The 57,671-nt window shown below is 53.8% G+C and carries 46 protein-coding genes and 4 pseudogenes (2 of these 50 cut by a window edge); 23 read left to right on the plus strand and 27 right to left on the minus strand.

Annotated elements, in window-relative coordinates; genetic code table 11:
• The 3 genes from idi to RRH01S_RS33180 all read left to right on the plus strand — a co-directional run.
• On the plus strand, positions 1–315 hold the 3' portion of the coding sequence (idi, locus tag RRH01S_RS24790) for an isopentenyl-diphosphate Delta-isomerase (protein WP_042474681.1). 294 nt of this gene lie to the left of the window's left edge; 315 of the gene's 609 nt are visible here — the last part of the coding sequence; the start codon falls outside the window, past its left edge; the stop codon is at positions 313–315.
• Positions 316–415: 100 nt separating this feature from the next.
• Positions 416–1,036, plus strand: a complete 621-nt coding sequence (locus tag RRH01S_RS24795; protein WP_165586816.1) for an LOG family protein — start codon at positions 416–418, stop codon at positions 1,034–1,036.
• A 301-nt stretch (positions 1,037–1,337) separates the two neighbouring features.
• Entirely contained in the window at positions 1,338–1,958 is a 621-nt protein-coding gene (locus RRH01S_RS33180) for a TetR/AcrR family transcriptional regulator (RefSeq protein ID WP_052365235.1), read from the plus strand.
• Between the two features lie 764 nt (positions 1,959–2,722).
• Here RRH01S_RS33180 and RRH01S_RS34025 read toward each other — a convergent pair.
• The 8 genes from RRH01S_RS34025 to RRH01S_RS24840 all read right to left on the minus strand — a co-directional run bounded on the left by RRH01S_RS34025 (position 2,723) and on the right by RRH01S_RS24840 (position 10,274).
• Entirely contained in the window at positions 2,723–2,902 is a 180-nt protein-coding gene (locus RRH01S_RS34025) for a hypothetical protein (protein ID WP_234711727.1), read from the minus strand.
• A gap of 246 nt (positions 2,903–3,148) precedes the next feature.
• Complete coding sequence (locus RRH01S_RS24810; RefSeq protein ID WP_042474687.1) at positions 3,149–3,991, minus strand: PfkB family carbohydrate kinase; 843 nt, start codon at positions 3,989–3,991, stop codon at positions 3,149–3,151.
• Between the two features lie 130 nt (positions 3,992–4,121).
• Positions 4,122–5,105 carry an SIS domain-containing protein gene (locus tag RRH01S_RS24815; RefSeq protein ID WP_042474691.1) on the minus strand — a complete coding sequence of 328 codons (984 nt, stop codon included), beginning with the start codon at positions 5,103–5,105 and terminating at the stop codon, positions 4,122–4,124.
• Positions 5,106–5,169: 64 nt separating this feature from the next.
• A complete protein-coding gene (locus RRH01S_RS24820) occupies positions 5,170–5,988 on the minus strand; it encodes an ABC transporter permease (protein WP_042474694.1) in 819 nt (272 codons plus the stop codon).
• Complete coding sequence (locus RRH01S_RS24825) at positions 5,985–6,884, minus strand: ABC transporter permease (protein WP_042474699.1); 900 nt, start codon at positions 6,882–6,884, stop codon at positions 5,985–5,987. The genes RRH01S_RS24820 and RRH01S_RS24825 overlap by 4 nt, the downstream gene beginning before the upstream one ends.
• Positions 6,885–6,886: 2 nt before the next feature.
• On the minus strand, positions 6,887–8,014 hold the full coding sequence (locus RRH01S_RS24830) for an ABC transporter ATP-binding protein (protein WP_234711728.1): 1,128 nt from the start codon (positions 8,012–8,014) through the stop codon (positions 6,887–6,889).
• Positions 8,015–8,133: 119 nt separating this feature from the next.
• Complete coding sequence (locus tag RRH01S_RS24835) at positions 8,134–9,195, minus strand: extracellular solute-binding protein (RefSeq protein WP_042474702.1); 1,062 nt, start codon at positions 9,193–9,195, stop codon at positions 8,134–8,136.
• Positions 9,196–9,479: 284 nt separating this feature from the next.
• Positions 9,480–10,274, minus strand: coding sequence for a GntR family transcriptional regulator (locus RRH01S_RS24840; protein WP_052365237.1), 795 nt, complete (start codon positions 10,272–10,274; stop codon positions 9,480–9,482).
• Between the two features lie 304 nt (positions 10,275–10,578).
• Between RRH01S_RS24840 and RRH01S_RS24845 the strand changes: the two genes are divergently transcribed.
• The 4 genes from RRH01S_RS24845 to RRH01S_RS24860 all read left to right on the plus strand — a co-directional run bounded on the left by RRH01S_RS24845 (position 10,579) and on the right by RRH01S_RS24860 (position 15,573).
• Entirely contained in the window at positions 10,579–11,325 is a 747-nt protein-coding gene (locus RRH01S_RS24845; protein WP_042474704.1) for an SDR family oxidoreductase, read from the plus strand.
• 29 nt (positions 11,326–11,354) lie between these two features.
• A complete protein-coding gene (gene edd, locus RRH01S_RS24850) occupies positions 11,355–13,169 on the plus strand; it encodes a phosphogluconate dehydratase (RefSeq protein ID WP_015084403.1) in 1,815 nt (604 codons plus the stop codon).
• A gap of 68 nt (positions 13,170–13,237) precedes the next feature.
• Positions 13,238–14,293, plus strand: coding sequence for an aldo/keto reductase (locus RRH01S_RS24855; RefSeq protein WP_015084402.1), 1,056 nt, complete (start codon positions 13,238–13,240; stop codon positions 14,291–14,293).
• A 230-nt stretch (positions 14,294–14,523) separates the two neighbouring features.
• The gene (locus RRH01S_RS24860; RefSeq protein WP_042475061.1) at positions 14,524–15,573 is read left to right on the plus strand and encodes a LacI family DNA-binding transcriptional regulator; all 1,050 of its coding nucleotides are present in this window, start codon (positions 14,524–14,526) and stop codon (positions 15,571–15,573) included.
• Positions 15,574–15,700: 127 nt separating this feature from the next.
• Here the strand turns inward: RRH01S_RS24860 and RRH01S_RS24865 are convergent, their stop codons facing one another.
• The 4 genes from RRH01S_RS24865 to RRH01S_RS24880 are packed head-to-tail and all read right to left on the minus strand — an operon-like array spanning position 15,701 to position 20,785.
• A complete protein-coding gene (locus tag RRH01S_RS24865; protein WP_234711729.1) occupies positions 15,701–17,212 on the minus strand; it encodes an ABC transporter substrate-binding protein in 1,512 nt (503 codons plus the stop codon).
• A 44-nt stretch (positions 17,213–17,256) separates the two neighbouring features.
• Positions 17,257–18,084, minus strand: coding sequence for an ABC transporter permease (locus RRH01S_RS24870; protein WP_042474714.1), 828 nt, complete (start codon positions 18,082–18,084; stop codon positions 17,257–17,259).
• Complete coding sequence (locus RRH01S_RS24875; protein ID WP_015084398.1) at positions 18,081–19,052, minus strand: ABC transporter permease; 972 nt, start codon at positions 19,050–19,052, stop codon at positions 18,081–18,083. The genes RRH01S_RS24870 and RRH01S_RS24875 overlap by 4 nt, the downstream gene beginning before the upstream one ends.
• The gene (locus tag RRH01S_RS24880) at positions 19,052–20,785 is read right to left on the minus strand and encodes an ABC transporter ATP-binding protein (protein ID WP_234711730.1); all 1,734 of its coding nucleotides are present in this window, start codon (positions 20,783–20,785) and stop codon (positions 19,052–19,054) included. Before RRH01S_RS24880 ends, RRH01S_RS24875 begins: the two co-directional genes overlap by 1 nt.
• 251 nt (positions 20,786–21,036) lie before the next feature.
• On the opposite strand from RRH01S_RS24880, the gene RRH01S_RS24885 reads away from it, so the two are divergent.
• The 4 genes from RRH01S_RS24885 to RRH01S_RS24900 are packed head-to-tail and all read left to right on the plus strand — an operon-like array spanning position 21,037 to position 26,822.
• Positions 21,037–21,747: an SDR family NAD(P)-dependent oxidoreductase gene (locus RRH01S_RS24885; protein WP_042474719.1), complete on the plus strand. Its 711-nt coding sequence runs from the start codon at positions 21,037–21,039 to the stop codon at positions 21,745–21,747.
• 20 nt (positions 21,748–21,767) lie between these two features.
• Entirely contained in the window at positions 21,768–23,081 is a 1,314-nt protein-coding gene (locus RRH01S_RS24890) for an NAD(P)/FAD-dependent oxidoreductase (RefSeq protein ID WP_042474722.1), read from the plus strand.
• A 37-nt stretch (positions 23,082–23,118) separates the two neighbouring features.
• Positions 23,119–25,173, plus strand: a complete 2,055-nt coding sequence (locus tag RRH01S_RS24895) for a hydantoinase/oxoprolinase family protein (RefSeq protein WP_042474725.1) — start codon at positions 23,119–23,121, stop codon at positions 25,171–25,173.
• Positions 25,170–26,822: a hydantoinase B/oxoprolinase family protein gene (locus RRH01S_RS24900; RefSeq protein WP_042474728.1), complete on the plus strand. Its 1,653-nt coding sequence runs from the start codon at positions 25,170–25,172 to the stop codon at positions 26,820–26,822. Before RRH01S_RS24895 ends, RRH01S_RS24900 begins: the two co-directional genes overlap by 4 nt.
• 890 nt (positions 26,823–27,712) lie before the next feature.
• On the opposite strand, the gene RRH01S_RS24905 is transcribed toward RRH01S_RS24900, so the two are convergent.
• The 4 genes from RRH01S_RS24905 to RRH01S_RS24920 form a co-directional block, all read right to left on the minus strand.
• Positions 27,713–29,242, minus strand: a complete 1,530-nt coding sequence (locus RRH01S_RS24905) for an ABC transporter substrate-binding protein (protein WP_042474731.1) — start codon at positions 29,240–29,242, stop codon at positions 27,713–27,715.
• A gap of 63 nt (positions 29,243–29,305) precedes the next feature.
• The gene (locus RRH01S_RS24910; protein ID WP_042474735.1) at positions 29,306–31,090 is read right to left on the minus strand and encodes an ABC transporter ATP-binding protein; all 1,785 of its coding nucleotides are present in this window, start codon (positions 31,088–31,090) and stop codon (positions 29,306–29,308) included.
• Positions 31,087–31,962 carry an ABC transporter permease gene (locus RRH01S_RS24915; protein ID WP_080705461.1) on the minus strand — a complete coding sequence of 292 codons (876 nt, stop codon included), beginning with the start codon at positions 31,960–31,962 and terminating at the stop codon, positions 31,087–31,089. Before RRH01S_RS24915 ends, RRH01S_RS24910 begins: the two co-directional genes overlap by 4 nt.
• Positions 31,959–32,900: an ABC transporter permease gene (locus RRH01S_RS24920; RefSeq protein WP_042474737.1), complete on the minus strand. Its 942-nt coding sequence runs from the start codon at positions 32,898–32,900 to the stop codon at positions 31,959–31,961. Before RRH01S_RS24920 ends, RRH01S_RS24915 begins: the two co-directional genes overlap by 4 nt.
• 617 nt (positions 32,901–33,517) lie before the next feature.
• On the opposite strand from RRH01S_RS24920, the gene RRH01S_RS24925 reads away from it, so the two are divergent.
• The 6 genes from RRH01S_RS24925 to RRH01S_RS34885 all read left to right on the plus strand — a co-directional run bounded on the left by RRH01S_RS24925 (position 33,518) and on the right by RRH01S_RS34885 (position 36,621).
• Positions 33,518–33,940 carry a RidA family protein gene (locus tag RRH01S_RS24925; protein ID WP_015084383.1) on the plus strand — a complete coding sequence of 141 codons (423 nt, stop codon included), beginning with the start codon at positions 33,518–33,520 and terminating at the stop codon, positions 33,938–33,940.
• A gap of 112 nt (positions 33,941–34,052) precedes the next feature.
• On the plus strand, positions 34,053–34,886 hold the full coding sequence (locus RRH01S_RS24930; protein ID WP_052365238.1) for a DeoR/GlpR family DNA-binding transcription regulator: 834 nt from the start codon (positions 34,053–34,055) through the stop codon (positions 34,884–34,886).
• 241 nt (positions 34,887–35,127) lie between these two features.
• The gene (locus RRH01S_RS34865; protein WP_234711731.1) at positions 35,128–35,283 is read left to right on the plus strand and encodes a hypothetical protein; all 156 of its coding nucleotides are present in this window, start codon (positions 35,128–35,130) and stop codon (positions 35,281–35,283) included.
• Positions 35,284–35,407: 124 nt separating this feature from the next.
• Positions 35,408–36,052 carry a hypothetical protein gene (locus tag RRH01S_RS34875; protein ID WP_234711747.1) on the plus strand — a complete coding sequence of 215 codons (645 nt, stop codon included), beginning with the start codon at positions 35,408–35,410 and terminating at the stop codon, positions 36,050–36,052.
• Between the two features lie 43 nt (positions 36,053–36,095).
• Positions 36,096–36,353, plus strand: a complete 258-nt coding sequence (locus tag RRH01S_RS34880; protein WP_234711732.1) for a transposase — start codon at positions 36,096–36,098, stop codon at positions 36,351–36,353.
• Positions 36,354–36,357: 4 nt separating this feature from the next.
• A complete protein-coding gene (locus tag RRH01S_RS34885) occupies positions 36,358–36,621 on the plus strand; it encodes a hypothetical protein (protein ID WP_234711733.1) in 264 nt (87 codons plus the stop codon).
• Here the strand turns inward: RRH01S_RS34885 and RRH01S_RS34890 are convergent.
• A complete protein-coding gene (locus RRH01S_RS34890) occupies positions 36,596–36,871 on the minus strand; it encodes a hypothetical protein (RefSeq protein ID WP_042474743.1) in 276 nt (91 codons plus the stop codon). The two genes, RRH01S_RS34885 and RRH01S_RS34890, sit on opposite strands and share 26 nt — an antisense overlap.
• Between RRH01S_RS34890 and RRH01S_RS24945 the strand changes: the two are divergent.
• Positions 36,860–37,333: pseudogene (locus RRH01S_RS24945) on the plus strand (transposase); the annotation flags it as partial. The gene RRH01S_RS34890 and the pseudogene RRH01S_RS24945 overlap by 12 nt on opposite strands.
• A 289-nt stretch (positions 37,334–37,622) precedes the next feature.
• On the opposite strand, the pseudogene RRH01S_RS24950 reads toward RRH01S_RS24945, so the two are convergent.
• Together RRH01S_RS24950 and RRH01S_RS33195 are read right to left on the minus strand one after the other, a co-directional pair.
• Positions 37,623–37,829 (minus strand): annotated as a pseudogene (locus tag RRH01S_RS24950) (IS110 family transposase); the annotation flags it as partial.
• A 906-nt stretch (positions 37,830–38,735) separates the two neighbouring features.
• Positions 38,736–40,028, minus strand: a complete 1,293-nt coding sequence (locus tag RRH01S_RS33195) for an SDR family NAD(P)-dependent oxidoreductase (RefSeq protein WP_052365245.1) — start codon at positions 40,026–40,028, stop codon at positions 38,736–38,738.
• 609 nt (positions 40,029–40,637) lie between these two features.
• Between RRH01S_RS33195 and RRH01S_RS24960 the strand changes: the two genes are divergently transcribed.
• The gene (locus RRH01S_RS24960) at positions 40,638–41,687 is read left to right on the plus strand and encodes an SIS domain-containing protein (protein ID WP_161600007.1); all 1,050 of its coding nucleotides are present in this window, start codon (positions 40,638–40,640) and stop codon (positions 41,685–41,687) included.
• A 277-nt stretch (positions 41,688–41,964) separates the two neighbouring features.
• Here RRH01S_RS24960 and RRH01S_RS24965 read toward each other — a convergent pair whose 3' ends face one another.
• The 3 genes from RRH01S_RS24965 to RRH01S_RS24975 all read right to left on the minus strand — a co-directional run bounded on the left by RRH01S_RS24965 (position 41,965) and on the right by RRH01S_RS24975 (position 45,651).
• Positions 41,965–42,519 carry a RolB family protein gene (locus tag RRH01S_RS24965; protein WP_042474756.1) on the minus strand — a complete coding sequence of 185 codons (555 nt, stop codon included), beginning with the start codon at positions 42,517–42,519 and terminating at the stop codon, positions 41,965–41,967.
• A 1,339-nt stretch (positions 42,520–43,858) separates the two neighbouring features.
• Positions 43,859–44,380: a RolB family protein gene (locus tag RRH01S_RS24970; RefSeq protein ID WP_234711734.1), complete on the minus strand. Its 522-nt coding sequence runs from the start codon at positions 44,378–44,380 to the stop codon at positions 43,859–43,861.
• A gap of 734 nt (positions 44,381–45,114) precedes the next feature.
• Positions 45,115–45,651: a RolB family protein gene (locus RRH01S_RS24975; RefSeq protein ID WP_110924660.1), complete on the minus strand. Its 537-nt coding sequence runs from the start codon at positions 45,649–45,651 to the stop codon at positions 45,115–45,117.
• 1,103 nt (positions 45,652–46,754) lie between these two features.
• On the opposite strand from RRH01S_RS24975, the gene RRH01S_RS24980 reads away from it, so the two are divergent.
• Positions 46,755–47,507 carry a RolB family protein gene (locus RRH01S_RS24980; RefSeq protein ID WP_161600008.1) on the plus strand — a complete coding sequence of 251 codons (753 nt, stop codon included), beginning with the start codon at positions 46,755–46,757 and terminating at the stop codon, positions 47,505–47,507.
• A gap of 1,570 nt (positions 47,508–49,077) precedes the next feature.
• Here the strand turns inward: RRH01S_RS24980 and RRH01S_RS33615 are convergent.
• Positions 49,078–51,366 carry an FAD-dependent oxidoreductase gene (locus RRH01S_RS33615; protein WP_080705463.1) on the minus strand — a complete coding sequence of 763 codons (2,289 nt, stop codon included), beginning with the start codon at positions 51,364–51,366 and terminating at the stop codon, positions 49,078–49,080.
• 363 nt (positions 51,367–51,729) lie between these two features.
• A complete protein-coding gene (locus RRH01S_RS24995; protein ID WP_131597861.1) occupies positions 51,730–53,262 on the minus strand; it encodes a hypothetical protein in 1,533 nt (510 codons plus the stop codon).
• A 92-nt stretch (positions 53,263–53,354) separates the two neighbouring features.
• Here RRH01S_RS24995 and RRH01S_RS34210 point away from each other — a divergent pair, with 92 nt between their 5' ends.
• Positions 53,355–54,179, plus strand: coding sequence for a hypothetical protein (locus RRH01S_RS34210; RefSeq protein ID WP_131597863.1), 825 nt, complete (start codon positions 53,355–53,357; stop codon positions 54,177–54,179).
• A 469-nt stretch (positions 54,180–54,648) separates the two neighbouring features.
• Complete coding sequence (locus RRH01S_RS25005) at positions 54,649–55,977, plus strand: glycerophosphodiester phosphodiesterase family protein (protein ID WP_234711736.1); 1,329 nt, start codon at positions 54,649–54,651, stop codon at positions 55,975–55,977.
• A gap of 428 nt (positions 55,978–56,405) precedes the next feature.
• On the opposite strand, the pseudogene RRH01S_RS33620 reads toward RRH01S_RS25005, so the two are convergent.
• Positions 56,406–56,699 (minus strand): annotated as a pseudogene (locus RRH01S_RS33620) (IS66 family transposase); the annotation flags it as partial.
• Between the two features lie 175 nt (positions 56,700–56,874).
• On the opposite strand from RRH01S_RS33620, the pseudogene RRH01S_RS25015 reads away from it, so the two are divergent.
• A pseudogene (locus tag RRH01S_RS25015) lies at positions 56,875–57,045 on the plus strand (DUF736 domain-containing protein); the annotation flags it as partial.
• Positions 57,046–57,163: 118 nt separating this feature from the next.
• Here RRH01S_RS25015 and RRH01S_RS34510 read toward each other — a convergent pair.
• A complete protein-coding gene (locus RRH01S_RS34510) occupies positions 57,164–57,307 on the minus strand; it encodes a hypothetical protein (RefSeq protein WP_161600009.1) in 144 nt (47 codons plus the stop codon).
• A gap of 71 nt (positions 57,308–57,378) precedes the next feature.
• On the minus strand, positions 57,379–57,671 hold the 3' portion of the coding sequence (locus tag RRH01S_RS25020; RefSeq protein ID WP_234711737.1) for an aldose 1-epimerase family protein. Its footprint extends 715 nt past the window's final position; the window shows 293 of its 1,008 coding nt (coding positions 716–1,008); its start codon lies beyond the right edge, outside the window; it ends in the stop codon at positions 57,379–57,381.

The raw sequence follows: 57,671 nt of genomic DNA on the forward strand, positions 1-57,671 counted from the left end.
AATGGCATTCGTCTTGTGCTACCCGAGTTTTCCTATCGCGCAGCAATGACGAATGGGATCACCGAACATGAATTGTGCCCCGTGTTCACCGCCCGCTGCCAAACCTTGAGCGTAACACCCGATCTGAATGAGGTGTCTGCGTGGCAGTGGGTGGATTGGCAATGGTTTGTCGAAAGCTTACAGGATGGGCGCTTGCTGGTGTCGCCATGGTGTCGCGCGCAAGTCGAACTGCTCGCATCGTTTAATGCGGATCCATCGCAATGGCCCATAGCGGATGAGCTGAGCTTGCCTGAAGCCGCCAGAGCAAAAATATGAGACGTTGGTTACGACGATTTGGCCGCGCTATTCCGTGCCCTGGTCTGGGCGCTCGAAACGGATCTTGGTGGGTTGGAATATTCAAAGCCAATCTTGCGTAATGTTCGTTTGTCGATGGGAGGAGCGTTTGAGATATTGCGTCTTTTCGGGCTCAAACAACGGCCGGAAACCAGACTATGTGAGTGCAGCAAAGCGCCTCGGCAAAGCTCTCGCGACGTCAGGCATCGGATTGGTGTATGGCGGCGCTTCGATCGGTTTGATGGGGACGATCGCCGATGCAGCCCGAAGCAATGGCGGAGAGGTTATTGGGGTAATTCCGCGTGCACTGGCCGAGAATGAGGTTGCGCACACTGGTCTCGCTGATCTGCGCATTGTCGAGACCATGCACGAGCGCAAAGCGCTGATGGCAGCGCTATCGGATGGCTTTATCGCCTTGCCAGGGGGATTGGGAACGCTTGAAGAACTGTTCGAAGTATGGACATGGGCTCAGCTTGGCTATCATAGTAAACCCTGTGGGCTGCTCGACACCGCAGGCTTTTATAGGAAGCTCGAATCCTTTCTTGATCACGTTGTTGACGAGGCGTTCGTGACAACAAGCCATCGCAACATCCTCCTCGTCGAGGAGGACGCTGAGGCGCTCTTGTCTGCGATGGCAAAAGGTAGCGCCACACTAAAGTCACGTTCAGAACAGAGCGATTTCTTAGGTGCGCTCCGCCGCTAACTGAGCCCACTTTGCCAGTTACCTCATCGTTTCTGACGATAACCAGCTGTAGCAGTCACAGAGGCGAGTTAAAGATATGAATTGCATTGAACGGTAGTGAATTGTGAATTGCGTTGTCTATAAAACGAGATGGTACCACGAGCGGCGGTGGCCCTGCATACCTGTGATCCCTTTGTTAATTTTGTAACGAAATCGCTGTGGCAAACCATGGCCGATCTCTTATTTCCTATTTCTCGCGGAATGCCGGGGTGACGTGCGTTCCCAAGAGGACTTATGCGATTGGCCACAGGACAGGTAAGTCATGAGAAGGACGCCGGAAGAGGCTACAGCTACCCGGACGCGGATTTTACGCTCTGCCGAAGCTATTTTTATCGAAAAAGGATACGATGACACCACCTTGCAAGAAATTGCGGGCGAAGCGGCCGTAACAACTGGCGCCGTCCAGTGGCATTTCGGACAAAAAATGCACATTCTGTTGGCATTGCGCGATGATTTTTGCTGGCACGCAAGAAAACTGGGCAGACTCCATGACGCAGGAATGGTTGAGAAGCCGTTGAAGGCGGTTGCTGAGTGTGCCACATCAGCCATTAACTACTTCGCTGACAACGAAAACTGCAGGCGGATTTTCCAGATCTATGATAAGAAAGTTTCCGATACAGCCGCTTTCTATAATGAAGACCGCAAGTTCCACCAGGAGGTGCGAGCGACGTTAGGTAGCGTCTTTGGATCCGCAGAGACTAGGAAGGAATTGCTAGCTCCATGGACGTCCGACACTGCGGCATATACCTTTTGGTTTATGATGCGGGGAACGCTTCAGACCTGGCTGGAAGATAATTCGAGGTTTGATTTGAAATCCGATGGCTTGCGTATCGTTCAGGCGATGCTTTCCTCGTACCAGCGCGCCGATTTGGTCACTAGATAAACGAGTATTTCGCTTGGTGATTGGTATTTACATATCGCCTAAGCGTTTTCCGATGCCGCTGTCTGTGAACAGGTGGCCTTGAAGGTTGGCCGCTTCCAACGTCGTATGTTCCGAACTCGCGTTGAGCCATGTGCGAGGCAGCGTTGTAATGTTATAACATATCACATAGTATGTATTATGGAACTTCCATCGTTCCTGAAGCCGTTTGCCACGACAGCAGGCAAACGGCTGCTACACATATTGCAAGAGATCGATCAGATGCAACGTGCGCATATGAAAGCTGAACCGGTGGGCAGTCACGTCCCCCAGTTCTCGGCAGCAAAGTTGGTTCCGTTTTTCAAGCCGACGGCAAGAGCGCCTTTCGATCAAGTCAATTGGACTTACTGAGATCTGCTTTCTGAATGGCCTCCTCAATCGACTTTGCCTTCAGTACGACCAATGAACTATGCAGGCAGTTCTCGATGTCGGCGACGGATTTGCCCTCAATCGACGCGATTTCGGCGACGGTCCTGCCTTGAGAAATCCACCGAATGCAGGTCTTTTCAAGCGGGGAAAGTATCCATTCCTTCATGACAGAGATCGCACTAAGTTGCGCCGCGGTCGGCGGCAGGTGTCGTACCGGGCGCCAGCATCGAAGTGTCGGTTGAAGCCAAGACGCCATTGCTCCCACGAAAAGTGGCTGCCGCCGCGATCTGCGAGACGGCAGCCAAGGTGCCCCGGGAGGAGTTCTAACAGCACCGACCAGCAATGCCGTCAAATTCGTATCATTCCGCGCGATCAACCCGCCCCGTGGCTAAGGGTATTTTATCGGACGGCGATTGACCACTTTTCTTCGGGCGCGCAGGAGACCGGACAGTTGTTGCCGCAAGCACCGCTTTGATACCTAATGGCCGATAGTGTGAAACGAGATCTTGCCACTTCTCATCAATCTTTTTGTCTTTCACCGACTTACTCCAGCGAATGTTTTCCATCGAGATGCAAGCAAGCTCGATGCACGGCGTCCACAGCACTCCCACTACCGCCAAAAGCCCTGCTGCCCCCCAGGAAGGTCGCCGACCCTCCTTTCACTCGAGTCCGCCAAAAGGCGGTCGACGACTCTCCCCGGGAGGAAGACGGTGGCGCCCAGACGCCATTTACTGCTAGCGGTCAGCGAGACTATCGCCCCTGAATGTTGGCCGAAGGCCCGTCACCTACTCCGCAGGATGCGGGTGACCAAAGGCCCCCGGCCACTCGCACGCTTTCGCCGCAGATCCTGCTGCATGAGCCAAAGCCGGTTCCAGCGACGCCCCGTTGATACGCGCGGCAAGAAAACCCGCGATGAAAGCGTCCCCGGCTCCCATTGTATCAACGAGCTTCGCCTGCACGATTCCTTGCCGCGTTACGCGCCCACCTTCGCTAAAAACCGCACCGCGCTCACCCTGCGTCACACAAACCGAGGCCACGCCCAGAGCATGCATCTCTCCGATAAAGCTATCGGCTTCGTCATTCGACAGATCGGATCCAGAAAAGAACGCCAGCGTCAAAACGGGGCAAATCGCTGCGAGATAGTCGCGGTCTCGCTCGGTGGAGAAGTCAAACGACAGTTCTCTCGAGGCTGCACGGATGCGAGGCAGTTCAGGCTCGATGTAACTGAAACACGATGAATGCACGTGGCCGAGACGGGAAATCAGGTCAATGTCATCGACGTCCATCCGCAGCATTAGCCGCTTACGCACGCCGCCTTGGTTGGATTCGATAAAGACCCGATCACCATCGATGATATTTACCTTTGCTTTGCCCGTCTCGCCTTTCGCTCGACGCAAATGAGCGTCGGACAGACCTTCAGCGAGGAGCGAAGAATGAACATGGGCGCCCTCCTCATCGTCACCGATCAGACCTATGTAGGCAACATCGCCTAGACCAAATCGACGTGCGAGAACGGCGACATTCAAGGCATTGCCACCCGGATAGTATACTCGTTGGTCAATGTAGTGATCGACCACGTTGTCGCCGATGCTGACGAGTCCAGCCTGGCGAGAAATAGCATTGGACATTTATAGCTTCCCAAGCGTAGCGCAATCACACCGGAAGCTCAGGGCTCCTCGGGGCTGGACTCAGGGTGGTAGTTCACCCCTGGCAGTTGTTTTGGGAGGCGACACGAACTGCGAACCGCCTCCCAGACCATTAGTATTCGAGCTTCCACATGTAACGGCGGACCGTCAGGGGGTGACCCTTCGCCTCTCCAAGCTTATCCGCATAGGCCCGAAGAACGGGTTGGAAGATGAGGGGTGTCATATATTCGGCGACGGTCTCGGGCAGCTTCGACACGCCAAGATCCCTTGCATCGAGGGCAGTTACGCGCTTGCTATATTTTTCAACGAAAGACAGTGCGCGTTCATCGATCGTCCGCGAGGGCCCAACCCCGATGAGTTGGATAAAGGGGACGTCGAAATCAGTGATCTCGAACGGACCATGGAAATACTCACCGGCGTTAATCGCAGCCGAGTGAACCCACTGCATTTCCTGGAAGATGCAAATCGCGTAGGAGTAGGCCACGCCGAAATTGGAACCGGAGGCCATCGTGTAAATAACGGCTTCGCGCTTGTGCGCTTCAGCGAATTCCGTGATCGCGGAGCGACGATCGTTGATAATGTTTTCTACGATGCCTGGTAGCACCGCGAGAGCGCGGTCAAAATCGTCTGCCTTTTTATTTCCTTCACGGGCCTTCAGGATACCCAACGTGAGGCGCGAAAGAACAGCCATCGAATGCGCCGACGAAATCGCCGCGGGCTCATGGGTGTATGGGATGGTGTATTCGGATGCTTGATCCAAAGGGCTGCCGAGGACGTGCGTGAGCGAAATTGTCAGGGCGCCGGCCTTGCGTGCGATCTCGGCCGCCTCGACCGTTTCCGGCGTTGAGCCCGAATGGGAGCAAAGGATGACCACGGAAGTCTTGCCAAGGCGCTTGGGCGCGCGAGCCTTGAATTCGGCCGCGTTGAGCGCGATCCCGTTGATCTGTTCCGCCTCGCGCTCAACAATATACTGGTTTGGCAGCATAATGGCGTAAGAACCGCCGCAAGCAACGAAGAAGATGTCCGTGACACCTTCACGCTCCGCTACGGCCCGCACCGCAGCTGCGATCTGGGCATCAGTCTTTTGGGTCGTCATTTGATCATTCCTTTATCTAGTCAGACGTTGGGTAAAAGCTTCAGGTTTATTCAGCCGCGCTCGCTCAATGAGTGGTGCGCGGCTTGAAGATTTGACCGAGCACAAGCAAAACAATCGAAACCGCTATCAGGCAGGTCGAAATCGCTGCAATCGTGGGATCCACGGAATCTCGAAGTGAATTGAACATTCGCCGGTTTAAGGTTGCGTGGGGGCCATTCGATATGAACATCGCCACGACGACCTCATCGAATGACGCAAAGAAGGAGAAGAGCATCGCCGAGATGACTGAAAACTTGATCTGCGGAAGCGTGACTGTGAAGAACGCGTAGGGACGTGTTGCACCAAGACTTCTGGCGGCCTGTTCCTGATTGATGTCGTAAGATGCAAGGCCTGCTGTGACAACAATGAGCACGAGCGGCAGGGCAAGAGCGGTGTGCATCGCCACCAGGCCGGTTGTCGTGTTGACGAGTCCAAGCCTGGCCAGGACAAACAATGCACCGATTGCCAAAATAATAATCGGGATTGCCATCGGCATGGCAAAAAGTCCCCACAGCAGCGTACGGCCATTCGAACGACCAGCCCAAATTCCATAAGCCGCTGCCGTTCCAAGGCTCGTCGCGCAGAGCATCGAGAGAATGGCTGCGCGCAACGAAACGAAGGTAGCGGTCATCCAATCCGTGGAATAGAAGTAGTTTTCATACCAACGTAACGAGAAACCCCGTGGCGGAAATTCCAAAAAGTCCGATGGCGAGAACGACATTGGAATGACAATGAGCGTCGGCGCGACAAGGAAGATCAGTGTCAGAACCGTAAGCACATAAAGCCAGAGGCGTTGCAAATGCGTGATCTGCGTCTTGGATGCAGGTTGAAGAAACCAATTCATCGCACCGCTCCCATTCCTGCGCGCCGTGCCAAGATTGCGGCGCCGACGACCAACACAATCGTGATCACAAGTAGCACCACGCCAAGCGCGCTCGCTGCACCCCAATTGGAATAGAGGGTGACATTTGCCGCGATACGCATGGCCGCCATGATGACGGTGCCGCCGCCTAGCACGGCCGGCGTGACATAGAAGCCCAGGCACAAAACGAAGACCATGAGTGTTCCGGAGAAAAACCCAGGCAGCGACAACGGAAAATACACATCCCGGAAGGCACGCGCCGGCTTAGCTCCCAGATTGGCCGCAGCCGCCATCAAATCATTGTCGATCGATTTCATCGACGCGTAGAGCGGCATTACCATAAAGGGGAGCATGATATGGACCATGCCTATCAGCGCGCCCGTCAGGTTTTGAGTCAAAGCGAGCGGCTCGTTGATAAGACCCAAGCGCATGAGGGCCTCGTTGATGACGCCGTTGCTTTGCAGCAGCACGAGCCATGCATAGGTACGCACCAGAACGGCAGTCCACAACGGCAGCAGGACAAACAAAAGCGCGACGTTTTGAATCCGACTGGGTAGCTGTACCAGGCAATAGGCGAGCGGATAACCGATCAGGGCCACCAGCAAGGTTGTGTACAGAGAGACCAAAAAGGTGATCCTGAACACCAAAAAATAAACTGGGCTTGTCCAAAGCCGCGTGAAATTTTCAAAACTGAAAGTACCCTCTTTCCCGATAAAGGCGAGATAAGTCATAACCGCCAAGGGGAGGATAATCGTGACGAAGAGCAGTAAAATACCGGGGATGGCGAGCGACAGCAGACCTAAGCCCTCAAGGCGGTCCGCCCGTCTCAATTCCGTTTCGTTTTGCCTGAATGCATCTGAGGTGGATACGATGCTCATGATCAGCGCTCCACGTCGTCAGCGACGACAACTGTTTCGCTTTCATGAAGCGAAAGGGTGACCTGCGAGCCGGGTTGAGGAATTGCGGCACGGCTGGCCTGGTTCAAGTGCTGCCGAACGTTGAGCAAATTGCCGTCCGGGAGGCGGATAAAGGCCAGGTAGCTTTCGCCCTGAAACAAAGTGCGCTCCAGGACGCCATCAAAAATATTGAAAGCATCGTGTCCGTCGGGGGAAGCTACGATCTCCAGTTTCTCCGGACGAATGACCAGGAGGCCTGCCCCATCGGTTACAGCATTCGATGCAACCTTAAGCTCCTTACCCCTGTAAGAGCATTTCGATCCCGTAACGGCGACTTTTAGAAAATTAGATTCTCCCATGAACGCTGCCACGAAGGCGCTTGTGGGCGCGTTATAGATCTGCGAGGCCGTATCGAGTTGCGAAATCTGACCACCACGCAAAACGGCGACACGGTCCGACATGGTCAACGCTTCACGCTGATCATGGGTCACCAGGACTGTCGTCATGCCGAGGCGTTCATGCATCGATCTCAACTCGACCTGCATCGCTTCACGCAGATTCTTGTCAAGCGCTGAAAGTGGTTCGTCCATGAGCAGGATTTTTGGTTTGAAGACGATGGCGCGGGCAAGCGCGATACGCTGCCTTTGGCCGCCCGAAAGCTCCGAGATCCGTCTGGATTGATAACCGGGAAGCTGCACAGTTTCCAAGACCTCGTCGACTGCGTCCTTGATTTCAGATTTAGAACGCTTGGCGATCTTCAACGGGTAAGCAATGTTTGCAAAAACGTTCATATGCGGGAACAGAGCATAGTTCTGAAACATCATCCCGACCCCGCGCTTATGGGGCGGCGTGAACGACATCTCCTCCTCGCCGAACTTGATCGATCCGTGATCCGGCCGAATAAACCCCGCAAGCGTCATCAAGAGTGTGGTCTTTCCCGAGCCTGAAGGACCCAGCAATGTCATGAACTCGCCGCTTCGGATGTCGAGACTGACGTCGTTCAGAGCGTGTACGGGCCCATACGTTTTGGTGACGCCGGCAATGCAAATCGGCAGAGACTGCCCGCTTGCTGCACTATGTTCCGACGGCAGTGTGTGACTTGGCGAAAACAATGAACTACTCCCAGTGTCGAGGTTGCTGCGCGCGTGATCCGTTATATCGGTTTGTGGCGAGCGCAGCTTGAAGACAGGCCGTCTGGCGGCGGTGTTTCGCCGCCAGACTTTCCGAATTCTTATTTCTTGATAGACAGAAGCATCGCGTCGAAACGCTCCGACAGCTCAGCGCCGTTCTTGTTCCAGAAGTCCACCCCGAGCGGCAATTGCCCCTCGACGTTCTTTGGCGATGACGTCAAGCGCGACAATGTTTTTTCCTCGTAGCCGTCATAAGCGAGCAAGTTGGCGCCGCCATAGGCGACATATTTCGGCAGATCCTTGACATATTCTGCCTTGGAGATTTCCTTCACGAACTTGATCGCGTTGTCGGTGTGGGGTCCACCCTTCACAACCGCCCAACCATCGGACTGAATGATGCCGTCCTGATAAACGGGCTTAACCGGCGCGCCGGCGTCCATCGCCGTGATGATGCGGCCATCCCAGCCGTAAGACAGATCGACCTGGCCATCGACGATGAGCTGGGTCAATTGCGCACCGCTATCCCACCAGACGACGTCCGACGTTTTGATCAGCTCTTCAAGCTTGGCAAATGCCGCATTCAGGCCGGCTTCAGTTGAGAGGAATGGATAGACTTCATCGTGAGATTTGCCGAGCGCCATAGCAGCCGCTTCGATATTGCCACGCGGGCCGCGGGTCAGGCCGCGCTTGCCGGGGAATTTTTTGGCGTCAAAGAAATCCACCATGTTCTTGGGGTAATCGCCGCCCCACTTTTTTGTGCTGACGCCCATGATCTGCGAAAACACGGTATTGCCGACGCAGTAGTCGTTCACCGACCCAGGCGAAAATTTGCTCCGGTCAACGATGTCTGCCGGCAGCTTGACGAGAATGCCGGCGTCCGCAGCAAGCTGGCATTCGCCAATGTTGATGTTGATGATATCCCAGCTGACCGAACCGGAATCGACTTGCGCCTTGGCGTCGGTCCAGCTTTGCGAAGTGTCGTCCGCAACGGTCAGACCAAGCTTCTTGCCGGCCGGCTCCCAAAGCGCCTTTTTAAAGGCGTCCTGCACGACGCCGCCGGATCCGACGATAACGACGTCTGCAGCGTTGGCGGAAGCAACCGCCCCGGAAAGGACGAATACTGAAGCGGCGAGAACCGCGAACCTATGTCGTATGGCATTCATGGTTGAAATTCCCCTTTTATGGCGGTTCAGACCGCATGGCATATACCAGTGAGACGCGTCGCCCTCCGCTCCCAGTTAAAAGGAGGGCAATCCCATAGCTTGAACGGTTCAAGCTACTGCGCGAGTCGGCACTTGCCGAGCCAGGGTGTAGCAACGTCCCAACTCAACTGGTCTGCATGTTCAGGCCAGTTGGTATATACCAAGATACATCCGATTAATGTGCTGTCAATAAGATTTTTGGCGGGGTGGAAAATCTGTTCGGACTTAAAGCGGTCTCGAAGAGGCTAGCCACCTTTGTGTGGTGTCCTACCGCCCATCATCATCGTTATGGGCGAAGCCGTTGCCTCACTTGCGTTGTAGTCCTGGTGCTCGATGGAAAAACTCACATAGTCGGGATGGTTCAGCGATCGCAGATGCTCAAAGGGAATGCCGTCAATTGTTTCGGTAACACCGTCAAACCTTAGAACAGAAGCGCCCGCTGAGAGATTCAGAAACTCCGCTTCCGCCTCCGTAGCTCTATGGATACTTATGCTCGAAGACTTGTTATGCAAATTGAGTTGATACGTGTCGCGGAGATGAGCATAAAGCGATTTGTTTTCAATTACATCTGCAGCGGATAGGCCCGGTACCATTCTGGCCGGGATCAAGCTGAACTCCACACAAACTGGAATGCCATCTACAGTGCGTTGCCTCTGGATGGAGATGATGGGATCACCCACTGCAATACTGAGCTTGGCCGCCGTTGCCTTGTCCGCGACCTTCCGTTCGAAAAAGAGCAGCTTTGATCCGGGAACATGGCCCGCCTTCTCTACGACGTCAGAAATGCTGTAGGCGACGTGTTCACTTATGGGCCGGTCGAAAAGACGATCCGGTAGATATGTACCGCTGGTTCCTCGGCGCTCAAGCACGCCCATTTGCACCAGGCGATCTATAGCCTTGCGCATTGTCACACGGCTCGTTCGAAACTTCTGTGACAACTCCCTTTCAGACGGAAAACGGCTCCCCTGTTCGAATTCACGGTTTTGAATAGACCGCAGGAGATCTTGCTGCAGTTGGATGTACATTGGCTCGGTGTCCAAGGGCTCTCCATTCCAATTGGTATGCTTGCGACTGTCACTCCGCTATTATCGACAAAGAATCCTGCTTTACCACCGCAAAAGAATGCAAAAGCTTCGAAAAGGCGGGAGCTACGGCCAATCGCCTGTCGAGGTCGATAATGCTTGACAGATTGGTATATACCAAGGAAGATTGTAGCCGCTCTGGTCAAACCGGTGCTGAATGGGCTCCAGCCGCTCTGAAGAGCGACCATGTTGGAAGTCGCCCAGATAGCTTTTACTCGGGCGACAACTGCCCGCAGACAGCTTCGTTAGAAAGTGAAGAACCATGAAACTTGCAGGAAAAACTGCCGTCATCACCGGAGCCGGCCGGGGTATTGGGCGAGCCACCGCTCTCGCACTGGCAAAGGAAGGATGCAACATCGTCCTCGCCGCGATCGAGGCGGATCAGATCGAGGCTGTGGCGGACGAGGTGCGCGCGATCGGACCCCAGGCGCTTGCTGTTCAAACCGACGTTCAGCACAAATCGCAAGTCACGGCGCTCGCCCAGGCCGCATTCGATCGCTTCGGCGCGGTCGACATCCTGATGAACAATGCTGGCGTTGCTATTCACAATTCGATCCCGAACATCAAGGAAGAGGATTGGGATTGGATGATGGCGATCAATCTCAAGGGCACATTCCTTTGCACGCAGGCCTTCTTCCAACATATGTGCGATCGACGGAGCGGCCATATCGTCAACATTGTTTCTCGTGCGGGCAAAGTGGCATCGGCGAAATTTGGGGCGTACGCTGCGTCGAAGTTCGGCATGCTTGGCTTCACCCAGACGACGGATGCGGAGGGGATCGAATTTGGCGTCAAGGCGACGGCGGTTTGCCCGGGAGCTGTTGATACTCAGCAGCGTTCCGAGAACCACATCGACGACCGCGAAACCTTGCTGCAGCCCGAAGACGTTGCAGACTACGTCACATTCATCGTAACCCGACCTGCCCGCGTCTACATTGGCGAAGTCTCCCCGATAGCCCAGTACCTGAAACCTCTTCCCAGCGGCGGCTTCTTGAAGCCCGGTATTTAGTGATCAATGGGTGCCGTGGGAGCATTTAGATGTCTGTGCGCAAGTCTGTCCAAATCGTCACCGACCGCATCGCGGCTCGGAGTACTCAGTCGCGTCGGGAATATCTCGACCGTATCGAGGCTCAAAAGCAGAAAGGCGTCCACCGTTCGGCGTTGTCATGCGGCAACCTTGCCCACGGTTTCGCCGCCTGTTCACCATCTGATAAGGCGAGGCTGACCGGCTCAAAGTCGCTGAACCTGGGCATCGTTACGTCATACAACGACATGCTGAGCGCCCACCAGCCCTACGGCACCTATCCCGAAATCATCAAGGACGCAGCGCGATTGATCGGCGCGACAGCGCAAGTGGCCGGCGGCGTCCCGGCTATGTGCGACGGCGTCACCCAAGGCCAACCAGGAATGGACCTATCCCTGTTCAGCCGCGATGTCATCGCCATGTCAACGGCGATTGCACTCAGCCATAACATGTTTGATGCCGCGGTCTACCTCGGCGTTTGTGACAAGATCGTCCCTGGCCTTCTGATCGGGGCACTCACGTTCGGTCATCTGCCGGCCGTGTTTGTGCCGGCTGGCCCAATGACGTCCGGCCTCTCAAACGAGGACAAGACGCGGATTCGGCAACTGTCGTCGGAAGGTAAAGTTGATCGCAACGAATTGCTCGTCGCCGAGGCGAAGTCCTACCACTCTCCCGGCACCTGCACGTTCTACGGCACGGCGAATTCTAACCAGATGCTCATGGAAATCATGGGGCTTCATCTTCCAGGTTCGAGCTTCGTCAACACGAACACGGATTTGCGTGATGCCCTTACTCGCGAGGCCACTCGACGTGCTCTTTCACTTACCGTTGGGGGCGAGAATTACACCCCGATCGGCCAGATCGTCGATGAGAAGGCGATCGTGAACGGTATTGTCGGGCTCCTTGCAACCGGCGGCTCGACGAACCACACGATACACATCATTGCCATCGCGCAGGCGGCCGGCCTACACGTCACGTGGGAAGACATGAGCGACCTGAGTGGGGTGGTGCCGTTGCTTGCACGCGTCTATCCTAACGGCCCTGCCGACGTGAACCACTTTCAGGCCGCAGGCGGCATGGGCTTTCTGATTCGCGAATTGATCGATGCGGGTTTTCTCCACGATGACGTAAAGACCGTTTGCGGAAGCGGACTCAGCGGGTACACCGTCCAGGCTAAGCTTTGCGGTAGTGACTTGGCGTTCGAGCCCGCGCCGGCATTGTCGGGTAATCCCAAGGTGTTGGCACCAATACGCGATGCGTTCTCATCGAATGGTGGGTTGAAGGTGCTGACTGGCAATATTGGTAGGTCGGTTATCAAGGTGTCTGCCGTGAAACCCGAAAACCGCGTGATCGAAGCGCCTGCACGCGTTTTTCACACTCAGGACGAGCTGCAGCAGGCATTCAAGACCGGCGAGTTGAATGGTGACGTTATCGCAGTTGTCCGCTTCCAGGGTCCGAAGAGTATCGGCATGCCCGAACTGCACAAATTGACGCCTGCACTCGGCGTCCTGCAGGACAGGGGCTTCAGAGTAGCGCTCGTCACGGACGGGCGGATGTCAGGCGCGTCAGGCAAGGTGCCTGCCGCGATCCACGTTACTCCAGAAGCCTCGGATGGTGGCGCCATCTCCAAAATTCGTAACGGAGATCTCATCCGACTCGACGCGAACGATGGGACGCTTACCCTTCTAGGCGACGAGCGAGAGTTTCTATCCCGTGCGACTGCTACCCAAGACCTCAGTTCGCAGCATTACGGGATGGGACGAGAACTATTTGCAGGCTTTCGTGCGCTCGTGGGCGCCGCCGACCAAGGCGGAAGCGTACTCAGATAGTGTCTGAATAGACCGGATTTGTCTGGCCGCCATCCCTACGAAAATCATATTCCAAAAGGAGGAGTCTCATGGAATACCGTCAGCTTGGCCGTTCAGGCCTCAAAATATCAACTGTCACAATGGGTACAATGACTTTCGGCGGCGTCGGCTGGGCCCGGAAGGTCGGCGACCTTGGTGTCCCCGAGGCTAAACGCCTCGTCGATCTTTGCGTGGATGCCGGAGTCAACCTGATCGACACGGCAGACGTCTATTCCGACGGCAAGTCCGAAGAGATCATCGGCGACATTCTGGGTGGTAAGCGCAAGGACGGCGTATTGATCGCGACCAAGGCGCGTTTCCCGATGGGCAAAGGGCCAAATGATGCCGGCAACTCCCGCTATCATCTGATCGAGGCTTGCGAGGCGAGCCTGCGTCGCATGAAGACCGACGTCATCGATCTTTATCAGTTGCATGAATGGGACGGACAAACGCCGTTAGAAGAAACTATGGAAGCGCTTGATACGCTCGTCCGTCATGGCAAGGTGCGCTACATCGGCTGCTCGAATTTCTCCGGCTGGCACATCATGAAAGCGCTCGGCGTCAGCGATCGGGAGAAACGTCAACGCTTCGTCAGCCAGCAGATTCACTACACGCTGGAAGCTCGTGATGCCGAATATGAGCTGCTTCCGGTGTCCGTAGATCAAGGTCTTGGGGTCCTTATCTGGAGCCCACTTGCAGGGGGCCTGCTCTCCGGTAAACATCAACGTAATCAGGCAGCACCGGAGGGTAGCCGCCAGTTCGCCGGCTGGAAGGAACCTCCGATCCGCGACGAAAACCGCCTCTGGAACATCGTTGATACCCTTGTTTCAATTGCCGACGGCCGTGGCGTTTCCGCAGCGCAGGTGGCACTCGCCTGGTTGATTGGTCGAAAGCCTGTCACCTCTGTCGTCATCGGAGGACGTACGGAAGCACAGTTCAAGGATAATCTTGCAGCCGCGGATCTGAAGCTGAGCGCCGAAGAGCGAAAGCGGCTCGACGACGTTAGCGTTCCGCCGCTGCTCTATCCCTACTGGCACCAGCGCAATGAGGCGACCGACAGGCTTTGCGAAGCTGACTTAAATTTGCTCTCCTCATACTTGGCATAGTTGACTCCTTGGTCGGCGCCGAGCGCGCCGACCTCCACCAAGCCAGCAAATGCATTCGAGAGAAACCCATCGTTGTCGCGCGCCTTTGGAAGGAGACCTTGAACAGGCGGCGAGATCTACCGTCATTCGTATACCGGCCAGCAAGCTCCGACACCTGTTATCAGTACGATGCGTTGACAGGTTCAAACCTAGCCATCGATCCCTCCGCCAGACAGAAATGCGAGCGGCCAGTGAAAGATAACAGTTGTTGTTCTCCTCCCACGATCATCGACGTCGCTCGGTTGGCCGGTGTGTCACGAGCAACGGCAGCGCGCGTCCTTGGAAATTACGGATCGGCCGGCCCCGATGCTCGCAAGCTCGTTTTGGACGCCGCCGAACAGCTAGCCTATCGACCGAACCAACTTGCCCGTAGTATCGCGACTGGTCGCAGCAAGGCGATCGGCCTCGTTATTCCAGATACAGAGAGTTTTCATTTTGCCCGGGCAATTCGCGCCGTTACGGACATTGCCACCGAAAACGGCTTCGTTGTGTTTCTCGCCACGACAGACGAAGATATCAAACTCGAACGTGATGCAGTTCGCGCTCTGCTGGCCAAACGGGTCGATGGGATGATCGTTTCGCCAGCCTCGAGTATCGACGTCGAGCACCTTGCCGGTGCAAGGGATATGGATTGCCCCATCGTTCTTCTGGATAGGCGAGTACCTCTTCTTAGCGCGGATACGTTTGCGGTGGACAATTTTCGAGCCGCCAATCAGGCGGTGAAATCTCTCATTGAGAGAGGCCATCGACAGGTTGCTCTCGTGTCAAATGCTCCGTCTGACCCACAGCAGAAGGACCTGATTTCATCGGTTAGCGAACGTATCGATGGGTACCGCGCAACGCTACACGATGCCGGAAACCAGATTGCCGGGAACCGGATTATTCGAGGAGGTCGGGGGACCAATAATCTCGCCCGTCTGGTACGCGCGTTATGCGACTCTCCAGACCGTCCTACGGCTTTTCTGGCGACGGACAGTTCGGTGGCCCTCGTCTTAATCAGAGCGCTTCGCGAACTGAACCTGACAATACCAGAAGACGTCTCGCTTGTCTGCTTTGACGATGCCGATTGGACGGCAGCGATAGCGCCTCCTCTGAGTGTCATCTCGCTACCCATCAGGGAGCTTGCATCAGCTGCCACGGCAAATCTTATCGCGCGGATAAAGGGCGACTCTACGGGTCCTGCAAAGGAAACCTTGCTACCGGCGTCACTTATAGACCGCGGCTCGGTGAGAAGTGTTTAGAGGGAGACGATTGTCGAGCGAAGTGGGCGAGATGTCAGAAGCTATTTTTCCTCACGCCAGAGGCCGAGCATTTTTGTCGAAGGGACCGGCTGCCGAACGCGCTCGTCGCATCCGGCAGCCTGCAAGTTCACTCGATTTTCGTGTTTTCGATGCTAAGTCCGGACTGGAAGGTCAGAAAGCCAGGCATGTTTGTAAAACCGGTTACGCCCTTCTTGACGGCGTAGCTCTGTTCGCGCCACATGAAATAGACAAGCGGCGACAGTTCGAGCGCTCTATCGACAAAAGCATCGTAGATTTTCGCTCGTTCGGCCTTGTCGACAGTTGCCCTGCCCTTGTCGAGCAGTTCGTTGATCTGTGGATCGTTGAAATACGGGGAATTGTTGGTCCGGACGAGCTTGTCACCGCCGTAATAGTAGTTGCTCAACCAGTCCGCATCGGTAATTTCACCGAGGCTACCGAGCACGGTGAAATCGTAATCAGCCGCCGTCGCCTTCGCCATGCGGCTTGCCCAATCGGGTAGATCGAGCTTTACCTTGATACCGATCTTGGCCAGCTCTGACTGAATGGCGATCGCCGTATTCTGGTGAAAACTGTATTGCGACGATGCAAGCAGTCGTGCCTCGAAGCCATTCGGATATCCGGCCTTGGCAAGCAGCGCCTTGGCCTTCTCGATGTCATGCGAGAAATAGTTCGCCTTGGCTTCGGAATAGCCCATGTAACCCTTTGGAATGGCAATCCCGTAGATCGGACTGCCCAGGCCGTTGAAGGCGGTATTGATGATGACGCTACGATCGACCGCATAGGCGATCGCCTGGCGAACTTCAGGCTTTGAGAACGGTTCAAACTTGGTATTGAACTGCAGTCCCATGAATGGACCAGTGTTCCTCAAAAGCTCCGTATCAGGCCCTTTCTCGAGATCGGCGGCATCTTTCGCGGGCACGTAGTCGATGATGTCAACGTCTCCGGATTTCAGGGCGTTCACCCGCGTGTTCTCGTCGCTGTAGAAGACATAATGAACCTCGTCGAGATCCGGCTTGCCCTTCTTGTAGTAGCCGGGGAACTTCTTGACGACGATTTCACGGCCGCGCGTCCAACTGACGAACTGGAAAGGGCCAGCGCCGATCGGCGAAGCGGTCGGGTTATCGGCATTCTTTGCCAGCCATGCCGCTGGCACAATGACGGATTCCGGTAGGGCGAGATAGTCGATGAGCGCAACCGACGGGCTCGAAAGGGTCAATTTGACGGTCTTTTCGTCCGGCGTTTCGATCTTAGATATGATCGAAAGTTCGTTGCGGAAGGCGCCCTTTCCTTTCGGGTCGAGAATTCTCTCCAGGGAGGCCTTCACATCCGCGGCAGTAACGGGCGAGCCATCATGGAATGTTGCCTGTCGTAGGTGGAAGGTGAACTCCTTCGCATCGGGGCTGACATCGAAGCTTTCGGCCAGTTCCGGTGAGATTTTGCCATCGATACCATAGTTTACAAGCCCGCGATGGATCGCCAGCTTGACGGTACGGCCTGACGTGCCGGGCTGGACGACCGTATCGAGTGTCGACGGCTCTCCCGAAAGTCCGAAGTAAAGGGTGCCGCCTGCGAGCGCACTCGTGGCGGTCGGCCCCAGAAGGCTCACAGCGAGAGCCATTTGGAGAATTCTCTTCATGTTGTTCCCTTTCTTTGTTGAAGGTGTCAGTTTTCACGGAGTCTCGGGTCGAGGTAATCGCGAAGCGCGTCCCCGAGGACGTTGATGGCGAGAACGGTGAGCGCGAGGCACACGGACGGCCAGACCACATACATCGGATTTTGGCTGAGATAGCCGCGCGCCGTGCCGATCATCTGTCCCCAGGATGGTTCGGGCGGCACGATGCCGAGACCAAGAAAACTCAGTCCGGATTCCAGCAGGATCGCCGCCGCGATCGTCAACGTCGCCTGGACGACCAATGGCGACAGGATATTGGGGAGGATCGCCCGCAACACGACGCGAAGATAACGCGCGCCCATGGCATGTTCGGCTTCGACGAATTCCTGCCTGATCACCTGCAGGGTCGCCGATTGCGCGACGCGAGCAAATTGCGGGATGAAGATGATGCCTATGACCACACTGAGACTGACGACGCCGCTGCGCCAGAAACCGACGGCGAGCAGTGCAAGAAGGATCGCCGGGAAGCTCAACATGATATCGACGCCGCGCATCATGAAGAAGGCGAGAGCCGGCCGACTATAGGCGCCAACGATGCCGCAAGCTGTGCCGCCGATGGCAGCGATGATGGTCGAGACAACAGCCACCAGCATGGTCGGACGAATGCCGATGAGCAAACGCGACAGGATATCGCGTCCGAACTCATCGGTACCGAGCAGAAATTGCGCCGAGCTCGGCTGGTTGACCGAGTTCTGGTTGATGGCGAGCGGATCATGTGGCGCAAGAAACGGCCCGGCCAGTGCGACCGCGAGGACCACTGTCACGACGATCAGGCTGGCTGCGACGAGTGGTCGGCGTAAAAGGAAGGTCTTCTTCATGCGCGTTTCCGGCGAATGCGTGGATCGAGCATGGTGTAGAGGATGTCGACGCACAGATTGATCAGGATGAACAATGCCGCGATGGTCAGGATACTACCCTGGACCAGGGGATAGTTGCGGTTCGAAACGGCCGTGACGAGTAGAGTGCTCAAGCCCGGCCAGTTGAAGAGGGCTTCGACCAGTACCGTGCCACCCATCAGGTTGCCGAGTTGCAGGCCGACGATCGTCACAATCGGGATCGCTGCGTTCCGAAGGACGTGAATCCAGATCACGCGCCGTTCGGGCATTCCCCTTGCCCGCAAAGATCGCACGAAATCACGGCCCAGGATCTCGAGCATCGACGAGCGCGTCATGCGAGCGATCGAAGCTGCTAGCCCGAGGCCGAGGGTGACAGCCGGCAAGGTCAGCTTCTGGAAATGCAGAAATGCGTTTCGGGAAATGTCGGTATAGCCGCTCGAAGGGAGCCATCCGAGCTTGAGGCTAAGAAGTAGGATCAGAAGCGAGCCGAGGATATAGACAGGAACCGAAATCCCAAGGGTCGAGAGCGACGTCAACAGACCGTCGAGAAAACGTCCGCGGCGTAGGGCCGCTGATATACCGACCGGCACGCCGATGATGGCGGCAAGGACGATAGCAGCGCTCGCAAGTTCGATAGTCTTGGGGAGGCTGGACGTCACGTATTCGACAACGGGAACGCCATCAAGGGAGTTCCCGAGATCGCCGGTTGCGGCATTGCCGAGCCACTTGAGATATTGCGCCAGGACGGGCTGGTCGAGACCGAGCTGATGACGCATGGCGGCGACCGTCTCCGGAGAGGGATTGCTCTCGGGTCCCAAGAGCAACAGCACCGGATCGCCGGGCATGATGTACATGATGGAGAAGACGAGGGTCGCAATGACCCAGAGCTGAACCAGTGCGGTAACAAGCCTCGATCCCAGTGTGATGACAAATGTTGATAAGGTCTCCATCAATGCGCCTCCAGAGCGGCTGGCCGGCCAGTGCCGATCTTGGGCACTGCGCTCAGGAGTGTGCGGGTATAGTCCTCTTTGGGATTGTCGAAGACCTCTGCAGCAGGGCCGATTTCGACAATCTTGCCCTTCTGCATCACTGCGATCGTATCGCTAACGTGGCGGACTACGGACATGTCATGCGAGATGAACAGGTAGGTGAGATCGAATTCGTCCTGCAGATCGTGCAGCAGGTTGAGAACTTGCGCCTGAACGGACACATCGAGCGCCGAGACGGCCTCGTCGCAAATGAGAAGCTTTGGGTTGAGAGCCAGAGCGCGAGCGATAACGATCCGCTGGCGTTGGCCGCCAGAAAACTCGTGTGGATAACGGCCCATGGCATCTCGGGGCAAGCCGACCGCATCGAGGAGCCTGGCGACCGCCGCTTCGCGATCGCGTCCCCGCTGGTGGATGTCGATGGGCGCCGCGACAAGATCGGTGACCGTCTGTCGTGGATTGAGCGAGCCATAAGGGTTCTGGAACACGAGCGCAAAGTCGCGCCTGGCAGCACGTAACCGGTCGTGATCAAGGGAAACGAGATCGTGGCCCTCAAACTCGATGGCGCCACTGTCAGGCTGCATCAAGCGCATGACAAGGCGCGAGAGCGTCGATTTCCCACAACCGGACTCACCGACAAGCCCGACTGTCGACCGGGCCGGAATAACCAGACTGACATCGTCGACGGCACGAAAAGGCTTCGGCGCCGAAAGAGCAGTCTCGCGAAGCCAGTACGTTTTCGTCAGATTGCGAATTTCGAGGAGCGTTTCACCCTCAGGCTTTTTCGAAAGGCGCTCCTTCTGTGACGGCCGAACCTCGACTACGCTTGAGATCTGGCCAAGGTCATCCCTGCATATGACTGGAAGGCGGCTTTGTGGCGTGGAGGCCGATGGCATGGAGGCGATCAACGCCTTGGTGTAGGCGCTTCGCGGCGCCCTAAACAGGTCGCCTGTGGAGGCCTGCTCCATCAGGTCACCACGATAGATGACAGCAACGCGGTCAGCGACCTCGTAGATAACACCGAGGTCATGCGTGATCAGCAGAATTGCTGCTCCGATTTCCCGATTGAGATCGCGTAGCAGGGTAAGAACCTGTTTTTGTACCGTAACATCGAGAGCCGTCGTCGGTTCGTCGGCGATGATGACGTCGGGTTTGCAGGCGACCGCCATGGCGATCATAATGCGCTGGCATTGCCCGCCGGACAGTTCATGAGGGTAGGAGCGCATGCAGCGTGCCGGATCGGCGATCCCGACCTTTGCCAGAAGATCCCGCGCACGTTCGCCGGCCTGGCGGCGAGTTATCCGCTCGTGCAGCTGGATTGCCTCGACAATCTGGCTTCCACAGGTAAACACCGGATCGAGCGACGCCATCGGATCCTGAAAAATCATTGAAATGCGTTTGCCGCGCAACTTACGCAAGACGTCGGGACGAGCTGTCAGCAGATCTTCGCCGGCAAACTCGACCCGTCCGCTCGTAACCGTGGCGTTGTGCGGCAGAAGACCCATCGCTGCCAGCGACAGGATAGTTTTTCCACTGCCACTCTCACCCACAAGGCCCAGAATTTCGCCTGATGTCAGTGCAAGTGAGACGCCGTTGACAACGGCCCGTAGGCCGCCATCCGTCCTAAAGGCGATGGAAAGATTATCGATTCTTAGAATTTCCCTACCCGGCATACCGCGATCCGATCTGCGTTTCACTCTCCTTTGTCGAAGAGTCCGTTCCCGTAGTCTTTTGAGCGCTTGTGCACGTATTTTGAGTGATTAAGCCATAAAACGCCAAACTTCGTCAAGTGGATGCTCGCATTTTGGCAATTGTCATTTCAATCGTGGGAGTTTTTGAAGCTTTTTTGGCGATTTCTACCACAATGCACTTGTCAGAAATGAAAAGCCCGCTTACCGTCAAGACAAACGAATTCTCGACCAGACGATGGCGCCCAGGAGATTTGACAATGACGGCACATAGCTCACGCGTAGTACTGATTTCTGGAGCAAGCCGCGGCATCGGGCTCGCAATCGCACGCGAACTCGCCGAGCATGGCTATCGCTTAAGCCTCGGTGCTCGCGACGTCAAAATGCTGGAAACGCAGTTCGGTCCTGAAAACGACCGACTGCACTATGCGCATTTTGATGCCTATGAACCGGCAACTTCGGATCGATGGGTGGCGTCAGCAGCAGAGAAGTTTCAACGGATCGATGCTCTCGTAAACAATGCCGGCCTCGGCGAGCAGGTCTCCCTGATGGACGACAACGACGAGGCGCTCGACCGGCTCTGGGCAGTTAACGTGAAGGCACCCTTGCGCCTCACCCGCCTCTGCATGCCCCACCTCGAGGCTACGGGTGCCGGGCGCATCGTCAACATAGCCTCGCTCTCGGGAAAGCGGGTCAGGAACGCCTTCGTCGGCTATAACATGACGAAGTTCGCCGTGATGGGCCTGACCCATACGACGCGCCAGGTGGCGTGGGAAAAAGGCGTGCGTGCAACGGCGATCTGCCCGAGCTTCGTGCGCACCGAAATGAGTTCCTACACCAATAAGGTCACGCCCGATGAGATGATCCAACCGGAAACGCTGGCCTCACTCGTGCGCACCGCAATCGAACTGCCCAACAATGCTGCAATGGCGGAGATGCTGGTGAACTGCCGGCTCGAAGACACTCTCTAATAAAGCCAGTGAGATAAACCATGTCACGTATTATTCCCGACGCTGTCCCCTCCAATCAGGCCATGCCATCAAAGGTGGATGTCGTCGTGATTGGCGGCGGGATTGTCGGCATCTCGACGGCGTTGGAGCTGGCCGAGCGCGGCGTATCTGTCGCAGTCTGCGAAAAAGGTCTCATTGCGGGCGAGCAATCCGGCCGCAATTGGGGCTGGGTGCGGCAGATGGGCCGCGATGCTTCGGAACTGCCGCTAGCGATAGAGAGCCTTTCGCTTTGGAAGGGCCTCAACGCTCGAATTGGCGAGGAAACTGGATTTCGGCAGACGGGCGTTGCCTATCTTTGTCGCAATGCGCGCCAGGAGGCTGAGTACGAAGCTTGGCTGGTGCATGCGCGCGAATTCGGTCTCGATTCCCGCCTGCTGCGGAGCGAGGAATTGCGCCAGCATCTTCCTGGCATGGCCGATGGCTTTACCGCTGCCCTGCATACGTCCACCGACGGCCGTGCCGAACCGTTCAAGGCTGCGCCGGCGATAGCCCGTGGCGCGATCCGCGCTGGCGCACACGTTATCACGGGATGCGCGGTCCGATCGATAGAACGTTCTGCAGGTGCTGTCAGTGGCGTGGTCACCGAGCGCGGACGCATCGCCTGCTCGTCTGTCGTCCTTGCCGGCGGCGCCTGGTCGCGGCTCTTTAGCGGCAACATTGGCATCGACTTTCCACAGCTCAAGATTCTTGCATCGGTGGCGCGGGCGACGTCTGTTGATGGGGTTCCGGACATGCCCGTTGGCGCCGACAATTTTTCCTTCCGCAGGCGGTCTGACGGTAGCTTCACTATCGCCATGCGAAACGCCAATATCGCTCCGATCGTGCCCGACAGCTTTCGTCTCTTCTCTGATTTCGCACCGACATTGATCAAAAGCTGGCGCGAGCTCAAACTCCGCGTCGGCAGCCGGTTCGTCGACGAATGGCGAACGCCTCGCTCTTGGGCCGCAGACGAAATTTCGCCTTTCGAACATGTGCGCATTCTTGATCCAATGCCATTCGAACGCTTTAACCGGGATGGCTTTGCGCATCTCGTCAAGGCGTTTCCAGCCTTCGCTGACAGCCGTATAACCCAAAGCTGGGCCGGTTTGATCGACGTGACGCCTGATGCGGTCCCAGTCATTGGACCGGCGGGCGGCATTCCCGGGTTCTTTATTGCCAGCGGCTTCTCCGGCCATGGGTTTGGCATTGGGCCTGGTGCTGGAAAGCTCATGGCCGATCTCGTCACCGACGCACAGCCGTGCGTTGACCCCGCTCCGTTCCGCTTCGATCGTTTCAAGAAGACCAAGGCAGCCTGATCCGCTCGCCAAAACCTTGGCCAAAGAGGGTGAAGACATGGCATTGAGAATTGGCGTAGATTCCGGCGGCACGTTCACCGATGTCTGCTTATTCGACGAGGAGACGGGGAAACTCGACATCTGGAAAGTACCGTCGACACCTGATGACCCTTCGCGCGGAATCTCAGATGGTGTTTCGGAAGGGCTTGCGACCGTTGCCAGCACCGCGGCCCATGTGGCTTTCCTCGGCCATGGAACGACGGTCGCCACCAATGCACTCATCGAGTTGAAAGGTGTCGCCACCGGGCTGATTACCACCGACGGCTTTCGTGATCTTCTGGAAATCGGCCGTCAGAAGCGCCCAAGTCTCTATGACATGAACGCCGAAAAGCCGGAAACCCTGGTCAGCCGCGACCGTCGGCAAGAAGTTCCAGAACGCCTCAAATGCGATGGCTCAGAGGACCGCGTGCTCGACGAGGACAAGCTGCGCGCGGCGGTGCGCAAGCTCGCCGAAGAGGACGTCAAAGCAATTGCCGTTTGCTTCCTCTACGGCTTCCTGAATAACGCACATGAGAAGCGCGTGGTCGAGATCCTTCGTGAGGAGATGCCTGACGTCTTCGTCAGCGCCTCACATGAAGTGGCGCCGGAATTTCGAGAATACGAGCGGATGTCCACGACAGTCGTAAATGCCTATCTCGGCCCGGTCATGCAGCGTTACATTGACCGGCTGAAACTTCGCCTGTCGGAACTCGGCGTGCCGGTCGCCCCGCAGCTGACCCAGTCGAACGGCGGCGTCATCGGCTTTGACATGGCAGCCCAGCTCCCAGTCCGCACCGTTCTTTCCGGTCCGAGCACCGGCGTCGTAGCAGCGCAGGCTGTTGGCCGCATGGCGGGCTTCGACAATATCATCACCTTCGACGTGGGCGGCACATCAAGTGACGTCGCACTTCTGCAGGGTGGCGTCTGCAAGCTCACCGGCGAAGCGAACGTACACGGCTACCCGATCAAGGCGCCGATGCTGGATATCCACACGGTCGGAGCCGGCGGCGGTTCGATCGCCTTCGTCGACAGCGGCGGCCTGCTCAAGGTCGGCCCACGCTCAGCCGGAGCGGATCCGGGGCCGGTCTGCTACGGACGGGGCAACACGGAAGCGACCGTGACCGACGCCAACATCGTCCTACAGACGCTCAATCCCGTCGAAATTCTCGGTGGGCGCATGAAGGTGCGCCGCGACCTTGCCATCGAGGCCGTTCAAAGACTGGCCGACCAGCTCGGTCTCGGACTGATGGAGACGGCACAGGGTATCATCTCGGTCGTGACCGCCAATATGGCGAAGGCCATTCGCCTCATCAGCGTGCAGCGCGGTCATGACCCGCGCGACTATGCGCTAATGGCGTTCGGCGGCGCAGGCCCGCTGCATGCTGCCCGCCTTGCCAAAGAACTCGACATGAGCCGCATGATCGTGCCGCTCACCCCCGGCACGCTCTGCGCACTCGGCCTGCTTCTGACCGACCTGCGCTCCGACTTCGCGATCTCGCGGCTAATGAAGGTGAGCCAGGACGCCGTCGAGCCGATGATCAGCGGTTTCGAAGCACTTGAGGCTCAGGCCGATGCCTGGTTCGCCCAGGAGGACATCGAAGCCGGCCGCCGCATCGTCAACCGCACCGCAGATGTGCGCTATGTCGGCCAGAACTATGAACTCCAGGTTTCCGTAACTGCAGGCACTGTCGGTGCCGACACGCTCGATGCCCTGATCAAGGGCTTCGAACAGGCCCATCTGCAGCGGTTCGGGTTCATCGCCGAAGGCGAGCAGATCCAGATCGTCACCCTCCGCCTGGAGGCGGTAGGTGTCGTCAACAAAGCCGAGTTTGTGCCGCAGCCCGACGCTGGCCTGGATTGCCAGGCGGCCGTCATCGGCTCCCGGCAGGTCTACATGGACGAAGCCAAGGACTTCGTCAGCTGCCCCGTCTACACGCGCGAGAAGCTGAAGCCCGGCAACCGCATCGCGGGACCCGCAATCGTAGAGCAGATGGACACCACGACCGTCATCCTTCCGGACATGCAGGCCACGGTCGATCCCTATCTCAACCTCATTCTGGAGGCGCAGTCATGACCAAGATCGACCCGATCACCATAGAAGTCATCGGCAGCGCGCTGACGTCGATCGTAGAAGAAATGGGCGAGGCGCTGGTTCGCGCCAGCTATTCGACCAACATCAAGGAGCGTCGCGATTGCTCGACGGCTTTGTTCGACCGGCATGGCAACACTTTGTGCCAAGCCGAGCATATTCCGATGCACCTCGGCAGCTTTATCGGCATCATCCCACACATCAACAAGCGCTTTGCAGCCGATGACATCAAGCCCGGCGACGTCTTCATCGGCAACGATGCCTATGAAGGCGGCGCTACTCACTTGCCGGACATCGTGCTGGCCGAACCGATCTTCCACGGTCCGACCATGGTTGGGTGGGCAGTGAACACGGCCCACCACGCCGACTTTGCCGATCGGGGACATGCCCATATCTACCAGGAAGGGATACGCCTGCCGCCAGTCCGCCTCTATCGCGAGGGCAAGCTCCAGCAGGACCTGCAGGACGTATTTCTGCTGAACTGCCAGGTTCCTCACGAACGGCTTTCTGACCTTCGCGCGCAGATGTCTGCCAACCGGCTCGGCGTTCAGCGCATGCAGGATCTCTGCAGCAAATACGGCGGCGATAAGGTCTTGGCGGCGGGCGACGCCCTGCAGGATTACGCCGAGCGTAAGATGCGCGCCGGCATCGCGGCAATTCCGGACGGCACCTATAGCTTCACAGACTATTTCGACAGCAACCAATTCGCCGACGTGATGGAGCTGAAGGTCGACATCACCATCAAGGGCGATGCGATGCACTTGGCCTTCGATGCGCCGTCGCAGGTCGCTGCCGGTCTGAACGTCATCTACACCGCCTTACTCGCTACCTGCTACTATGCCGCAAAGGCGGTCATCGATCCGACCATTCTGCCGAATGCCGGTCTGTCGCGGCCGATCAGCGTTGAGGCGCCACACGGATCGTTGCTCAACTGCAAGCACCCCGCGGCTGTTGATGGGCGCATCATCGCCTGCCAGCGGGTTGCCGACCTGGTTCAGGGTGCGCTTGCAAAAGCTCTGCCTGGCAAAGTGACCGCTGCTGGCAACGGCGCTTGCACCGGCGCGCTCTTTACCGGCACGCGCGAGGACGGTTCGCTCTGGGTCTATCTAGAAACGATCGGAGGTGGCGGCGGCGCGCGTCCGACGGCGGATGGGTTGAGCGGTATCCACGTCCACATGACAAACACATCCAACCTTCCCGTCGAAGCACTCGAACTCGAATATCCTTTGACACTGCTGCGCTACGAACTCGCTAACGGTTCAGCAGGGGCCGGCACATGGCGCGGAGGTATGGGTTTGCGACGTGTCTACCGTATCGAGGCAGATTGCCGCTGCGCCGTCGACGGAGCACGCTTTTCTGTCCAACCCTGGGGGCTCGATGGCGGTCTGGAGGCCGCTGGCTCGCATTTCGATTTCGGAAACGGGCAGCAAAATCTTCCGGGAACAGTCCAGTTAAGGGCGGGACAGATCGTTGAGATCGTGACTCCCGGCGGCGGCGGTTATGGCTCACCATCCGGTCGATCTTCGGAGGCTGTTCGCCGCGACATCAAAGAGGAGCGCGTCACCTCCGATTTCGCTGAACGCGTCTACGGCTTCAGTTCGAAGCAGAACCCTCATCGGGCAGTGAGCGCCTAAATATGAGGAACTCCGCCTATTCGTGCCAAACGGAGCTTTGGCACGAATAGCAGTATATCGTTGCGGGCAAATCGCGGCGAAATGGGTGACTACGGAGATCAGCTGCGACCGGCATTGGTGCCCGTATCCTTTATTGTGATCAATAAAGCGGGTCTGATGGAAACAGCTGCGCCGCGCTAATACGCTCTCCAAAAACAATGCCTTTCGCCGCCATCGCATCGACAAGATGAAGTTGACGACCTGGTCGGAATACGAGGCAAGCCTTCGCCGGCGCGGAAAAACTGCTGGTGTAGATAGAGGCAGAAGTGCTGTCGTCGTCGTGGCTGGCACTAAAGCCAACGAACGCGAGGCGGCCAGCGGCGCTATTCAGATCTCGCAATCGTGTCGGCCTGCCGCTGGGCTTGGTGTGCGGTCTACGCCAGCCTGACGGCAGACTTTTTGGCATCGGTACTGGCGTTGATATGATTGGACCCGCGGTTCCCGATCACACAACGCTATAAGCCGCCGGGCAAGGACATGGCGATCGGCTGAAGGCCGGAATGGGCGCTGGTCGAAACCGAATCGGCCGCTACAAATCGATCGCCGACCTCCGACTGCGTGCGCGATCCTTCGACGCGAAGAAGGCCGAGATCACAATTGGTAGCAACGTCTCAATTGCATGCTGTCAGGCTCACGCCCAAAAATTAGTCCGCCGCAAAGGCAACGCAATAGCGGTAGCGTCAAAGACTGCAATCCAGTCATCCCGCGACCTATGCGCCAACCCCAGTTTGATTCAATCAGACGGGAATTGCCGTTCAAAAGTGAAGCAGAACACGGTCGGGATCGGCAACTTGCGTTGCAGCGGCGGCGAAATGTTTGTGTGGCGACCCCTTAGGGATCGCCACATCATTTCATTCAGTAAAGTGGGTTTTTTCCGTCACGATCGGGCCGAGGTTCATTGCGCCCTTGAGGTCGTATCCCCAATCCAGCGACGCCTTGCGATCATAGATCAACCGGCTTTCGACCAGCGGCACAGAGCAGACATTCGCCATGATCTTGCTCTGGGCTTCCTTCCAAAGAGCGACCTGCTTTGCCTGGTCGGTTTCAGCCTTCGCCGCCTTGATTTCTGCGTCGGCAGCCTCGCAATGGGAGAAGTTTGTCACCTGCCCCGGCGCGCCGATCTGACTTGGGCCATAGAAGAATTGAGTCAAATAGACGTCAGCAATCGGGAAGCGTGCTGCGGTGTAGATCACCATCGGGCTCAGGTCCTGACGGATCATCTGGTGATAGGTTGCGTGTTCCACAGGCTTTATTTCAACCTTGATGCCAACTTCAGCAAGTTGAGCCTGAACGATTTGCGCGAAGTTTAGCAGGCCCGGATTTTGGCTGCTGATCAATGGGATCGTCAAGCCGTCGGGGAACCCTGCCTCGGAGAGTAATTCCTTAGCCTTCGTCGGATCATAGCCAAGAATACCGCTATCGGGGTTGAAACCCAGGTTGTTCGAGGGCACTGCCGATGTTGCCGGCTGGGTGAAGTCTTCACCCTGGAACTTCGCGATCTGCGCCTGATCGATTGCATAGCTGATTGCCTGTCGGACTTTAAGGTTATCCAGCGGCGCAATCTTCGTGTTGAGATGCAGTTGCGCCTCTTCGGCGGGAGCAAATACATCCACCGTGACGCCTGGCACCGCCTTCAATCGAGCAACGCTATTCTTATCCTGGACCACAATTGAAGTGTCTACCTCACCAGCCGTGAAAGCGAGGTCGCGAGCAGAAGCTTCCGGCAGGAAGCGCGCTGTGACGGAAGTCAGTTGCGGCTTGCCACGGAAATAATCGTCATTTGCGACAAGTTTGATGCTCTGCCCCGGGGTCACAGTCTCAACCTTGAATGGTCCCGTTCCGAGCAACTTCCCCGCGGATGATTTCACAATGAAGCCACCCCCATAATTTGCCAATACGCCGAGAACAGAGGGAATGGTATGATCGAGCGTGATCTTGACAGTCAGATTGTCGATCTTGTCGACTGATTTGAAGGCTGCATAGTCGCCGGCGAATGCAGAAGTGTCTTTCTTCATCGCCTTGTGGATCGAGAAGACCACGTCTTCCGCGGTCACTTCTGAGCCGTCATGCCATTTTACGCCCGGACGCAGATGGAATGTCCACACCAGTCCGTCCGCCGACGTCTCCCAGCTTTCGGCCAGATCAGGCTCGATCAAAGCAGGATCGGTACTACCAGGCTGGAAACGGACCAAACCGCTGTAGATCCACGACGCAATGGTGCGGTCGGTAGTGTTCGCCGCAAAATGTGGATCAGATTGCGAAATGTCGGCAGCTTCAACGCCAACCACCAGGTCGGTTTTTGGCGCCGCCGAGACTGACGCCGGCAGCGTTGTAATGGCCAGAGCGAGCAGCCCGCCCGCCAATATGCTTTTGATAGTCATTTCATTCTCCCTCTTTCAATTTGGGCTCCCCACCCAGCGGTGCTTGTGTCACCACCGGGACAGTCACTTCGATACAGGCGATGCGACTTCTGTCTCCGTCCGCACAAGATGACCCGGCCCGGCTTCGCGCCAGCGCACGACAGGTGGCGAATAACCGATTGGCCTCATTGGTGAAGGCCGCTTGCCGTCGTCAGGAATCTGTTTACGCGTCCCTCGCAAGTCCGGGTGCGCTATGGGCACAGCCGATAGCAGGCGCTGCGTATAGCCATGCGATGGGCTGCCTATTACTGCTTCGCGCGGTCCGACTTCGACGATTTCGCCGAAATGCATCACAGCCACGCGATGACAAATGCGTTCAACGGCCGCGATATCGTGGCTAATGAAGAGATAGGAGAGTCCAAACTCTTCCTGCAGACCTATCATCAGCTCAATGATCTGCGCTTTGACGGTGACATCCAGTGCCGAGACCGCCTCGTCCGCGATGATTAGTTTAGGCTCCATCGCCAAGGCCCGAGCAATACAAATGCGCTGCCGTTGTCCTCCGGAAAACTCATGCGGATAGCGGTTTGCCACCGATGTCGGCAGGCCGACCCGGGCAAGCAGCGCTTTCATGCGATCGCGCGCCTCGGCTTTGTTGGCAATACGATGAAATATGATCGGCTCCATGATCGCGTTGCCAACCGTCTGCCGACCGTCGAGCGAACCATACGGGTCCTGAAAGATCATCTGCACATCACGGCGAAACGCGGCTCGAGCGGCGCTGGAGGAGTATTCAATAGGCCTCCCCGCAAGTTTAACAGTTCCGGAGTAAATCTTTTCGAGGTTCATGACCGCTCGACCGATCGTCGACTTCCCCGAACCGGACTCACCCACCAAACCCAGCGTTTCACCAGCGCGGATCGACAGCGACACACCTTCCACAGCGTGAATATTCCCTTTGTGGCGTGCCAATAGTCCTGCGCGCACAGCGAAGCGAACTGTCAGATCATCGACTGAAAGCAATTCCCCTTCGCGTGGGGAAGGCAATTGCTTCACCGTATCAGACAGACCTGAAGCGAGTTGGGGTACGGCGGCGATAAGGGATCGCGTATACTCTGCCTCTGCTCCGTCAAAGATCGGCTTTACCGCCCCGTGTTCGATCAAGTCGCCGGACTTCATCACGAGCACATCATCGGCGATCTCTGCGACGACACCCATATCATGAGTGATAAACAGGATCGATACGCCGGTGTCGCGTTGGATTTCCTGCATTAATTCGATGATCTGCGCCTGGATCGTCACGTCGAGCGCCGTCGTCGGTTCGTCGGCTATGAGTAGTGCGGGGTTTGACGCGAGCGCCATGGCAATCATGACCCGCTGGCGCATCCCACCCGAAAAGGTGTGGGGGTAGGCACCGATTCTGCTCTCGACGTCGCGGATGCCGACGCGTTCCATAAGACGGCCCACCTCCTCCATTGCGGCGTTGCCGGTCAGACCACGATGATATCTCACTGCCTCCGCGATTTGATCGCCGACCCGCTGAACCGGATTGAGCGACGTCATAGGCTCTTGGAAAATCATCGAGATTCGCCCGCCGCGGATGTTGCGCATCTCGCGTTCAGACAAACCGAGCAGGTCTGTGCCCTCAAACATAATCCGTCCGCCGACGTCGGCAGTGTTTGGAAGTAGCCTCATCATCGCGAGGGCGGAGACCGACTTCCCGGATCCTGACTCGCCTACGACCGCAAGCGTTTGGCCTCGGCGGATAGTGTAGGACATCGGCTTTAGCGCAGTGAAGCGACCGAACTTCACGCTCAGGTTTTCTATCGACAGTAAGGGCTCGCCGACGGTGGGTTCTAGAATTGTCATCGTGATTCTCCGTCGCGAACTACGCGTAGCCGCGGGTCGATCGCATCGCGCAATCCATCGCCGATCATATTGAAGGCAAGAACGAGGATCAGTATTGCGACGGAAGGCCAGAGGGCGAGGTAAAATGAATTGAGAATGTTCTCAAACCCTTGACGGACCATGCCCCCCCACGTTGGCGCTGGCGGCGCGATTCCGAGCCCAATAAACGCAAGTGAAGCTTCTGTTCGCACCGCCGTCGCCATCCAGATTGACGCCATTACGAGAATCTCGGGGACAATATTCGGTAGGATATGACGAAAGAGAACCCAGGTTTCTGACAGGCCCAAAGCACGCGCGGCTTGGATGAACTCGCGATCACGAACCGAAATCACTGCGGATCTTGCGATACGTGCGAACGCCGGGACGGCCGTAAACGCAATGGCAATGATGATGTTGGTCATCGTCGCGCCGAGCATTGCGACTAGAGCGATACCCAGTATCAGTGACGGAAACGCAAGCACAACATCCATCACCTGCATCAATACAATGTCGATCCTGCCGCCGAAGTTACCAGCGACCATGCCGATCAAAGAACCGACAAACACTGCAAGCGCGGTCGAAAGGATGCCAATTGTCAACGAATACCGAGCGCCGAAGAGCAATCTCGAGAGCGTATCGCGCCCGAAATTATCCGCGCCCAAGAGATACTTCGCATCCGGCGGCGCCAGTTGCGCCAGAATATTCTGTTTAATGGGATCCATTGGCGCGATGAGGGGCGCACATATCGCGGCAAGCACCATGAGAAGCAAGATGGTGCTTCCGACGATGACCGGCATGTTCATCCAGTTGGGCAGTCGGCGGCGCGCATTCATTTTGGAGTCGGCTACGGTCATTTGTATTGTACCCGTGGGTCGAGGAGGCCGTAGGTCAGGTCGGTGATCAAATTGACCAGCACCACAATCAGCGTGTAGATGACGATCAGACCCTGCAGCAGGGTGTAATCCCGCTGGGAGAGGGCCGTGAGGATCAGTTTGCCAAGCCCAGGACGGTTGAAGACGATTTCTGTCAGGACGGAATTGCCAATCAGAATACCGAGATAGAGACCAACAACGGTCGTAATTGGGATCAGGCAGTTTCCGAGTGCATGCCGCCAGACGACGACGCTTCCCGGCGCTCCCTTCGCGCGGGCGGTCCGAACGAAATCCTGATTGAGAACCTCAAGCATCGCCGATCGGGTGACGCGGGTGATGTACGCGAGCATGAACATCGCCAAAGAAACGGTTGGCAAGATCATATTCCGGATGTGCTCGCCGATGGTGTTCCCCCCGGCCCCGGAGATCACCGGAAACCATCTCAGCTTGATTGCGAACACCATCATCAAGACAATCGCGCCTACAAAGGCCGGAGCAGAAAGTCCAATCAGCGAGATGAGGCGCATAGCGTAGTCCGGCATCTTGTTGCGCCTTACTGCAGCCACGACGCCTGCCGGGATCCCGAAAATCAAACCAAGTACTAGGGCGGCGACTGTCAACTCCAGTGTCCACGGAAGCACCGCCACGATCTCCTGGAGGACGGGGCGATTGGTGATCATTGAGCGCCCAAAGTCGCCACCCAAGATCTGGGCCATGAACGTGACATACTGGATGTACATCGGCTGATCGAGACCAAGCCGGATCCGTATCGCGGCTGCAGCCGCTTCGCTTGCCTGTTCGCCAACGATCACCTGTGCGGGATCGCCCGGAATAATGCGGACAAGAACGAACACGCAAGTCAGGACGAGGAACAGGGTCACGAGCGCAAAGCCGACGCGCTTCAAACTGTAAGCGATCATTGCAGGACTTCCTTGGCTGGACGACTGCGATGATTGAGGGACGTTTTCTGCCGCTTTTTTACAGGGCGACAGCTCCGGTCCCGGATCGCCTCTACCACGTCGGCATTCTGCGACCAAAACAAGTTGGCCCCGATGTCAATACAACAACTCGTTTTCGCTCTATCGCCCAACGCGCCCTCCTTTACGGCGTTTGATAAAGCCCACACGCTTCACCAGACACGCAACATGCATTCGATCCCCGGGGCGAACGTTGATCCGTGCCGCTCCCACATTGTTCATTTTGCCGTCGGCCAAACCGCGCCAAATGCGGCAGACCGACAAGCGTGAGAAAATGTGGAGTATTTTGCCACTTCTCCCACGAAATTAATGCGCAATAATGTCATAAGTTCATAAAACGTCAAGTAGACTAAGTCATCAACGAGCGTATTTAATCATATTTGCTCTTATATGACGTTTTTTGATGATATTGGCTTGCGAAAGATAGCTATTGCCGGTAGGTCATTAGCGGTCACTGGACCGACGCCACGAACGGGTGCTGGAGCAGCCCTGAAGCGATCGGCTTTTAACCGTATTTTGGCGGGCTGGTCCTTTTCACATCAATTCAAGTGAGGAAGAAAATGGTCGAGGTTATCAAAGTCAAATCAGGAAGTCTCTACGAGGAAAAGGAAAGCTACTCGCGCATCGTCGCGGTGGACAATTGGATCTACGTGTCCAACACCGCTGGCCGGAACTACAAGACACGCGAAATGTCCACAGATCCGGTTGAGCAGGCTAAACAGTGCTTCAGCAACATCGAGGGCGCGCTGAAATCGGTTGGCGCCAGCCTCGCGGACGTCGTTATGTCCACGGTCTACATTCCAAATCCCGAAGACGCTCCGACCGTCATGGCCTATGTCGGCGAGCGCTTTAGGGGAATCGACCCAGCCCGCACTGTCCTCTGCTCCCCATTGGGGAATACTGATTTCAAGGTGGAAATTGAAGTCACCGCCTATAAAGGCGCGGGCGCTGTCGAGGCGAAATACCTCACCATCACCCTTTGATTTTAAGTCTGAAGGCCGGCTAGTCCGGCCTTCCCCACTTTAAAGAAACCTTTCATCGATCCGATTTCTCGCGTAGTAAACGACCATGGCATTGAGAAAAGCGAGAGCACGCTTGAACGACAAGGATATAGCCCAGGACGAGGATTTTCTTCCTGCAGAACGGCGAGCGAAGATCATGGATTGGTTTTCTGCCAATTCCGTCGCCTCGACGCAGGATCTTGCTCGGCGCTTGAATGCGTCAATTTCGACCATCAGACGGGATCTTGATCTGCTCGCTTCGGAGGGCCTGCTCAAGAGGACGCACGGTGGAGCTGTCCGAACTCGGCAAAACACTACTTATGAACAGCGGACTGAAGAAGCGAAGAACACGTCGGTAGAGGAAAAAAGAGCGATTGCGAAAGCGGCGGCAAGCATCTTGCAGCCGGGGCAGAGTGTCCTGATCGATTCAAAGTCGACCTCACACCATCTGGCGCATGCGATAGCTGAGCTTGGCATCCCGCTGACTGTCATCACCAACGATGTTCAAGTCGCCGCAATTCTCGCTAACAAGGATCCAATTTCAGTCGTGGTGCCCGGCGGGAGTTGCCGGCACGGTGCCTATGTGCTCCTTGGAGAAACAAGCACCAAATTCGTTCGCGAACTGAATTGCGACCATTTCTTCCTCTGCACTCATGCCGTGGATACGACAGGACCGACCGATACCTCATTGGACTTAGTGCAGCTTCAGCGAGCGATGGTCAATGCTGCCATGGAAACGACCTTGATCATCGATAGTAGCAAGTTTGGCAGCCGCAAGATCTACAGCGTCGTCCCAATCGAGCAGATCAAGCGCATCATAACTGATGAGGGACTAGCGGAGGAAGATCGAGAAAAATATTCCGCTCTCGTTGATGATTTGGTGATCGCGCCGTTCCTGGAGGATTTCCTTTCTCAATCGGAGGATTAACAGCAAAACACTTGTCTGCTTTGCCGAGAAAGCACTACCGTGAACATGAAATCTATTTTTAAATTCCGGCGACGCCTGAGACGATAGAGCTCATTCCAACCACACCCTGTCCGCTAAAGAGACCTGTTGTCTGTATCCATCCGGGGAAGCTTCCGATTACCCACATCTGCTGCAGACGAGGTTGCCTCCGATGAATCGTCTGTGATTCTGTCTGTGACGCCGAATCACGGAGGCGTCGTAGATGAGCGAGGATACGGAAGCTGGTGGAGTGGGCTGGCTTGGCGATGAGATCATATCATCGGGTCTGCCAGACAAACGCCTGGCGCGCCGGATGCACCGGCTGCTTGACCAGATAAATGTCAGCGCCTGGTCACCCCATCCCGGCGGCATGTGGTGACTGGGCCGCGACGAAAGCGGCCTACCGGTTCTTTGACAATCCTCGCGTCACAGAGCACGGCGTGGCTGGCCATTTCGCAGCGACCGCCAGGCGCTGCGCAGACAGTGAAGGTCCGATCCTTGTCGTGCAGGACACCACTGAGTTCACTTACAGCCGTACGAGGCTGGGCAAGATCGGCTTCACCAAGACCATTAACGCCGGAGCTTATAAAGCGGGGCGGTCCTACCCGGTAACGTTATGTGGCATGTTGATGCATTCGAGCCTGGCGTTGACACTGGAAGGCACGCCACTTGGGTTGACGGCAGCGAAATTCTGGACACGTACGAAGTACAAGGGAACCTGGACGCTCAAGCGCCATGTCAATCCCACGCGCGTTCCGATCGAGACGAAGGAAAGCTATCGTTGGCTTGAGAATCTGCGCCAGTCCATGGCGCTCATCGACGCACCGGAACGCTGTGTGCATGTGGCCGACCGCGAGAGCGATATCTACGAACTGTTCTGCCTCGCGCAGGATCTCAGCACACGCTTTCTGGTGCGGGTGCAGACCAACCGGTTGGCGACCGAGCCGACGGGCCCTGAGCCGAAACAGGGAGCGCATCGGGTCTTCGCCCAGCTCTCGGCTGCACCTTGGGTCGGATGCCATTGTGTCAAGATCGGCCAGAACGAAATCGCGCACCTACATGTGAAATTTGCCACTATCGAAACCCTGCCACCCAAAGGTAAGCGGAAGCGCTACGCCCCAGCTTCTCACCTACATCCATGCTCTTGAGATCAACCCGCCGGAGGACCGTACGCCGATCGACTGGAAGCTGGTGACCAATCTGCCGGTCGGCGATATCACCGCCGCCATCGAGAAACTTGAATGGTACGCCTTGCGCTGGAAAGTCGAGGTCTTTCACAAGGTGATGAAATCCGGCTGCGGCGCCGAAAAGGCAAGGCTCGAGACCGCAGATCGATTGGCGAAGTTCCTTGCCCTCATTGCGGTGGTCAGCTGGCGGATATTTTTCCTCACCATGTCTGCACGGGAAAAGCCCGAGGCGGAACCGGAGACAATTCTTTACCCCGGCTGAAATCGTGACACTCGACAGCATCGATGCAGCGCGCCCCACGCCGCGCATCCTGCGCAGGACCCTTGCCTCCTATTTGCTCCAGATCGTCATGCTCGGTGGCTATCTCGCTCGTAAGCACGATCCTCCTCCCGGAAACATGGTCGTATGGCGAGGCCTGGCACGCCTCAATGACATCGCCTTCGGCATCTCCACGCAGCTCGCCGACAATGTGGGTAATCGGAAGCCGGGGAAGGCCGCGGGGCTTATGATTTCGCTTCGTCCGCCATGATGCGTTCGATCATTTCTGGATCGCATTGCTCGTCGACGAGGAATTGCCGGACACCGCCATCCCAGGCGCGGATATCGGCGAGAAACTCCTTCAGGCTCTCGACGCCTCGTTCGGTGAAGGTGGTGATGCCCTCTTCGCTTCCATCGTAGGCATGGATCATCTCGCCGTAGTCGATGTTGTCCGAGTTGCTGGCGATTTCCTGGAGAAGTTCGAGGTTCTCGCCGATCAGCCTGGCGACGTAGTCGAGCAGATCAAGGTTATCGAGGCGGCCCGCGACGCCATGCTCACCGCCACACAGGTCGTCTCGCCAGCACCGGCGATGCTGCTCGCCGTGAAAGGCATCGGGTCAGAGTTTGCCGCCGTGCTCTGGTCGGAGGGGCTGTCGCGTCACTTCGACAACCGACGACAGGTTGCCGCTTATGCCGGCCTTGCGCCGACACCCTGGCAGAGTGGCTCGGTTGATCACGACCAGGGGGTCTCGAAATCCGGCAATCCAAGGTTACGAACGACGATGATCCAGATGGCCTGGCTGTGGCTGCGTCATCAACCGCGCGCGGCACTCACCCTCTGGTTTAGGGACCGGGTTAAACAGAACGGCGGCCGTCTCAAGAAGACGACGATCGTCGCGCTCGCCCGCAAGCTGCTCGTCGCACTATGGAAATACGTCAATGCTGGCGTCGTCATCGAGGGCGCGGTCATAAAGACCGTCTGATCGGTTACCCGAACTGAATTCTGCAATCTTCCAGGACCAAATCAGTCCTGGCGGATCCGGGTGGACGAACCGAACTTTTGCTTGGCTCGAAATGAAATGCCGTCTCGTAGAATGGTCTCGTCCTCCTGAGCCCTTGTCCGCCGCAAGCGGGATGTTGGTGCCGCTGTTTCGAACAGCGAACCGTATATAAGTTGGATTTGGCTTGGCAACGAGCCGCGTCGCGCAATCGGGCTCAGACCATGGATGCCGCAATAACCGACGGTGCAAAAAATGTCACCCTGACGACAGTTCCGTATTGACCCTCCTCATATAAGCAGAAGTGAAGCTTTGCCCCGCGTTTAGCCAGCTTCTTGACCATTGCTGCTACCGAAGATGGTTCCGAGGATATGTCGCCCAGAAACCGCACCTCGCCATTGCGCTCGCCTTCGGCAATCGCCACCGAAATCTTCAACTTTGATATGTCTAGGCCGATGAAAGCTGCGTGCTCGCTTGTCATGTCTTCCCTCGCTGGTCGGTAGGTCGCCCTGGCCAATTCCAGAGCCCACACAATCTACAGCGTGGGTGAGCGGCCCTCACCAACGAACATACGGTCTAGTGTTACCACTAGGATTGGCAGTCAGCAGCTCATCATCGCAAGACGGCCTTCACCGTGGGCTTACGAACGAACGTGTGAACTAATGAACTAATGAACTAATGAACTAATGAACTAATGAACTAATTTTCTCGCTTTGTTTTCAGGGCGAAAATAGACATTGCACATCCAAAGGCAGGCACGTACAAACGAATTTATTTAGCCGACAACGGAATATATCCTGTCAGCACTAATATAAGAAATGTCCTGTCAGCACTAATATAAGAAATGTCCTGCTTTGAGCGCAAGTGGCGCCTCTGACATATAAAGTAAGAGACGCCCGTAAATTCGGCGTAAGGAGTTGTTGGATACCGAGGGCTATTTCCGACTCATCAAACGAGCCCCCCGATATCCGACAGCTGAAGATCCTGCCCACTTCGCTGAGCACTTCAGGCAGGTCAGATGACAGCGACGTGCGGGGACAATCCAAAGTGCCGTCCCGGAAGTATGCAGAGGCCGCAACAGGACAGCTGTGCGTGAGCGATTCCTAATGATACGCGGCGATATCACTGCCGAATTTTTTTGTCTGAAAGATTATAGGACCAGCGCTCCATCGAAGAGACGGATCGATGAATCTGAATTCATCAGAGTGTCCTATCTCTAAGCTAAATCATCTAATTAAAAAGACCCCTCAATTTAACACTACGCATAATCGGCGAATGAGAAATATTTACTCAAAAAGAAATGATATTTAACAAACTTTTATTACAAAGCATCTGCCACGGCACAATACATAAGTAAAATACATGCAAACATTATCTTCATGCCATACTAGTGGATCGATTCCTTCATGCACATGACCTCACTTCTCGGCACGTACGCACGATTTGGGCGCTCAATTGCTTCACGAACTAGGTTGGCTATATCATTGGGCTGGATCATGTCATTACTCGAAATAAGGTCAGTCCAGGCACTCATTTCGGTGGCAACAAAGCCCGGGCAGATGTCTATCGCTCGCACTCCGCGGTCCCAACCAACGTGCTGAGTGGTCTTGGTGAGGCCTCCCAATGCATGCTTCGTCATGTTGTAACCGACAAAAGGATTCAGTACCCGCTGCCCTGACATGGAGTTGATGTTAACTACGCGGCCAGATCCGGTTTCACAGAGATATGGTAGGCAGAGCTCTGTCATTCGCAGCGGAGCCACGCAGTTGATGTGCCACTGCCGATGGAACTGCTTATAATCAATATCTTTCTCAAGATTTACGGGTTCTCCACAACCAGCATTGTTAATGAGACCGTCGATCCTTCCGAATTTCTCGACGGCCGCGGTCACCCATGCCGCCATTGTATCGTTATCCTCAGCATCGAAACGGGCATAGTGCAGCCATTCGCTCTGTGGTCCGAAAGCGGATTCGAGGTCTTTCACTCTCCGGGCGCCGAGGCTCATGCGGTACCCGTGCGCAATCAGGTTTTCCGCGATCGCTTTGCCGATGCCGCGGCTTGGACCGCTAATCAAGATCACCGGGCTTTGGTGAATTTCTACAGTCCACTGTGGACACCCGCGTCTGAAATGAAGAACACGTCCGTTGTCCGTATGTTCCTTGGTAAGTTCTACGCCAAGAAGTGCAGCGACAACCCTGAGCACGCCTCCATGGGAAACAAAGAGTGTGTTTTCAGTTTCGGCATGGGCAAGGGCCTTTGCCACACGCATAGAGAACAACTCCGTGTTCTCAGTATCTGGATAATTTTCCTCAAACATCTTCAGTGGCCCATACCCGCCCTCATGCTTGCCAAAGTCACGCTCTTTGAGGTCATCATCAATTTCAAAGCAGAGGCATCCGATGTTAGCGATTACAGCGGTCTGGATTGCGCGTAGAAGCGGCGAACAGACGACACTGCTTATGGGCAGTTTGCGCAGAACGTTGCCGGCGAGGACCGCCTGCCGTTTGCCGGTTTCATTTAGACCGATGTTCGTGCCGGCGCCCTGTACACCCCAATGTTTCTCGCCTTGCACGAATACTTCTTTCTCATTCAAATCGGTTTTGCCGTGGCGAAGGAAATAAAAGTCGCCGACACTGGCTGGTGCTTGGGCAGGGCCGAGGTACTCGAGAGAGATCGGCATTCTAGGATGCGATATCTGAAAGTCTTATTTCGATATAGAGATGGCCTGACTAGGGTGCTTTTAATATCGGTCAGCGCGTGAGAGATACGAACCTCCTCAAGCGCGTGGATCTATGCAAGCCTTATAGTCAGCTGGCCAACTGGCATGGTCCCTACGTTACGCTGGAATAGGGAACTCGTAATATCTGGCCACCTTCAAAAGCCATTTACACCTAAACTAGGCCCCTATGCCGTCAGCACCCCAAAAGGGATGGTCCACCAACCGCATTCAGGGATTTGTGATTCGTCCAGCAAACCTGCACCAACTCTATCCTGTTCTTATTCCCTGCCACGTTGGAATGCGTAAGCGCTGACGTTCAATTACGGTTTATATATTCGAGGCCGGCCCAACACGGAAACGACAGCTCAGCAAGGTGGGTACACCTACCGCAACAAATGACGCGTGAGCCACCTCGTTGATTGGTATAAATTGCACTCCGCTGACTTTGAGCGGACACATCCCGCTTCAAAAATCAGAGAAACACAGTTCCACTCACCTTAGACTAGAACAGCGACTTGATCTCAGACAATGGATTTGCTGTATGAGCCGTCGTCCACAAGCGCGTCTGCAATGACTGGACAGCTGAGCACGACGATCCGACAGCTCGAAGCGGTCGCTGAATCTGGACGCGCCACGTCAGCGGGAATCGAGCGCGTGCTATTCGTCTCTGCCGGGGCCGGTCTAGCAATCGCGAAGAGTCTGAAACATTATATTGAAGAGGTCAGCCGGAACCTCAGATATGAGGTGTACGCGTCTGCAACCTTTGTGAATCTTCTGCAGGTCAACGCGCACGCGGTGGATGATCCGGCGACGCTTGTCGTGTTGTCTTCGAAGTCAGGGATGACACCGGAAACTGTCGACGCAGCGGGGTTCTTGAAGAACAAGGCTTGCAAGTCAGTTGTCTTCACGACATCTGCAAGCTCAAAACTCGCCTCCTTCGGTCATCAGGCATTCTTCACGGGGAAAACAACTCAAACTTTCCAAGCTATCCATATGCTCATACTGTCTTTTATTGGTGGCATTCTGAAGGAAAGAGAGAACTGGGCACTACTTCCGGTTCTTATTTCATCTCTGCAGGCACTTCCAGTTGCCTTGTTTAAGGCAGCAGAAAAAGGCGTCGAGCCTGGAACAGCGTTTGCTGCAAGATTTGCAGAGGCTCAACCAATCTATTTCATCGCCTCGGGATGCGCCGGGATCGTTCCTCATGCGTTTGGGCTGTGCGTCCTACAGGAGAGGTTTGGGTTCGAAATTCATACAGTGGATGGTGCCGACTTCTTCCACAGTTTTGTTGAAACTGTCCGCCCGGAGAAGGGTAGTCACTATGTTTTAATTATCCCCACTGACGCCAGCAGGCCTCAAATGTTGGATGTTGAGACCTTCTTCAACACCCGATTCAAAGAGGGCGAGATAAGCTACGAGGTAATAGAGACAGCGGGCTTTGATATGTCGGGCATTGATGCACAGATTGGAACAGTTATCGGTCCGTTGATCTGCGAGGCCTTTTTGAAGCCATGGGCACCGATCCTAGCGGAAGCTTCAGGGAAAACAATGAAGGATCCGCTGCGGCACATGGGAAAGTACGACTACTACAATTGTCACCGCTCCATGGGGGCTATATGAACGCCCTCGCCCCCGGTCAGACCTATCCTTGGCTCAAAAATATCCGGCCAGTGGTGTCATCTTTTCTCCTGCGACGTGTGCACTATGTGTGTATTTTCATACATTTGTGTAATCAAATAAAAATTTGTATTTTACTTTAATCGTTATATAAGAAATATTGTTATAACTTACTTGTTTGCCTTATCAACATAACGACGGTACATTTATTGATGCCACAAAGACACTACATCATAAACGCAGAATTACATGACATTTCCACTATTAAATTCTAATATCATTAAAATACACTCTTTCCAGCACATACAATCTCTTCATATTTAAAAAACATATCGCTCTGATCCTGTGGCTGACGCTGCCGGGTAAAGACATCGAAGGCGTTGCACTCGCCGCCCACTGTGCGCACCGATATCTCACCGTTTTTCTCGAAACAACTGCTGGGCGGGAACGCCACAAAATAGCATGGAGGCCCACGGGATTGGGGGGCGGCACTCCCATCAGCAATGGAGTTGAGTTTCTCACAGGCCTCGGCGCTTGTCACGCCTGCAAGGTATGGTGGAAGCGAGGTTACTTTGGCGGCTGAATTGCTACTGTTGAAAGGGAGGCATCGATTCTTTACACACCAGTCTGCTGTTGCTGCATCCATATACATGTAAAGAAGCTTGTCGACCGTCACAGTCTGATCGAGATCTGCAACCGGGTAACCGTGGCTTTTCCAGATGTCGAGATCATCGCGGTAGTCTAGTAGCGCCGCCTCAAGCTCCGCCTTTACATCCAGGCCCAGGACTGTAATGAGAGAAATAGTTTGCAATTGATGCTCCAACTCATCCGCCATGCTTATACTTTAGCAGGATTAGTGTTTCGTGCCTCCAGCTGTAAATTCTCTTCTGATCATTTTAGAGCACAGCTGCAGAGTATTTAACACCCGGCCTCCTCTTTGTTGGTTTCTGTGAACTTTTCGAGATGCGAAATAAATAAATAATGGAATCATATCTCAATTGTGCATCCGAATCTGCCAGCGTGCATGTATTGGGAAGGGAACCTCTCACAAAGCATCATAATCGGAGCAGCCCCACTTTTGATATTAGTGTCAGTCAATGGTGGTCCCGCAGATCAGCCAATCAGGAACGCACATAGTGAAACGGTGAATTCGATGCGCTAGATAACAGGAACCCTTCCACTAGCAATCGAGTTGTATCCGCGTCAGCCTCTCGTGCCTAACCTAAATTCGATGCTTTTTAGATATTATTGTTTATCCTGGTGGATTCTGATTTTGAAGGCTCGTCTTCGGCCACGCGATTATATTCCATGTCCACTAAAATCTTCTTTTGAATATTAAATTGACCTCTATCAAGAGTGCTGGGAGATCAATGCTATAAAGGCAGGTTTTAAGAACTTGGAAAACATATAGAGAATGGCTATAGAGAATGGCCTGCTGATCGACTGTTTGCGGAACGCCGATAGTCAGGACGGCATGCTCACCGTTCGCACGATTCCATTGACTCCCTTAGGAATTGGTATCCTCTCCGCCGTTTGCCGACGGAGCATTTTTTTCAAGCGAGCGAGATGGAAGAACAGATTTGCCCGTTGCTCAGCAACCGTCCCAATGGCTATGCCCAATGAAAGCTATGGCAAGAAGCACAGGGTCCGTTACAAGCCACCCGCTTTGAGCCCCCTGCGACGGCAATCTCCGGCAAGGTCGTCGTGCTCGTCGCCTCGACGCCAGTCTATTTGGAACACCTGAGCTTGGCTTTGGTGCTACCGGCAAGTCACTCAACTTGGCTACAACCTGCGTGCTCTCTCAAATTCTGTCTGTGTTATTTAAGTGTATCGGGCCAGCGCATATCCCAATAATCGCTGAAACCGCCGTTATTATTATCACGTTGTCACCTTTTGTTTATTGTCATCGCATATTGAATAATAAATAGCTGCGTAACATGATCCTTCATTAAGCACACCCCACTGTACTATTATTGATTACAATACAATATATTACGTAATATAACCAGTCATCGACGGCATACAACACTTATAGTACAAATACCCAAACTATAACGAATTTTACATAGGCTTTATATCAGCCTTTTATTTTACCACAATAACGTGGCCGACACACGGGAACGTAAAACGAAAGATGCAGGATATAAGCCAAGTAAGATAATGCGATGCACTGTCTATTCCAGCAGCACCTTGCCGATTGCCAGTATGGCATCATAAGCTAAAGGCTCCCCCAGTTCCCTGCTATAAATCTTGCAAATTCCTTTGCCGCCACTTCGTGTCACGATTTCACAGCTCTCATAGTTAAAATTTTCATTTGGGAAAATCGCCACAAAATAATCCATGTCTTCTTCTTCCTGGTACTCTCCTCCCGAAACGGAATTGTGAATTTCCCTTAAAGCCGCCAGTGATACGTTTGTCTGATAAGGAGGAACGGCGCAGGCGAACAGCTGCCCATCCGAATCTTCCTTGCACAAGAGGTGCTTGTTCTCCTTGCAGGCTTTAGCCACGTCCAGGGAGGTAAAGACGAAGGACAAAGGATACTTCCACCCAGCCTGATGCAGCTCCATTTCCGCATCGTTGACATAGGCAGCCTCTGCATGAGCCCAATGCTCAGCTGCAGATGGTATATAGTACTTTAACGTCTCTCTTTGTGCAGACTTGTGGGCCTCCACCACATTTAGAAGCTGAGCCTTCAATCGAGTGGGCTCCTTGATCCAACGAAACTCATCGATATGAAACCGTCGAGAGCTACCGTAAGAACGAGCCATTCAAATATTTAGGTTTGTTCAACTTGGCAAAAATGCATGGGAAGCAGACGTTATTTAAAGGTGGTTGGTAAATAGTGTCAGCAACGCAAATTATTTGGGCATGACATTTTCTTCCGGTTATTACTCCAAGGACATATTGCTTTAAAACGTTTTCTATTTGCTACAGAAAATCAGTAGCCCCCATTGTGTTCAAATAATTCAGGAACAAAAGTCATCCTTCCCGACTTTTTGGTTTCCTTATGTTGAATTCACGCTAGTCTTGAAAAAATTAGGCTACTTTTTTGTCGTTATTTATCGATTTTCAAGGAGTATGACTTTACATGGTAAGGAAAACATGTCGGCACTTCTTTTGAGAGTTCGGTAGCTAATTTCGGTAGATTAATCATCTTTTACGGCGAGTGGGCTAGTGTGGTCATATATTGCGGCTGTGTGAGAACGATTAAAACTAGCCTAAGAAAGCCATAACAAATGTCAAACAGAAAAGGCTTAATTTCAAACAAATGACCGTTCAACTAGAAACAAAAGACAACTCAATCAATAGCATAGGTCGCATCTGACCATATCCATGATACTTATTACAGTATTTTATTAATAAGTAGAACAAGTAGACACATTGGGCCACCGTCGACATCAGCACCCTCAGATCAGCGACTGCAACCAGTTTATCCAAACATGCATTCACCATGGCTTACCACCTTATCACGGTCGAGCTCATGCCGCCGGGTTGCATAGAGGTCAAAGATCAGAGTCTCTCCGTCTGTCGAAGTGAGCCTCAACTGCTCATCCAGCTTGGCGACGTGGCCAGGGAAACTAAGTGCCGCGAAGTAGGCGCTCCGGATAGGATCCTCGTACCCGACGAAACCTGATGCCTCCCTAAGCCCCCTATTCACTTCATTGAAACTTACATTCTTCTGGTACGGCGGCAGATTGGTGAGGAGCGCTCCATGCGTCGAATTGTAGGGCAACCACCCTCCATAGAAGCATTGCATCATCGTTGGGCAGTCAACGTAGAGGAACAGTGTCTCAGGCGTTTGGGGAGGATGCTCTTCGTCGATATCCATCGACGGGTTCTCACCGAGTTCGATCAGGGAAACCCGCTCGTCTGAGACGCTTTGGATGTGCTTCATCAGCTCATCGCTTGACGCCACATCCTTAACCCTAAGATTGGAAAAGAGAGCACACAGGTCAACTTCAGCCATGTTACAAAAGTGGGAAACAGAAGTGGCTTGTACCCATAACTCAAAGCACCATTACTATTTATAGATGTTATGTACTATAGATAAAGTTGAACATAGAGATGGGTATAGATGCACCAAGAAATTAATAATAAATAAAACGGCTACCGACGTACCACGTCGCACATTTTATAAAATAATTATATATTAGCACGTGTCTTCTTTTAAATGAATCAGAGTTTTGAACGTTAGCAAAAGCACGGATGGGAATAGGTTCTGATGTCCAATAATGGTGGCATATCATCAACAGAATCTCTCTTTTCCATTAATTATAGTACACCCGCCTACCTTTATTTATGCTGCGAAAGACGCCACTTTTTTCAACCTGAGCCCCACGTTAGGCCTGTCGGCACCAAGCCAAACAGGTGTCGCTTTTTCATTGGACTCTCATTTAAAACATGACAAAGACAGCATTCATTTATTCTGGCTAAGTGCAGTTTGGGCCTTATGTTGATTTTGGGCTCTAAAACGGATCATGGCTTCACATCTAAAGCCCGTTCTGATGGAGTACTTGTCTCATCATTACAATATCAAATCGTATAAGGTCACGTTGATTTCAATAATTTACATTCAGTTTGGCCTAGCCATGTGTTTGATAATTACTAACATTTTGCATAATTTATGTCCTGTGCCGCACGTGTAAAGATTTTTAATTATTATTAAGCACTTCATATCTTAATCATAAAATAATAATGCCTCGTGATTACAACCATCAATACAGCTGCCAATTCAACTTTTTACAAACCCAATAACCAGCAATTTTAAGCTCTGCCCCCACCCCTCCCCATTATGGGAATCTTTTAGAAACAACTTTTAATAACGCCAACAAAATACGAAAAAGCAACCGCACTACTATCAACGTGAACCACCAAGCATGCAGCATTTTTGCTTGATCCATGTTTCATGGCCGCCATGTTTTGAGCATCGATTTTGGTGGGATGGAAATTATTGCCAAACTGACTCTTGCTTTCCCGACCAGAGACTGTGGCTGATTGGTCCGGCACCGTCCTTTAAATGGTACTGGAACTTGCAGTTGGTTCATACTCATCATCGCAATGCCTACCCACATGCACTTCCTTCCACGCTTTTACCCAAGAAATCTGACGCAGGCCTGGAACCAGATCAACTTATGCGAGGAGATCCGCTTCGCCTTTATCACCTATAGCCAAGTCTACGGCAAAACCCTCATGGAGTACCAGAAGGGGTGGGCTCGAGACGTTCTTGAATTGGAGGAAAACTCGCCACCGGTGAATATCCTCAAACAGTTAGCTCAGATTTTAAAGGACCAACTATGCTATCACCGTCCCATGTTTGTCAGCCAACCGGATTTAGCCCGAGAGAGGGAGCAACATGTATTTGTTTATCTTTCTCGCGAAAAAATGCAGAAAGTGCTGAGGGAACAATCGATTACGTTTGGAATGGAGGCCGTCGTAGCAACGACGATTCAACCCTATCGTTGCGACCTTTCGGTCAAGGCACTGCTCCATGCTCACAACCTTGCTTGGCCGCTCCGGCGCATGGTAAAATCTGATCTGGAATGCTTCATTGCTATTTTTGCAAGTACCTTATTCGTCCACTTGCTTGAGGCAAAATTGACCAACCTTTATGGGAGAGAGGCACCTTGCGCGTTCTTTGTGCGGCTAGGCACTGAGAACCGCCGCTATGACGTTATAGCCTGCGGCCTTACGAAGTTCGATGAAAGCGACTGTGTGGTACCACCTCCGGCGGCAGCGCAGCCAGACTTAAACCTGCGGCTCTCAGTGCAAAGCGAAGAAGACGTGATGAAGCCTGAGATAGTATACCCGAAGAATGAAGCCTAAGGCGGCTTGAGCTCCTTGCAGGCCACCTTTATCTATGAGTTTGTCGTGGTTTCCATGTTCTCTCGCGTAGCCTTACGATTCCTTCGGGAACTGTAGCATACGCCCCAATGTGTTTGACCTGTTTATTCTAATAAATGTTTTCGCAATAATAATAGGTTTACCTCTGCTTTTTCTCTTAATTATTACACATAACATCAATATTTTGAAGAACATTGTTACATATCGATACAACTGCAAATGCTTAACACGATTACATTTAATATACCTGAAAACATACATATCATTGTATGATGTTATTCTACGTTCCAATACATTTTGGAGAGACGTTAAAGTACTATATAGAAAATTAAATAATCGCACTGCGGCCCCAACAGCTTATTATAATATAATCGAAATCATCTCCGCTGGGGGAGATAATATCGGACATGGTGAGCCACGTGCGTATTAATCCCGTAGGTTTGTTTAGAAATGCGTATTAATCCCGTAGGTTTGAATTTTTCGGTCCACCGACAAAGCGTCCCCTCGTAGCAATTCGATGATCGTTGACCATCACGGAAGGCCCCGGGGAAGTCACAGCCAGGGGAGTGACGCTCAGATCATCAAGCTCTGCAACTTGGTCAGGGGGAACATCGCCCGGCGACACGCGTTTGGCCTTCCTCTTCTTGGCCTTTGCTCGCCGAACTAGGTCGGAAAGGACTAGTGATACCTCTCCAAACGTCTGAGCCATACCGGCAACGTTTATTCCGGCTAGTTCCATCCTGAAAAATAAGAAAGGGTAGATATCAGAAAATACGTTGCTTGTAAAATGAAACAAAGATGAAGAACACTTACAGTATTGAAGCGTTACAGCATGATCTAAATAATCCTTTGTGCTGGTAAATGGATCTATATAGGACTTCATCAGGTAGCTTGCGGAAGACTAAGGGAAAGTAAAAGCAGGCCCACCGCCGAAAGGCATGGTCGTTGTAGGCCCTCTGCAATGATGAAGCATTCTTCTTTCGTTTAGCTGTTAACGTTTCTCCGTTGATTGCGGATTTTCTTTCAGCCTGCTCAATTGGCAACATTAAAGTCTTTTGAAAATGAAATTTGAACAGAAGGCGATAGTGACATTTTAGCTCGTCCACAAATATATGCAGTCCTAATTAGCGGCTAGTGGACCCCAAAAGGTATAGTGGCGAATGCAAGTGGGGCGGCTGCCATTGACGAGTGCAATGACCTCATTGGGGTTAGTGGGAATATCTCGAATTGCGTGGCCGGCTAGTGCTCTTGTCAAGGGGCCCGCTTTTAGCTGTCAAGATGCGAAAGCACGTGGGGGACAAGCAAATCACGAAGGCATTTTTCTGGAGATGTGAAGACTTTAATGTCATCAATCACAGCGCTAATAGTCTCAGATGGAATTTTTTGGAATCTAATTAGTGTCAGTCTTAAACGTACCCAGAAAATATTCTTAAGCAGGATGTAATACTAAAAATAAGGGACAAACTTGATTATTCATAGAACACCAAAATTACGATGCCGCTGAGCAGCTTACAAGCCTACGGGATTAATACGCAATAGTACATTAATATACTCAAGCAGGAAAATATATTTTATTCCAATCCAGAGGATGGAGTGAAGAGAGTGTCCCGCCGGTGCTGCGAATGATGGCGCAGGCTGTTATGATGCCCGTCTTAACCTGCTCTTCTAACGAAGCTCCGTTTACGCAGTCCTTACTGCCAATCAGGCAAACTCCCCCATCCTCCATTAGAGGAGAATTATCCACAGGCAGATCTTGGATGTACTGACATTTTTTTAGAGAATTTTCCCTCCACAAAGATGCCTTGAAACCATCCGTCAGGTGGCCGTCGAAGACATATCCTTCGTAGTCTTCGTTGACGGGAACCAAGTGACAAGCCAGTTCAGGAAAGGCAGCCGCAAGTTCCCTGACTAACTCCAAGCACCTTCTCTTCTTCTCATCGGACCGGATCGGGCGGGATAAGTAGTCGCTCATTTCATAATGAAAAATAACAAGTCCCTCTCCCGATGGCGATTCGATGTCAATACAACACAGCTCACGGACAAGCCCATCCGTCCAAATCAAGGCTGGGATATCGGCGTCAAGCCAGAATTTTTGCTTCGTGATCATGAACAGTGCTGCGTTAACAGTAGCGGACGAGTTCCCAGCGGGCGGTTCGATATCATAGCCGACACAGGTTCCATGGCTAACCGGAGTGACATCGGTTGCAACGGACCCAGCACGCCCGCCAATGATGACCTGGTCAAAAACGCGGGAACGGCCATCTCTCATGCATACCTTCACTTTCCCCCCCTCCTTGGCTATTCCACGCAGGGGGTCAAAATAGAGTCCTACTTTTCTCTTAAATATTTCAATGCGCATCAGAGCCTGCAAAAGATGAACCCCTCCAACAGAAATATGCTGGTCCTCCTCGTACCCATTGATTATCCAGTCCAGGATTGTCGAAAACAGTAGGGTGTAACAGGAAGAAACTCGGCGGCCGCCCAATCTCATTATCCCGAAAACCTCGAAATCATGGGTAATTTGCCACGCCGCGCCACCAGGACTCTCAACACCACAGCTGAAGATCTCGACCAGAGCGGCATGGAAAGTGAAATTGGAAAACTCCCTGAGCCAAGCCCACCGTGCTTCCGAGGCTTCATCATAACGCCGACCTTTCAACATGGAAAAGATATCCATCGGAGCGATCAGCCTCCTGCCGTTCCGTTCACACCCGTGGTATAGTAGCTTCTCCCACCCTGCACATACCCGCTGAAGTACACCCGGTGGAGCTTGTCCAGCCGGCCATTCGTAGCGCTTTTTCCGGAAGTAGAGTGCTGTGTGATCGCTGCCAGCACAAGGAAAACGAAGGCTGGAGGGAATTCTAAACTTATCCAGATAGTATGACAGGCAAATTTGGTTGCCGGAGATGGGCATGACACCGAATGACGTCAAGACCTGGTGAGCGTCGCCGTTTGGCATCGGCGATACGCCCAAACTCCAAACCTCATCAATTGGGTCAAAAAGGGCGATTTCCCTGACGCCAGCGTTAAGTAGTTCTGTGGCAGCAACAAGGCCAGACAGCCCACCGCCTACGATAGCAACACTAGGTAGTGGTGTGCCTTCCGGATAATGCCCCACGCAATCATGGGCATCGCGCTCATGGAGGAAAACCTGATAGTCGTACCGCAGATCGAAGCAGGAAAGATTCTCATTGTAGTTCGCTGGCTTATCCAATGCGTTATGGAAGAGCACTGGCCCTACAGCTACTATGTCGTAACGGCTGAAGCACTCAGCGGGACGACGAAAAAAGCGGCCGGTTGTTTTTAAGCCATTTCGCCCATGCAGATCACATGTGCCCTCATCAACAAATAGGCTGCTGAGTTGGATGGCAATAAAGCACTGTACGTCTGCAATGGTCGTGCAACTGCCTGGGCAAAAACTATTGTGGGCTCGAGACATTTCCTGCAGTGAGAGGTCACTCACGTAAGGCGGGATCATGCAAGCCAGTACGGCATCTCCAGGCTGAGCAATGCACCGGTTCTTAACAAAGTGGCACAACCGGCGGTACGACGTATAAATGAAGACCTGGGTGCGACGAGGTCTCAGCACTTCTAGTGTGCCTGTTCGGGGACCATGAAGGCAAGGTTCAATCTGGAACACCAGCGCCACGTCTTCTATGGTTTCTGCAAATCCTTGGTCGAACACCCAATCTGTCCACCTTTGCTGATATTGTAAAAGTTCATCGCAGAACTGATCATAGCAGACAAAGGCCTGAGAAATTGCTCGTTTCAATTTGGCCGCACTAGGTAGACTGTTAATGGCAAACAGGGGGAAGCGGGGGCGGTTATACGGAAGATACATCACGTAGGTATGGAGTATTGCTAGAGATAATTAGAGAGCTCTTTTGGTTATCAGCGGCATACTTTAGCAATGCAAATCTGGGTAGAATATATATTACTAGAAAACGCTCTGCCATTATTTTCTTTTTATTCTGTTGTATACTTAAATGGCGACATGTTATTGAAAATAAATAAAGCTGTCGCTTAGAAAAGGCAAAAATTAAAAAGATGAACGAAAAGTCAAAAAGGTCGGAAAATTACGGCCTGAATTTATGCAATTTCGACCACGCCAATAATATTGACAAAAAGGAATTCAACATACAAAAACAACACACATATTAGACACATTTGAAACTGCAGTTACTTGTTCTGTTTTGTATCGTGTTCATAATTTACTATCAGTTAAACCAAATACATCTTTGATGCTCGCAATTTCATTATCGTCGCTCCCACCGTCTTCTAGGAATTTGGCATAACGTTCGAGCATTCTAGCAGCAGCATCGAGGATTAGAACACCAATTTCATTAAACTCTTTACAGGGATGTGGTTCCCGGAAAGTTATATATTGGCTGCAGAAGCTCGCTCTGCTTGGATCGCGGGGCACAACCATTGTCGGGGCGTCGAAAAGACCGAGAACATATTTTTTGACAACCTGAGGATCGACGAGTTCAAACTGATTTTCATTCTCGAGAGCGAAGGCGGTGAGCGGAAGTCCGTTTTCCTTGGCGGCATAAGCACGGCTGGCTTGATCACAGAAGAGACCAAAAACACCACTTAACGGAACAGAACAGAGATCATCTCGTTTGAAAAATGAAGTAAGCGCAGCAGCAGAAAGATTGAGGCAGGAGGAAGGGCCAGTGTGAAGACCGAAACTGGTGGAACCACCCCCACCATATACGTGCTCGCCAAGGCGGTGGAGCACCTCTAAGGTACGGTGCGACTCAACGTCAACTTCCAAATACAAGACCTTGTCGCACTGATAAACTACCGTTCCACGAGGCTTGTTGGCGGCGATCGCGAAGACCGTACTGCCAAGCAGTTCTCGATCCCGGTCAACCAAGCCAAGATGGGTAAAATCGGCGGCGGCCAGCTTGCTGTTGTCGGGGACAGGAGCGAAAAGGGCTTCAAATTTTGACGCCGGCGGACGAGGAGTTGGTCTGAGGATCCCGTGCTGTTTCCAATGATTTTTCAAGAGTTCTGCAGTGACTGTGCCATTGCCTTTCATAGAATTGTAACTCTCAAGCATTCTGGCATCAGCGAGAGTTCCGGATCTCGCAAACTGGAGGGTGAAATGGACGGAAACGGGAGAATTGCTGGAACTCATCCTCGGCTGAACGAAGATGTAGACGGTGGCGCCTTCTCCAATATCTTGAGCAACTTCTTTCTCGATCTTTTCACGGACGGCCTGGCTGATCCCGTCAGAAGTGGCTAACATCGCACTTGCTATGTCGGGGTGGCAGATTGCGCACTGGTACCCTATTCCAAGATCTCGTACAGGAGTTTCACCGGCGGCGACGGCAATGCGGTGATTTAGAGTAGGCATCCGCCGGATGATTTCGCCGAGGCCTCTTACCTTTTCGGGATTCATTGCAGCAACGACGTTACATATGCCGCCAAGACCTCTGCCGACAGCGGCTTTAACCACCTCAACAGGGTCATGTAAAACCTGCAGCGCAGCGAGTTCTCCCTTCCAGTCTCCTTCAGGGAACGCGACTGCGGCGGCGCAAGCTGCATCACTGGCAGGCATGATAACGGGGAAGAAAAGGGCAAGGCCTTGGGAAAAGAGAGGGGAGGTTTTGTTACCGTTTGAAGTCAACGGATAATGCAGTTCTGCGTTGGGGGTAGTTGAACCTTTATCCAAACATCTGTCAGCATGGCCCACACAGATGATGACCGACCAACCCATCATTGCTAACAACTATTTCTCTCTCCAAAGAAGTCAACTCATCCGAAGATCATCCCGCTTTTATTTAAGGCTTCATTGTATAGCCTTTGTCTAGCATCTTAGATATGTCTCTTCTTCATCTCGTTCCCGACATCGTTGAGCGACTTCGACGCAGTCTTGCCGATCCCTCTCACCGGGTCATGCTCGCTTTCGACGGCGATGGCACCACATTTAAGCAAGATCGAAACCGTCAATGTTGGGATATTCATCCTGCTATCGATATTATCGACAATTTGACCAAGATCGCCTGCCAGGGGCACTATCAATTGCTCACATCAGCACGCCAATGCGAAGAACTCCTAAATTCACCTTTCAGCGTCGTTCCAAATATCGGCTTCCAGGGAAACGACGGAATAGTCACGATCTACAAGGGTGAACGTTTTGATTCCTTCTCCCTGCCAAACTGGTCTGCCGTCCACGAGGTTCTGGAAAAAAAATTTGGTGGCGATCCGGGAATCCGCAACATTCCTATGGATCATTTTTACGGATGCCAATCGTGGGACTCTCATCCTCGCTATTCGGAAGCCGCAGATCTGCTGCCCTCCCTTGTTCCGCTTATCGAAGACGAGGCCAGGCGCAATTTCACGACGGTTGCTACTCCGGAAGGGCATTATTTTGTGCCCGTTCAACAGACTGGCAAGTGCAAGGCCTACTTTGCATTTGCGTCGCGCCTGCCCCACAAGATCGGCCTGTATATAGCTTGCGGAAACGGCGGAAATGATCGAGAAATGCTGACTGCCGTCGGAGATTTAGAAAACGGAATTGCTTTCTGGGTTGGCACTTCTGAAACGAAACCTTCTGGAGCTAACGTATTCGCGGTGCCGAATGAGGATGCTCTCTCTTCTATTTTAGGCGAGCTTGGCGAGCTTCTTACAGACCGCAGCAGGTGACAGACCGGTTGCCGGCTTCGCTTGGCCCCACCCAACAACAATGGATGGCTGCCTTCTCTAAATGACCACTTAAGTTGTCTTCATTTACGTCATGATCGATGTATTCTATTAATAGAATAATATTCCACTTTGGGAGATTATTTCCTCCGTATCTTATTCAATAATCATATATCTTATAATATTCTCGGCATATAACATTGATATTATTCCGATTTTGAGTAAATATTTTAATATAACATTTGCTATGCGCCCGCATTTATTCTGCACTATGAGCGGCCCTCAGACGACCGTTGGATTTATGCCCTGGAGACGGTCAACCATTAGTCCTGTCCTAAAGCACTGATGCTACTTCCGTTTAAATGAGCTTGGCCTACATACCCTGCCTAAATTATATCCAATACCCTTCCCGGTGCAAGATGATCTAATACACGGTCTCGCTTCACCAAAAAGGTCTTAGCGTGCCATCGGTTTGGCGATTCACTTTGGCGTGATGGAAACTAACAATGATCCATCCAGCTGCAAGGTCCTTTGTCAACGCCAGGCGATCCTCAATTATGGCAAGGTTTGGCCTAGCTGGGAAATCCATTGGGATCTTCCCCCCGATGTCACGTCGGAGCAGGTATTGGCACAACACTCGGTGCCAAACCTGCTTAACAAGCTAAAAGAAGACTTGCCACTTCAGGTCTTTGAACACCGAGGAATGTACAATTGGGGAGAAGATGTACAGGAGTGCACCGAAACCTCATTGTTGACTGCTCTAGGAGAGGCTGGGAAACGAAACCTGTCAGAACTTGACGCAGCGCTGACAAGCGACAATGTGCCTGCTGTCTTTCATGAGTTCAACCCTTGGCGTGTTACCACGCTGCCTGACCGCCTTGTTCGCGACCTGCATTCAAGCCAGATCCGAAACGCGACCGTGATCATTCGGGACGTTGAACTGGGTAAGCACAGCCATACATACACCGTCACGAAAGACGTCGTCCCGTTCGTGGAACCTCTTCTCGATAAAGTTTTTAAGGTCAATCCAAATGCTACCATTTTCTTGGATGGTCGCGAATTCGAAGCTCACATTATCGCTGCTTGGCTCAGTCATCGCCCCAGGTATCACCAACGGGTCATCCTTCTCTTCTACTCATTCAGATATGGCGGCGGAGAGGCTTTTGTTGATGCCGTGCAGCAGGAAAAGCCCGCACTGAATTGGAGAGAGACAGTGGCCGTTACGCCAGTTCTATTCCCTGAAGAGTTGCCCAAGTTAGCCTCACAAATCGGTCTTGGCGACCTTAACGAGGACGATCTGTACCTGGGAGGAAGATCATGGATCTATTCCATGCTTAGTCAGAAAATGAGAATAGTTGCAGTTCAAATCATGATGGCCCGGGTGACGTTTTCACAAATGAAGGGCTCTGAAAATCTCGCTGTAATTCGGGCCTTCAATGCCGATCACGCTGCCGTTCGCCTCGCGCATTACGTAAAGAACGATCCTGATGTGCGAGCGATGTGTCCTTACCTAAAACTCTCGACTGGGACGAGAGCTTATGTCTTCTCGTCTAACATGGCGGATGGCAAAAGAGCATATTTTGGCATCGACTTTATATCGAGCAGAGAGAGACAATGGGAAACCGATCAACGCAAATGGATTCGGCGTGGATACGCGACGCCGGGGAACGCAGCTGAGATAGCAGACTGGGTGATCTCAGATCGTTCAGAGGATGACATGGCCATATGGCAGTGGCGACGGCATGGCGTCGAGCGCAAAGTCGATTTCCGCTGCCCACACCTCGACGCTGGAGAGGTCTAAGCAGTCAGGTCATCCATTTGAGGTCAATGGAATAGCAATGTACCCATCGTCGGATTTTTATGCTTTTTAATGTGCTCAGAATGTAAGTAACGAATGGCAAAATAATGTGTTCGCCACGAACTTTAGCTGCCAAACGCTACATTTATTTTCTTTACTTTGAATAAAGCAAGAAACAAATATTTTAATTATATTTATTCACTTCTACGGACGTAGCGCGCCTTTCTCTAAAGTAATTACCATTCATCAAGAATGTTCACTTGCGAAAAGATTGGCAAGCGGCGTTTACATCACAATATATCCTGCCAGCCAGCCACCAACCGACCCATACCGGTTCTTTTGCGCCGTCGTAAGCGCCGCGAAAGTTGCGTGACCGTATCAGATTGCTTCGCCACACAAGAGCCGATCGGCCCGTCGTGTTCACTCATCGGCAAGTTCATCTCGACGCGCTCGCGCGGCAGGTATTCCGGCAGGGGATCGCCGCCACTCTTCTGTCCCTCCGGCTTTTCGATCGTTGCAAATCCGGTGTCCGGCAGGTCGACGAGCTCACCAACCGCCGGCGTCGTCTTCGTCGGCAACCTGCCTCGGCGCAAAACGATGGAACCGCGCCAGTGTAGTTCTCCCTCGAGCTTGACCACGCGTTCTGTGAGCTTACAGTTTTCCGCCTGCACCGCCGCAGTGCGCGCCATTAACTCCTCAACAGTGGGTTCGCCGAGTCGGATCATCAGATTCTTGAATCTGGACCGATTCGCCCCGTCAACTGCAGACGTTGAGAACTGTCAGCCGGCGATTTGGTATTGCCGAACCGGATGGGACCATCGGAACCACAGAAGGTAGTCCTTGCTACGTCACCAAATGCATCACACGGGTTCGATCACAATGGCATCAAAGTCATTGGGCGGTAGCGTCGAACTGGGCGCCGCCTGGCAGAAGACCTCCGGCGAGGGCCGCGACTACCTCTCGGTCAAGCTTGACGATCCGAGCTTCCCGGCCCCCATCTACGCAACGCTCACCGAGGTCGAAGGCGAAGATGGTCTCCAGCTCATCTGGTCCCGCCCGAACCGGGACTGATTGACATCATGAGGCTCCGCCGCCGGCGGGCCTCTCCCACCGGGTAATCAAAGCCGGACCACGCATCGAGCGAGGTCCGGCTTTTTTGGGTGCTATACGGAGAGGAGGAAAAACCTGCTCAGTATTCGATGATGATGCCGACGGGATTGCCGTCGTCAAGGATGAGCGGTGCCCCCAATTTCGAATTGGCAGCAGAGCCGCCAACACGAAATCGGCTCCCCCACTCCCCGGCGCTGCCGGTCGCTTCAGCGATCCCTGACATCGTCATTCCCTTTCCGGCGCCGCTTAACGGCTCGCGATCATTTTGCTCTGCTGAGCCGCCGGATATTTGGCCTATTCGCAGCACACACAAGAGGTTATCGCGAGCTGTAAAGAGTACTTGCAGGCCGCTCCAGGAATAAGAAACGGGCGGCTTTCTGCCGTATCAGTTCGAGGCTCTATCCCAAGTGCGAAAACACCAGACTGATACGCACGCCAGATGGCAAGCTTAGTCAAATCCCCGCGGTTGAACGATAGGCCTACAGAGAGACCGAGGTCGACGTTGGCCAGAACAATCCCCTTGGCGACTTCAGAGCTGTCAACGAAGTCAACCCGCTCTCCATAGCTGTCGCTGGGTAGCGGCGGGT

This window comes from Rhizobium rhizogenes NBRC 13257 (genome assembly GCF_000696095.1).
Lineage (GTDB): Bacteria > Pseudomonadota > Alphaproteobacteria > Rhizobiales > Rhizobiaceae > Rhizobium > Rhizobium rhizogenes.

What these genes read in the sequence shown, in the direction of transcription:
- RRH01S_RS24795 (WP_165586816.1), top strand. Translation starts at nt 416, where the DNA reads ATGTTCGTTTGTCGATGGGAGGAGCGTTTGAGATATTGCGTCTTTTCG.
- RRH01S_RS33180 (WP_052365235.1), top strand. Translation starts at nt 1,338, where the DNA reads ATGAGAAGGACGCCGGAAGAGGCTACAGCTACCCGGACGCGGATTTTA.
- RRH01S_RS24810 (WP_042474687.1), bottom strand. Translation starts at nt 3,991, where the DNA reads ATGTCCAATGCTATTTCTCGCCAGGCTGGACTCGTCAGCATCGGCGAC.
- RRH01S_RS24815 (WP_042474691.1), bottom strand. Translation starts at nt 5,105, where the DNA reads ATGACGACCCAAAAGACTGATGCCCAGATCGCAGCTGCGGTGCGGGCC.
- RRH01S_RS24820 (WP_042474694.1), bottom strand. Translation starts at nt 5,988, where the DNA reads ATGAATTGGTTTCTTCAACCTGCATCCAAGACGCAGATCACGCATTTG.
- RRH01S_RS24825 (WP_042474699.1), bottom strand. Translation starts at nt 6,884, where the DNA reads ATGAGCATCGTATCCACCTCAGATGCATTCAGGCAAAACGAAACGGAA.
- RRH01S_RS24835 (WP_042474702.1), bottom strand. Translation starts at nt 9,195, where the DNA reads ATGAATGCCATACGACATAGGTTCGCGGTTCTCGCCGCTTCAGTATTC.
- RRH01S_RS24845 (WP_042474704.1), top strand. Translation starts at nt 10,579, where the DNA reads ATGAAACTTGCAGGAAAAACTGCCGTCATCACCGGAGCCGGCCGGGGT.
- edd (WP_015084403.1), top strand. Translation starts at nt 11,355, where the DNA reads ATGTCTGTGCGCAAGTCTGTCCAAATCGTCACCGACCGCATCGCGGCT.
- RRH01S_RS24855 (WP_015084402.1), top strand. Translation starts at nt 13,238, where the DNA reads ATGGAATACCGTCAGCTTGGCCGTTCAGGCCTCAAAATATCAACTGTC.
- RRH01S_RS24865 (WP_234711729.1), bottom strand. Translation starts at nt 17,212, where the DNA reads ATGGCTCTCGCTGTGAGCCTTCTGGGGCCGACCGCCACGAGTGCGCTC.
- RRH01S_RS24870 (WP_042474714.1), bottom strand. Translation starts at nt 18,084, where the DNA reads ATGAAGAAGACCTTCCTTTTACGCCGACCACTCGTCGCAGCCAGCCTG.
- RRH01S_RS24875 (WP_015084398.1), bottom strand. Translation starts at nt 19,052, where the DNA reads ATGGAGACCTTATCAACATTTGTCATCACACTGGGATCGAGGCTTGTT.
- RRH01S_RS24885 (WP_042474719.1), top strand. Translation starts at nt 21,037, where the DNA reads ATGACGGCACATAGCTCACGCGTAGTACTGATTTCTGGAGCAAGCCGC.
- RRH01S_RS24890 (WP_042474722.1), top strand. Translation starts at nt 21,768, where the DNA reads ATGTCACGTATTATTCCCGACGCTGTCCCCTCCAATCAGGCCATGCCA.
- RRH01S_RS24895 (WP_042474725.1), top strand. Translation starts at nt 23,119, where the DNA reads ATGGCATTGAGAATTGGCGTAGATTCCGGCGGCACGTTCACCGATGTC.
- RRH01S_RS24900 (WP_042474728.1), top strand. Translation starts at nt 25,170, where the DNA reads ATGACCAAGATCGACCCGATCACCATAGAAGTCATCGGCAGCGCGCTG.
- RRH01S_RS24905 (WP_042474731.1), bottom strand. Translation starts at nt 29,242, where the DNA reads ATGACTATCAAAAGCATATTGGCGGGCGGGCTGCTCGCTCTGGCCATT.
- RRH01S_RS24910 (WP_042474735.1), bottom strand. Translation starts at nt 31,090, where the DNA reads ATGACAATTCTAGAACCCACCGTCGGCGAGCCCTTACTGTCGATAGAA.
- RRH01S_RS24915 (WP_080705461.1), bottom strand. Translation starts at nt 31,962, where the DNA reads ATGACCGTAGCCGACTCCAAAATGAATGCGCGCCGCCGACTGCCCAAC.
- RRH01S_RS24920 (WP_042474737.1), bottom strand. Translation starts at nt 32,900, where the DNA reads ATGATCGCTTACAGTTTGAAGCGCGTCGGCTTTGCGCTCGTGACCCTG.
- RRH01S_RS24925 (WP_015084383.1), top strand. Translation starts at nt 33,518, where the DNA reads ATGGTCGAGGTTATCAAAGTCAAATCAGGAAGTCTCTACGAGGAAAAG.
- RRH01S_RS34865 (WP_234711731.1), top strand. Translation starts at nt 35,128, where the DNA reads ATGAGCGAGGATACGGAAGCTGGTGGAGTGGGCTGGCTTGGCGATGAG.
- RRH01S_RS33195 (WP_052365245.1), bottom strand. Translation starts at nt 40,028, where the DNA reads ATGCCGATCTCTCTCGAGTACCTCGGCCCTGCCCAAGCACCAGCCAGT.
- RRH01S_RS24960 (WP_161600007.1), top strand. Translation starts at nt 40,638, where the DNA reads ATGACTGGACAGCTGAGCACGACGATCCGACAGCTCGAAGCGGTCGCT.
- RRH01S_RS24965 (WP_042474756.1), bottom strand. Translation starts at nt 42,519, where the DNA reads ATGGCGGATGAGTTGGAGCATCAATTGCAAACTATTTCTCTCATTACA.
- RRH01S_RS24975 (WP_110924660.1), bottom strand. Translation starts at nt 45,651, where the DNA reads ATGGCTGAAGTTGACCTGTGTGCTCTCTTTTCCAATCTTAGGGTTAAG.
- RRH01S_RS24980 (WP_161600008.1), top strand. Translation starts at nt 46,755, where the DNA reads ATGCACTTCCTTCCACGCTTTTACCCAAGAAATCTGACGCAGGCCTGG.
- RRH01S_RS33615 (WP_080705463.1), bottom strand. Translation starts at nt 51,366, where the DNA reads ATGTATCTTCCGTATAACCGCCCCCGCTTCCCCCTGTTTGCCATTAAC.
- RRH01S_RS34210 (WP_131597863.1), top strand. Translation starts at nt 53,355, where the DNA reads ATGTCTCTTCTTCATCTCGTTCCCGACATCGTTGAGCGACTTCGACGC.
- RRH01S_RS34510 (WP_161600009.1), bottom strand. Translation starts at nt 57,307, where the DNA reads ATGTCAGGGATCGCTGAAGCGACCGGCAGCGCCGGGGAGTGGGGGAGC.